The organism is uncultured Williamsia sp., assembly GCF_947494875.1.
Classification (GTDB): Bacteria; Actinomycetota; Actinomycetes; order Mycobacteriales; family Mycobacteriaceae; genus Williamsia_A.
The window spans coordinates 115,344-173,014 of sequence record NZ_CANLWM010000009.1 but is presented as its reverse complement, the minus strand read 5'-3'; the positions used below and the strand labels follow the sequence as shown (position 1 = coordinate 173,014).

General features: G+C 72.0%; 55 protein-coding genes and 1 riboswitch (1 of these 56 only partly in view). Of the genes, 41 read left to right on the top strand and 14 right to left on the bottom strand.

Annotation, left to right across the window (positions count from 1 at the left end):
- Positions 1 to 86 precede the first annotated feature (86 nt).
- A riboswitch (cyclic di-AMP (ydaO/yuaA leader) is annotated at positions 87 to 250 on the top strand.
- Between the two features lie 14 nt (positions 251 to 264).
- The 10 genes from Q1A98_RS20355 to Q1A98_RS20310 all read left to right on the top strand — a co-directional run bounded on the left by Q1A98_RS20355 (position 265) and on the right by Q1A98_RS20310 (position 8,976).
- Entirely contained in the window at positions 265 to 849 is a 585-nt protein-coding gene (locus tag Q1A98_RS20355) for a C40 family peptidase (protein WP_299576862.1), read from the top strand.
- A gap of 158 nt (positions 850 to 1,007) precedes the next feature.
- Positions 1,008 to 2,048: a C40 family peptidase gene (locus tag Q1A98_RS20350; protein WP_299577063.1), complete on the top strand. Its 1,041-nt coding sequence runs from the start codon at positions 1,008 to 1,010 to the stop codon at positions 2,046 to 2,048.
- A gap of 1 nt (position 2,049) precedes the next feature.
- Positions 2,050 to 3,432 carry a hypothetical protein gene (locus tag Q1A98_RS20345; RefSeq protein WP_299576861.1) on the top strand — a complete coding sequence of 461 codons (1,383 nt, stop codon included), beginning with the start codon at positions 2,050 to 2,052 and terminating at the stop codon, positions 3,430 to 3,432.
- 37 nt (positions 3,433 to 3,469) lie between these two features.
- Positions 3,470 to 4,603 (top strand): glycosyltransferase family 4 protein, encoded by a 1,134-nt coding sequence (locus Q1A98_RS20340; RefSeq protein ID WP_299576859.1) that lies wholly within the window; start codon positions 3,470 to 3,472, stop codon positions 4,601 to 4,603.
- Positions 4,604 to 4,665: 62 nt separating this feature from the next.
- Complete coding sequence (locus Q1A98_RS20335; RefSeq protein ID WP_299576857.1) at positions 4,666 to 5,088, top strand: SRPBCC family protein; 423 nt, start codon at positions 4,666 to 4,668, stop codon at positions 5,086 to 5,088.
- Between the two features lies 1 nt (position 5,089).
- Complete coding sequence (locus tag Q1A98_RS20330; protein ID WP_299576855.1) at positions 5,090 to 5,539, top strand: SRPBCC family protein; 450 nt, start codon at positions 5,090 to 5,092, stop codon at positions 5,537 to 5,539.
- A gap of 23 nt (positions 5,540 to 5,562) precedes the next feature.
- The gene (locus Q1A98_RS20325) at positions 5,563 to 6,726 is read left to right on the top strand and encodes an ArsA-related P-loop ATPase (protein WP_299576853.1); all 1,164 of its coding nucleotides are present in this window, start codon (positions 5,563 to 5,565) and stop codon (positions 6,724 to 6,726) included.
- A gap of 69 nt (positions 6,727 to 6,795) precedes the next feature.
- Positions 6,796 to 7,179: a hypothetical protein gene (locus Q1A98_RS20320; protein ID WP_299576851.1), complete on the top strand. Its 384-nt coding sequence runs from the start codon at positions 6,796 to 6,798 to the stop codon at positions 7,177 to 7,179.
- Complete coding sequence (locus tag Q1A98_RS20315) at positions 7,176 to 8,147, top strand: ROK family protein (RefSeq protein ID WP_299576849.1); 972 nt, start codon at positions 7,176 to 7,178, stop codon at positions 8,145 to 8,147. Before Q1A98_RS20320 ends, Q1A98_RS20315 begins: the two co-directional genes overlap by 4 nt.
- Positions 8,148 to 8,250: 103 nt before the next feature.
- Complete coding sequence (locus tag Q1A98_RS20310) at positions 8,251 to 8,976, top strand: 1-acyl-sn-glycerol-3-phosphate acyltransferase (RefSeq protein WP_299576847.1); 726 nt, start codon at positions 8,251 to 8,253, stop codon at positions 8,974 to 8,976.
- On the opposite strand, the gene Q1A98_RS20305 is transcribed toward Q1A98_RS20310, so the two are convergent.
- Entirely contained in the window at positions 8,934 to 10,244 is a 1,311-nt protein-coding gene (locus tag Q1A98_RS20305) for a glycosyltransferase 87 family protein (RefSeq protein WP_299576845.1), read from the bottom strand. The genes Q1A98_RS20310 and Q1A98_RS20305 overlap by 43 nt on opposite strands.
- Before the next feature lie 44 nt (positions 10,245 to 10,288).
- Here Q1A98_RS20305 and Q1A98_RS20300 point away from each other — a divergent pair, with 44 nt between their 5' ends.
- Both Q1A98_RS20300 and Q1A98_RS20295 read left to right on the top strand, forming a co-directional pair.
- A complete protein-coding gene (locus tag Q1A98_RS20300; protein WP_299576843.1) occupies positions 10,289 to 10,774 on the top strand; it encodes a polyadenylate-specific 3'-exoribonuclease AS in 486 nt (161 codons plus the stop codon).
- A 68-nt stretch (positions 10,775 to 10,842) separates the two neighbouring features.
- Entirely contained in the window at positions 10,843 to 12,243 is a 1,401-nt protein-coding gene (locus Q1A98_RS20295; protein WP_299576841.1) for a class II 3-deoxy-7-phosphoheptulonate synthase, read from the top strand.
- Here Q1A98_RS20295 and Q1A98_RS20290 read toward each other — a convergent pair.
- Positions 12,199 to 13,563, bottom strand: coding sequence for a protein kinase (locus Q1A98_RS20290; RefSeq protein WP_299576839.1), 1,365 nt, complete (start codon positions 13,561 to 13,563; stop codon positions 12,199 to 12,201). The genes Q1A98_RS20295 and Q1A98_RS20290 overlap by 45 nt on opposite strands.
- A gap of 122 nt (positions 13,564 to 13,685) precedes the next feature.
- On the opposite strand from Q1A98_RS20290, the gene Q1A98_RS20285 reads away from it, so the two are divergent.
- Complete coding sequence (locus Q1A98_RS20285; RefSeq protein ID WP_299576837.1) at positions 13,686 to 14,054, top strand: Rv2175c family DNA-binding protein; 369 nt, start codon at positions 13,686 to 13,688, stop codon at positions 14,052 to 14,054.
- 66 nt (positions 14,055 to 14,120) lie between these two features.
- Here Q1A98_RS20285 and Q1A98_RS20280 read toward each other — a convergent pair whose 3' ends face one another.
- From Q1A98_RS20280 to Q1A98_RS20265, 4 genes are read right to left on the bottom strand one after another with little or no spacing between them, the layout of a single operon-like run.
- Positions 14,121 to 15,140 carry a phytoene/squalene synthase family protein gene (locus tag Q1A98_RS20280; RefSeq protein WP_299576835.1) on the bottom strand — a complete coding sequence of 340 codons (1,020 nt, stop codon included), beginning with the start codon at positions 15,138 to 15,140 and terminating at the stop codon, positions 14,121 to 14,123.
- Entirely contained in the window at positions 15,137 to 16,660 is a 1,524-nt protein-coding gene (locus tag Q1A98_RS20275) for an alpha-(1->6)-mannopyranosyltransferase A (RefSeq protein ID WP_299577061.1), read from the bottom strand. The genes Q1A98_RS20280 and Q1A98_RS20275 overlap by 4 nt, the downstream gene beginning before the upstream one ends.
- The gene (crtI, locus tag Q1A98_RS20270; RefSeq protein ID WP_299576833.1) at positions 16,657 to 18,195 is read right to left on the bottom strand and encodes a phytoene desaturase family protein; all 1,539 of its coding nucleotides are present in this window, start codon (positions 18,193 to 18,195) and stop codon (positions 16,657 to 16,659) included. Before crtI ends, Q1A98_RS20275 begins: the two co-directional genes overlap by 4 nt.
- The gene (locus Q1A98_RS20265) at positions 18,195 to 19,277 is read right to left on the bottom strand and encodes a polyprenyl synthetase family protein (protein WP_299576831.1); all 1,083 of its coding nucleotides are present in this window, start codon (positions 19,275 to 19,277) and stop codon (positions 18,195 to 18,197) included. The genes crtI and Q1A98_RS20265 overlap by 1 nt, the downstream gene beginning before the upstream one ends.
- A gap of 95 nt (positions 19,278 to 19,372) precedes the next feature.
- On the opposite strand from Q1A98_RS20265, the gene metF reads away from it, so the two are divergent.
- Entirely contained in the window at positions 19,373 to 20,308 is a 936-nt protein-coding gene (metF, locus tag Q1A98_RS20260; RefSeq protein ID WP_299576829.1) for a methylenetetrahydrofolate reductase [NAD(P)H], read from the top strand.
- A 7-nt stretch (positions 20,309 to 20,315) separates the two neighbouring features.
- Here metF and Q1A98_RS20255 read toward each other — a convergent pair whose 3' ends face one another.
- From Q1A98_RS20255 to Q1A98_RS20235, 5 genes are read right to left on the bottom strand one after another with little or no spacing between them, the layout of a single operon-like run.
- Positions 20,316 to 21,500 carry a glycosyltransferase family 2 protein gene (locus Q1A98_RS20255; protein WP_299576827.1) on the bottom strand — a complete coding sequence of 395 codons (1,185 nt, stop codon included), beginning with the start codon at positions 21,498 to 21,500 and terminating at the stop codon, positions 20,316 to 20,318.
- A gap of 5 nt (positions 21,501 to 21,505) precedes the next feature.
- Positions 21,506 to 22,246: a DUF3153 domain-containing protein gene (locus tag Q1A98_RS20250; RefSeq protein WP_299576825.1), complete on the bottom strand. Its 741-nt coding sequence runs from the start codon at positions 22,244 to 22,246 to the stop codon at positions 21,506 to 21,508.
- A complete protein-coding gene (locus Q1A98_RS20245) occupies positions 22,243 to 23,100 on the bottom strand; it encodes a carotenoid biosynthesis protein (protein ID WP_299576823.1) in 858 nt (285 codons plus the stop codon). The genes Q1A98_RS20250 and Q1A98_RS20245 overlap by 4 nt, the downstream gene beginning before the upstream one ends.
- Positions 23,097 to 24,743 (bottom strand): NAD(P)/FAD-dependent oxidoreductase, encoded by a 1,647-nt coding sequence (locus tag Q1A98_RS20240; RefSeq protein WP_299576821.1) that lies wholly within the window; start codon positions 24,741 to 24,743, stop codon positions 23,097 to 23,099. The genes Q1A98_RS20245 and Q1A98_RS20240 overlap by 4 nt, the downstream gene beginning before the upstream one ends.
- Before the next feature lie 46 nt (positions 24,744 to 24,789).
- Positions 24,790 to 25,374 (bottom strand): GNAT family N-acetyltransferase, encoded by a 585-nt coding sequence (locus tag Q1A98_RS20235; protein ID WP_299576819.1) that lies wholly within the window; start codon positions 25,372 to 25,374, stop codon positions 24,790 to 24,792.
- Positions 25,375 to 25,662: 288 nt separating this feature from the next.
- Between Q1A98_RS20235 and Q1A98_RS20230 the strand changes: the two genes are divergently transcribed.
- The 23 genes from Q1A98_RS20230 (at position 25,663) to ileS (ending at position 52,180) form a co-directional block, all read left to right on the top strand.
- On the top strand, positions 25,663 to 26,115 hold the full coding sequence (locus Q1A98_RS20230) for an SAV_6107 family HEPN domain-containing protein (protein WP_299576817.1): 453 nt from the start codon (positions 25,663 to 25,665) through the stop codon (positions 26,113 to 26,115).
- A 165-nt stretch (positions 26,116 to 26,280) separates the two neighbouring features.
- Positions 26,281 to 26,685: a DUF3040 domain-containing protein gene (locus Q1A98_RS20225; protein WP_299576815.1), complete on the top strand. Its 405-nt coding sequence runs from the start codon at positions 26,281 to 26,283 to the stop codon at positions 26,683 to 26,685.
- A gap of 365 nt (positions 26,686 to 27,050) precedes the next feature.
- Positions 27,051 to 27,482, top strand: a complete 432-nt coding sequence (gene mraZ / locus Q1A98_RS20220) for a division/cell wall cluster transcriptional repressor MraZ (RefSeq protein ID WP_299576813.1) — start codon at positions 27,051 to 27,053, stop codon at positions 27,480 to 27,482.
- Positions 27,483 to 27,658: 176 nt separating this feature from the next.
- Positions 27,659 to 28,633 carry a 16S rRNA (cytosine(1402)-N(4))-methyltransferase RsmH gene (rsmH, locus tag Q1A98_RS20215; protein WP_299576811.1) on the top strand — a complete coding sequence of 325 codons (975 nt, stop codon included), beginning with the start codon at positions 27,659 to 27,661 and terminating at the stop codon, positions 28,631 to 28,633.
- 64 nt (positions 28,634 to 28,697) lie between these two features.
- Entirely contained in the window at positions 28,698 to 29,585 is an 888-nt protein-coding gene (locus Q1A98_RS20210; protein WP_299576809.1) for a hypothetical protein, read from the top strand.
- A 110-nt stretch (positions 29,586 to 29,695) separates the two neighbouring features.
- Positions 29,696 to 31,642 (top strand): penicillin-binding protein 2, encoded by a 1,947-nt coding sequence (locus Q1A98_RS20205; RefSeq protein ID WP_299576807.1) that lies wholly within the window; start codon positions 29,696 to 29,698, stop codon positions 31,640 to 31,642.
- 91 nt (positions 31,643 to 31,733) lie between these two features.
- On the top strand, positions 31,734 to 33,365 hold the full coding sequence (locus Q1A98_RS20200; RefSeq protein WP_299576805.1) for a UDP-N-acetylmuramoyl-L-alanyl-D-glutamate--2,6-diaminopimelate ligase: 1,632 nt from the start codon (positions 31,734 to 31,736) through the stop codon (positions 33,363 to 33,365).
- On the top strand, positions 33,362 to 33,844 hold the full coding sequence (locus tag Q1A98_RS20195; protein ID WP_299576803.1) for a UDP-N-acetylmuramoyl-tripeptide--D-alanyl-D-alanine ligase: 483 nt from the start codon (positions 33,362 to 33,364) through the stop codon (positions 33,842 to 33,844). The genes Q1A98_RS20200 and Q1A98_RS20195 overlap by 4 nt, the downstream gene beginning before the upstream one ends.
- Before the next feature lie 62 nt (positions 33,845 to 33,906).
- Entirely contained in the window at positions 33,907 to 35,004 is a 1,098-nt protein-coding gene (gene mraY, locus Q1A98_RS20190; RefSeq protein ID WP_299576802.1) for a phospho-N-acetylmuramoyl-pentapeptide-transferase, read from the top strand.
- 1 nt (position 35,005) lies between these two features.
- Positions 35,006 to 36,553 carry a UDP-N-acetylmuramoyl-L-alanine--D-glutamate ligase gene (murD, locus tag Q1A98_RS20185; protein WP_299576800.1) on the top strand — a complete coding sequence of 516 codons (1,548 nt, stop codon included), beginning with the start codon at positions 35,006 to 35,008 and terminating at the stop codon, positions 36,551 to 36,553.
- On the top strand, positions 36,550 to 38,136 hold the full coding sequence (gene ftsW, locus Q1A98_RS20180) for a putative lipid II flippase FtsW (protein WP_299576798.1): 1,587 nt from the start codon (positions 36,550 to 36,552) through the stop codon (positions 38,134 to 38,136). Before murD ends, ftsW begins: the two co-directional genes overlap by 4 nt.
- Positions 38,133 to 39,257, top strand: a complete 1,125-nt coding sequence (murG, locus tag Q1A98_RS20175; RefSeq protein WP_299576796.1) for an undecaprenyldiphospho-muramoylpentapeptide beta-N-acetylglucosaminyltransferase — start codon at positions 38,133 to 38,135, stop codon at positions 39,255 to 39,257. Before ftsW ends, murG begins: the two co-directional genes overlap by 4 nt.
- Entirely contained in the window at positions 39,254 to 40,765 is a 1,512-nt protein-coding gene (gene murC / locus Q1A98_RS20170; protein WP_299576794.1) for a UDP-N-acetylmuramate--L-alanine ligase, read from the top strand. The genes murG and murC overlap by 4 nt, the downstream gene beginning before the upstream one ends.
- Complete coding sequence (locus Q1A98_RS20165) at positions 40,762 to 41,520, top strand: FtsQ-type POTRA domain-containing protein (protein ID WP_299576792.1); 759 nt, start codon at positions 40,762 to 40,764, stop codon at positions 41,518 to 41,520. Before murC ends, Q1A98_RS20165 begins: the two co-directional genes overlap by 4 nt.
- 147 nt (positions 41,521 to 41,667) lie before the next feature.
- Positions 41,668 to 42,939, top strand: coding sequence for an HNH endonuclease signature motif containing protein (locus tag Q1A98_RS20160; protein ID WP_299576790.1), 1,272 nt, complete (start codon positions 41,668 to 41,670; stop codon positions 42,937 to 42,939).
- A 244-nt stretch (positions 42,940 to 43,183) separates the two neighbouring features.
- Positions 43,184 to 44,353, top strand: coding sequence for a cell division protein FtsZ (gene ftsZ / locus Q1A98_RS20155; RefSeq protein WP_299576788.1), 1,170 nt, complete (start codon positions 43,184 to 43,186; stop codon positions 44,351 to 44,353).
- On the top strand, positions 44,350 to 45,090 hold the full coding sequence (gene pgeF / locus Q1A98_RS20150) for a peptidoglycan editing factor PgeF (RefSeq protein WP_299577059.1): 741 nt from the start codon (positions 44,350 to 44,352) through the stop codon (positions 45,088 to 45,090). Before ftsZ ends, pgeF begins: the two co-directional genes overlap by 4 nt.
- Positions 45,087 to 45,842, top strand: coding sequence for a YggS family pyridoxal phosphate-dependent enzyme (locus Q1A98_RS20145; protein ID WP_299576786.1), 756 nt, complete (start codon positions 45,087 to 45,089; stop codon positions 45,840 to 45,842). Before pgeF ends, Q1A98_RS20145 begins: the two co-directional genes overlap by 4 nt.
- Positions 45,843 to 45,928: 86 nt before the next feature.
- Positions 45,929 to 46,633, top strand: a complete 705-nt coding sequence (sepF, locus tag Q1A98_RS20140; protein WP_299576784.1) for a cell division protein SepF — start codon at positions 45,929 to 45,931, stop codon at positions 46,631 to 46,633.
- Positions 46,634 to 46,678: 45 nt separating this feature from the next.
- A complete protein-coding gene (locus Q1A98_RS20135; RefSeq protein WP_299576782.1) occupies positions 46,679 to 46,966 on the top strand; it encodes a YggT family protein in 288 nt (95 codons plus the stop codon).
- 310 nt (positions 46,967 to 47,276) lie between these two features.
- Complete coding sequence (locus Q1A98_RS20130; protein ID WP_299576780.1) at positions 47,277 to 48,125, top strand: DivIVA domain-containing protein; 849 nt, start codon at positions 47,277 to 47,279, stop codon at positions 48,123 to 48,125.
- Positions 48,126 to 48,175: 50 nt separating this feature from the next.
- Entirely contained in the window at positions 48,176 to 48,649 is a 474-nt protein-coding gene (locus Q1A98_RS20125) for a hypothetical protein (protein WP_299576778.1), read from the top strand.
- A 297-nt stretch (positions 48,650 to 48,946) separates the two neighbouring features.
- The gene (ileS, locus tag Q1A98_RS20120; RefSeq protein WP_299576776.1) at positions 48,947 to 52,180 is read left to right on the top strand and encodes an isoleucine--tRNA ligase; all 3,234 of its coding nucleotides are present in this window, start codon (positions 48,947 to 48,949) and stop codon (positions 52,178 to 52,180) included.
- Here the strand turns inward: ileS and Q1A98_RS20115 are convergent, their stop codons facing one another.
- The gene (locus Q1A98_RS20115) at positions 52,181 to 52,852 is read right to left on the bottom strand and encodes a WHG domain-containing protein (protein ID WP_299576774.1); all 672 of its coding nucleotides are present in this window, start codon (positions 52,850 to 52,852) and stop codon (positions 52,181 to 52,183) included. It abuts the gene before it with no gap.
- 111 nt (positions 52,853 to 52,963) lie between these two features.
- Between Q1A98_RS20115 and Q1A98_RS20110 the strand changes: the two genes are divergently transcribed.
- Genes Q1A98_RS20110 through Q1A98_RS20100 form a run of 3 tightly spaced genes read left to right on the top strand, consistent with a single transcriptional unit; the run spans position 52,964 to position 55,341 of the window.
- Positions 52,964 to 53,422: a nitroreductase family deazaflavin-dependent oxidoreductase gene (locus Q1A98_RS20110; RefSeq protein ID WP_299576772.1), complete on the top strand. Its 459-nt coding sequence runs from the start codon at positions 52,964 to 52,966 to the stop codon at positions 53,420 to 53,422.
- Positions 53,419 to 53,793, top strand: coding sequence for a hypothetical protein (locus Q1A98_RS20105; RefSeq protein WP_299576770.1), 375 nt, complete (start codon positions 53,419 to 53,421; stop codon positions 53,791 to 53,793). The genes Q1A98_RS20110 and Q1A98_RS20105 overlap by 4 nt, the downstream gene beginning before the upstream one ends.
- A gap of 21 nt (positions 53,794 to 53,814) precedes the next feature.
- A complete protein-coding gene (locus Q1A98_RS20100) occupies positions 53,815 to 55,341 on the top strand; it encodes a DNA polymerase IV (RefSeq protein ID WP_299576768.1) in 1,527 nt (508 codons plus the stop codon).
- Here the strand turns inward: Q1A98_RS20100 and Q1A98_RS20095 are convergent.
- Positions 55,307 to 56,236, bottom strand: a complete 930-nt coding sequence (locus Q1A98_RS20095) for an asparaginase (protein WP_299576766.1) — start codon at positions 56,234 to 56,236, stop codon at positions 55,307 to 55,309. The genes Q1A98_RS20100 and Q1A98_RS20095 overlap by 35 nt on opposite strands.
- Positions 56,237 to 56,436: 200 nt before the next feature.
- Between Q1A98_RS20095 and Q1A98_RS20090 the strand changes: the two genes are divergently transcribed.
- On the top strand, positions 56,437 to 56,967 hold the full coding sequence (locus Q1A98_RS20090) for a hypothetical protein (RefSeq protein ID WP_299576764.1): 531 nt from the start codon (positions 56,437 to 56,439) through the stop codon (positions 56,965 to 56,967).
- A 71-nt stretch (positions 56,968 to 57,038) separates the two neighbouring features.
- On the opposite strand, the gene Q1A98_RS20085 is transcribed toward Q1A98_RS20090, so the two are convergent.
- Positions 57,039 to 57,671, bottom strand: partial view of a hypothetical protein gene (locus tag Q1A98_RS20085; RefSeq protein WP_299576762.1) — the 3' portion only. The gene runs 339 nt beyond the window's last position; 633 of the gene's 972 nt are visible here — the last part of the coding sequence; its start codon lies beyond the right edge, outside the window; the stop codon is at positions 57,039 to 57,041.

Below are 57,671 nucleotides of genomic sequence, written 5' to 3'. Positions count from 1 at the left end.
CGCGGTGGACAGATCGACGTACGGTTTCGTAACCTTTCCGAGACCTGGCGGGCACCCTGTCTCACACCGAGCCGGACCGCCGGGCCACCGCTCAATCGCCCCACGGGGTGAACCGGGGAACCACCATTGACGGACGCGAGTCCGACTCGGGGTGAATCGCGGCGTCCGACAGCCATGGCGGGCAGCGCGTAGGGCCATTCTTCCGGCCCGAATCCGACAGCTAACCCGGTCGGCGGTCGAGGAAGAACCGAGGAGAACGCGTACGTGGCGAAACACCGCGCACAGAGCACGAACACCGGTCTGAAGACCGCGCGAGGAGCAGTTCTCGCCGGCACGATCACCCTGGGCGCCGTGGCGACCGGAGCGGGTCCCGCCCTCGCGGCGCCGATCACCGTGCCGGGCATCGGCACCTTCGAGATCCCCGGTGTGACCGAGAACCAGATCCCGCCGCAGTTCAAGGCGAAGCCGAAGGGCCCGGGTACCGCCCCGAACCTCGCGCCGACCCGCGCGATCGGCCAGCGCGCCGCGTCCGCGGCCGTCACCCGGATCGGGTCGCCGTATGTCTACGGCGCGGCGGGTCCGAGCGCGTTCGACTGCTCCGGCCTCGTCTACTGGTCCTACAAGCAGGCCGGCAAGACCATCCCCCGCGACAGCTACGGCCAGCTCGGGGGCGGCACCCCGGTCGCGGAGAAGGATCTCGAGCCCGGCGACGTCATCATCATGAACGGCGGTTCGCACGCCGGCATCTACATCGGCAACGGCACGATCGTGCACTCGCTGACCGAGGGTGTGCCGGTGTCGAAGGCCAGCCTGAAGAGCATCGATTTCTACGCGGCACGGCGGTACTGACCGACCTGGTGTGCGGTGGCCGTGGTTCGGGAGAAGCGTGATCACGGACGTGGTGGTGGCCGTATCGTTCCCCGGGACGCCCGAGGGGTACGGTCGCGAGTCGGCCCCGGCGCGTCTGCCGGGGGACGAACGGATTCGAAGGTGAACCAGTACTCGTGATGGTGGGAGAGCGTGTCGCGCGCGGCGTCGTCTCGTGCATCGCGACCCTGATCGTCGGTGTCGTCGTGCTGTGCTCGGCCGGACCTGTCGGAGCCGACCCGGTGACGCGCAACCCCGATCAGCTCCTCGCCCGCTACACCTCGCTGGGCCGTGACGCCGAGAAGGCGTCCGAGGCGATGCACAACGCGCAGATCGACCTCGACCGACGCCAGGCGGAGGTCCGCGCCGCCGACGCCGCCGTGGCCGCAGCGGACAAGCAGCTCGCCGCGTTGTCGGGTCGGCTCGACGCTCTGCAGTCGCGCGTCGACACCCTGGTGCGCGCCTCCTATCGCGGCGCCCGGGTGAATCGTCTCTACGCGGTGCTGGTGTCGGACTCGCCACAGTCGCTGCTCGATCAGATGTCCGGTCTGGAGATGCTCTCGCGTCAGACCGCGGCCGACGTCCGGGCCTACCGGGCGGCCTCGGCGGACGCCGTCGAGGCGAAGGCCTCCGCACAGCAGGCACGCGACACCGCGGCGAAAGCGGTCGCCGCGGTCGACGCCACCCGCGCGGGGCTACAGGCGAAGCAGAGTGATCTGCAGCTGAACATCGCGCAGGTCAAGGCCGTGTACGAGTCACTCACCGGCAAGCAGCTCGCGGCGTTGCGTGGGCCGGACATCACCTTCGACCCGGCGCTGATCCCGAAGGGCACCGCTCGCTGGGTCGTCGCCGTCCAGGCCGCGCTCACACGGATCGGGGACCCGTACGTGTGGGGCGCCACCGGTCCCGCGCAGTTCGACTGCTCGGGCCTCATGGTGTGGGCCTACAAGCAGGCGGGGGAGACTCTGCCGCGGTCGAGCGAGGCGCAGCTGTCGGGCGGTACACCGGTCGACCGCAAGGACCTGCGCCCCGGCGACCTGATCATCTACTACGACGACGCGAGCCACGTCGGGATGTACGTGGGTGACGGATACGTGGTGCACGCCTCGACGTTCGGGGTCCCGGTCAAGGTGGTCCCGATCGACGACGCGGGGCCCTACAAGGCCGCCCGGCGCTACTGAGGTGCGCCGCCCGATCGGAACCGGCATCCGCGCGCGCGTCGTGGCCGCAGTCGTCGTCACGGTCTGTGCTGTCGGAGTGGCGGCGTGCGGTTCCGACGCCCCGGGCCCCACGGGGGCGTCGTCCTCGTCGCAGAACGTCTACGAGGCCGACCGGGAGCAGGGTGTCCTGGCCACGCTCGGTGCACTCGCCCGGGCCGAACGCAGCGGGGACGTGTCCGCGGCGACCGCGCTGGTCGACCCCGCCGCCACACCCGACTTCCGCGCATCGATCGCTCGGACGGCGCAGGCCTTCGCGGCCGTGGGCATCGGCACCCTCGACTACCGCGTCCAGCGCGACACCGGCGACGGCGACGCCTCCGGGCAGCTCGGCGACAGTGGTCAGCTGGGGGAAATGCCCGTCCCGGCGGCGCTGCAGCAGCGTCTCGACACCCAGGGCAGCTCCGACTCGTGGGTGGTCCCCGTGGCCCTGCGGTACCAGTTCGCCGGAGTGGACCAGGCGCCGACGACCGTGCTGCGTCCGATGGTGATGGCCCGCTACGACGACCGCTGGACCGTGGTCGGTGACGCCGGCCCCCTGCTCGGGACGGGCACCGTGCGACCGCAGTTCTGGGACTTCCCCGACGTCCGCGCGCAGCGCGTGTCGACGGGCGGCGGCACCTCGGTCGTCCTGGACTACCCGGGCAGCCGGGGTCTCGGCGATCGGATCCGGGCGGCGTTGCCGGGAGCGGTCGGCGCCGTCACCGCCTTCTGGGGTGGACAGTGGCCGCGTCGGGCGGTCGTGATCGCGACCGACTCCACATCCGCCTTCGCGGGTCTGGCCCGTACCCAGGGCGACACCGCGTCCGCCGCCGCCGCCACCGTGTCCGGGGACGACACCGGTTCAAGCGCACTGGGCCAGCGCGTCGTGTTCACGCCGGGCGCGATCACCGACCTCCCCGGACCCGCGCTCGACGTCGTCCTCCGCCATGAGCTCACCCACGTCGCCGCCCGGCCGCGGACCTCCGACAGCGCGCCGAAGTGGCTCACCGAGGGTGTCGCGGAGTACGTCGGCCGTCGGGGGACGTATCGGGTCCTCGCCGACGCGGCGCCCGACCTCGCCGATCGCGTCCGTGCCGGCCAGGTCCCGACCGCTCTGCCCGACGACGCCGCCTTCGACGTCGCGGGACCCGACGCCCGGGTCGCCTATCAGACCGCGTGGTCGTTCGCGGCGTTCGCCGCGGAGTCCTATTCGCCACAGCGTCTTCGCGCGCTCTACCTCCGACTTGCCGGTGGTCCGAGCACCGCCCAGGCGCAGTCCGACGCCATGTCCGCGACGCTCGGCGCACCCGGTGACGCGGTGATCGACCGCTGGCGCGCCTGGCTGACGGCGGCCGTCACGCGATGACCGGTCCGGTCGCCGGCTCCCGCCCCGGGTGGGCGTGATGCCCCGCACCCTGCTGGTCACCAACGACTACCCGCCGCGCCCGGGCGGCATCCAGTCCTATCTGCAGAACATCGTCGACCGGTTGCCGTCCGACGAGGTGGTCGTCTACGCGCCACGGTGGCGCGACGACGCCGCCTTCGACGCGCGTGCGTCGTATCGGGTCCACCGGCACCCCACGGGATTGATGCTGCCGACACCCGGGGTCGCCCGCCGTGCGGCCGACCTCGTCGCCCGTCACGAGATCGAGACCGTGTGGTTCGGTGCCGCCGCGCCTCTCGCGGTGCTGGCGCCGGTGGTCCGACGGGCCGGCGCGCGGCGGGTCGTCGCGAGCACCCACGGGCACGAGGTCGGGTGGTCGATGCTCCCGGCGGCGCGACAGACGCTGCGGCACATCGGGACCCACACCGACGTCGTCACCTTCGTCAGCCGGTACACCCGGGGTCGCTTCGCCTCGGCGTTCGGTGCCCGGGCGGCGTTGGAGCACGTGCCGCCCGGTGTCGACACCACCCGCTTCGCCCCCGACGACGTCGCCCGCGCGCGGATCCGGGACCGTCACGGCCTCGGTGACGCGCCGGTCGTGCTGTGTCTGTCGCGCCTGGTTCCCCGCAAGGGACAGGACGTCCTCATCGACGGGTTCGACGAGGTGCTGCGCCGCGAGCCCGACGCGCGCCTCCTCCTCGTCGGCGGCGGGCCCCACCGGGACGCCCTCGAGCGCCGTCGGTCCGCGTCACCGGCGCGGGACCGGATCGTGCTGACCGGGTCGGTCGACGTCGCCGACGTCCCCGCCTACCACGCGGCGGCCGACGTCTTCGCGATGCCGGCACGGACCCGGGGAGGTGGGCTCGACGTCGAGGGGCTCGGCATCGTCTACCTCGAGGCGTCCGCCAGCGGCGTCCCCGTCGTCGCCGGGCAGTCCGGGGGTGCACCGGAGACCGTCGTCGACGGGCGCACCGGCCATGTGGTCGACGGTCGGGACCCGTCCGCGGTGGCCGCGGCGGTCGGGGAACTGCTCGCCGACCGGGGTCGGGCCGCGCGGATGGGCCGCGCCGGGCGTGACTGGGCGACCGGGTCGTGGGAATGGGACGGCATCGCCGACCGCATGCGTCGACTGCTGGCGGGAGGGCCGAGGTGACGGTGACCGCCGCGCGCCACGGTGGGGTCGGGACCGGCGACGGGGTATGTGAAGCTAGACCGGTGAACAGCGTCCAGGTGGCCGACGAGACCTTCGTGGCCGCGTCGCCCGGCTCGGTCGCCGCCGTCGTCGGAGACCTCCGTCGCTGGTCCCGCTGGTGGCCCGACCTGCGGCTCGAGGTGGTCGAGGACCGTGCCGAGCAGGGCGTGCGGTGGCGTGTGGGGGGAGCCCTCACCGGCACCATGGAGATCTGGTGTCAACCGCTGCTCGACGGCTTCGTCCTGCACTACTTCCTCCATGCCGAGCCGGCCGCCGACGAGAGAGGTCGGCCGGGCGCGGAGAACCACCGGCGCCGCGTCGCCGGGCGTCGGATGTCCACCGAGGTGAAGCGGCGACTGGAGGCGGGCAGAGCCGCGGGTGACCCCGCGGCCGGGGTCGCACGGGCCGACGGGGCGGACGCCGCGGCGACGACAGGAGGCGTGTGAGATGGCCGACAGCACAGAGCAATCCATCGTCATCAGCGCCGACCCGGATGCCGTCATGGCGGTGATCGCCGACTTCGACCGCTATCCCGAGTGGGTGTCGGCCGCGGACGAGGTGACCGTGACCGAACCCGGTGCCGGCTCCGACGGGTCCGCCCGCCCCCGACGCGTGCGCTTCCGTCTCGACGCCGGCGTGCTGCGCGACACCTACGAGCTGGCCTACACGTGGGCACCCGACGGCCGTTCGGTCGAGTGGGAGCTGGTCAGCAGCGAGCTGCAGACGGCCCAGCACGGCCGATACACGTTGGTGCAGCAGGCATCCGGGTCGACGAAGGTCACCTACCAGCTGACCGTCGACCTCGCGATCCCCATCATCGGCGCCCTGAAACGCCGGGCGGAGAAGGCCATCACCGACGCGGCGCTGAAGGAACTGAAGAAGAGGGTGGAAGGCTGATCGACGTCGTACCCGTCCACGTCGTGCTCGGCCCGGGGGGCGCGGGCGTCTCGACCGTCGCCGCTGCCGTCGCCGTCGGGGCCGCGTCGGGTCGTTCTGTGCGGCAGGCGGTCTCGCGCCGTACCGACGCCGGCGGCACACTCCTGGTCACCCTCGACCGCTTCCGGACGGCGTCGCGGGTGTTCGGTGTGTACTCGACCCCCGGGGCGCCGGTGGCCGTCTCCCAGCAGGCGCACCTGCTCGAGCTCGACACCCTCGCCATGCTCGGTGACACGTGGGCGATCCTGCGGGGACCGGTGTCGCTGGCGGGTGGGCTCGCGGCCGACGTCGCCGCGATCGACCCCGAGGAACTGGCGGGCATGCCCGGTGTCGAGCAGATGCTCGCGTGGCGCCGCATCCGCGACGAGGCGGTCTCGGGACGGTGGCGCCGGGTGGTCGTCGACTGCTCGGGTGGCATCGACCCGATCGGGTTCCTCGGCGTGCCCGCGCTCGTCGCGGGTTACCTCGAACGGATCTGGCCGCGGCACCGGCGGCTCGCCGGCGCCGCGGAGACACCGCGTCTCGCGGGTGGGGCGGGCGTCGTCGACCAACTCGCCGCCGACTGCGCCGACATCGCCGGGCTCCTCGTCGACCCCAGCGTGACCCGCGCCCACATCGTGACCCCGGCCGGTGACCACGGACGCGAGGCCACCCACCGACTGCTCGCCGCGCTCGACCTCATGGGCATCAGCACGTGCGGCGTCGTCGTGAACCGCGGACGCGAGGACGGACACGACATCGTGCCGACGCATCGCGGTCCGGCCCTGCCCGTGTCCGTCGCCCACGAGCTGTCGGTGGAGCCGCGCACGGTCGCCGCGCTGCGTCGCCTGGGCATCGAGGTCCCGGACGGCGTGCCCGCGCCCGCCGGCTCGTCCGCGGCAGAGGTCGAGCACGTCTCGGGCACGGGACTGTCGTCGGTGTACCGCCTCTCGTGGCGACAGCCCCTGCCCGATCCCGAGACGCTCGCGCTGGGCCGGTCGGGTGACGACCTGTTGGTGACCCTCAGCGGCGTCCGGCACCGGGTGACCCTCCCCTCGGTGTTGCGCCGGTGTACGGTCCTGGACGCCCGATGGGATGATGGGACGCTGAGTGTGCGGTTCAGCCCGGACCCCGCGGTGTGGCCGCGGGCGGGTCACGCCGACGACTGAGGCCCGACGACCGCGGTACGCCACCCGTACCCGACCACGTCGACATCGATCGCCAGGGAGACAGAACGCATGGACAGCTCGGGTGCCGACGGGCGTCGCGACGCCGCGGACACCGATCCGCTGCGTGCGCTCGTCCTCGCGATGCTCGACCGGGTCGAGCACTTCGCCACCACCGTGATCGGGGACAACGTCGAGGCGCGCGACCCGGCCCGCCCGCCCGTCGACATGGGTCCGGCGGTCCGCGCCGCGGTCGACGCGATCGTCGTGGAGGTCACCGAACTGGTGAACCGCGTCATCACGGCTCTCATCGCCGCGCTGCAGGCGATCTCGGCGGCGCTCGACGAGGTCGGTGGTGATCGCGCCCGCCGGACCCGCGTCCGGCCCGACAGCCGTGGCCCGGCCGGACGCGGCGGGTCCTTCCAGCCGATCACCGTCGAGGTGCACCCCACGTGAGCGGACCGTTGACCATCGGCATCGACGTCGGGGGCACCAGCATCCGCGCCGCCGTCGTCGACGATCGCGGCCAGATCCACGACTCGCGACGGGCCCAGACCCCGACCACCGCCCACGCGCTGGAGCAGTGCCTCGACTGGCTCGTCACCGATCTCCGGAAGCGGTACGAGGTGGCCGCCGTCGGGCTCGCCGTCGCAGGGTTCGTCACCCCCGACCGCTCCGTCGTCCGCTTCGCCCCACACCTGCCCTGGCGGGAGGTGCCCGTCGCGGCGCAGATGAGCGAACGGATCGGACTGCCGGTGTCCTGCGAGCACGACGCCAACGCCGCGGCGGTCGCCGAACGACGCTTCGGCGCGGCCGCCGGGGGGCACACCACCCTCGTCCTGGCGATCGGCACCGGCATCGGCGCCGGACTGCTCCTCGAGGGTGAGCTGTTCCGGGGGAGCAACGGCGTCGCACCGGAGTTGGGTCATCTCCCGGTCGTCCCCGACGGGCGTCCCTGTCCCTGCGGCAAGCGTGGGTGCTGGGAACGCTATTGCAGCGGGACGGCTCTGGTGGACAACGTCGTCGAGTTGGTCGCCGCCGGACGACACCGGACGAGTCCGCTGGCGCGGGAGACCGCGGAGGACCCGGGGTCCCTGACAGGTCGTCGCGTCGCCGCGGCCGCCCACGACGGTGATCCGATGGGACTCGCGGCCGTGGCCGACTTCTCCCGATGGCTGGGCTACGGGCTCGCGCTGATCGCCGACGTCTTCGACCCCGATCTGATCGTGCTCGCGGGCGGCGTCGGCGCGTCGAGCGGTCTGTTCCTCGACGAGGCGCGTGACCACTACGGCGCGCTGCTCACCGGCAGCGGTCACCGTCGACTCGCACGGATCCGCGCCACGCAGCTCGGCGAGGCGGCCGGTGTGATCGGCGCGTCGGCGATCGCCCGCAGCGACCTGTCATCGGTGCCCGCCACCCGCTGAGGGTGAGTAGAGTCGTCGCGCGGGTGTCGGACACGACATCGGTGTGCGGTGTGTCGGCTGCGACACGGTTGCGGCGGGGCAGAGCGAGGATCGGAGTCGGGCGATGTGGTACTGGCTGTTCAAGTACGTGCTGATGGGACCGGGACTCAAGCTGATGGCCCGACCGCGCATCGAAGGTGTCGAGAACATCCCCACCCGCGGTCCGGCGATCCTCGCGAGCAACCACCTGGCCGTGGTCGACAGCTTCTACCTGCCGCTCAAGGTGCCGCGGCGGATCTACTTCCTCGCCAAGAGCGAATACTTCACCGGCACAGGGCCGAAGGGCGCGTTCCAGCGGTGGTTCTTCACCGCCTCGGGCCAGATCCCCATCGACCGCACCGGCGCCGACGCGGCCGCGGGCGCCCTCATCGCCGCCCGTCGCAAGCTCGAGGAGGGCGAGCTGATGGGGATGTACCCCGAGGGCACCCGCTCGCCGGACGGCCGTCTGTACAAGGGCAAGACCGGCCTCGCGCGCATCGCCATGGAGACCGGGGTGCCGGTCATCCCGGTCGCGATGATCGGCACCGACCACCTGAACCCGCCCGGCACCGTGCTGCCGCGTCCGTGCCGCGTGACCATCAGAGTGGGCAAGCCGCTGGACTTCTCGCGCTTCGAGGGCATGAACGGCAACCGTTTCATCGAGCGGGCGGTCACCGACGAGATCATGTACGAGCTGATGCGCCTGTCCGGTCAGCAGTACGTCGACATCTACGCCGCGAGCCTGAAGAAGGCCGCCGACGGGGACGCTCAGCCGCCGGCGACGACCGTGCGGTCCGAGCCCGCCGCCTGACGGTCCGGCGGCGCGGTCGGCCGCACGCGGCCGAGCACGACCATCACGACGAGCAGGCCGAGGCCCCACAGGCAGAAGGCGTTGCCCAGCACGGTCTGCACCACCGACCACCGCGTCGGGTCGCCGTGGAAGAACTGGAACGGCGCGACGCCGACGACGACGAGTCCGGCACCGGCGGTGACGAGTAGTGCCCGTCGCGTCCGCGCGCGATCGCTCCGCCACGCCGCGGCCGCGAGCGCCAGCACGGCGGGCACCGACCACACCCAGTGGTGCGCCCACGACGTCGGCGAGACCATGACCGCCCAGACCGCGGTCACGCACACTCCGAGGACGTCGCCGCCGACGGTCCGTGCGCGTGAGATGGCGACCCAGGCGAGCGCGGTCAGCACCAGCACCGATGCCGCCCAGACGAGCTGTTCGCCGCCACCCGACCCGAGCAGACGGATCCACATACCGTTGACGCTCTGGTTGATGCCGCCCGCGAGGTCACCGATCCGGTCGGTGTGGAACACGGTGTGGCTCCAGTACCGGGACGAGTCCGACGGGGCCCAGACGAGCGCGATCGCCGCTGCTGCGGCGAACGTGCCCACGGCGCGCAGCACCGCACGCCGGTCACGGCGGACGACGAGCCACAGGACGAACGCCAGCGGCGTCAGTTTGATGGCCGCGGCGACGCCGATCAGGACACCGTGCCATCGCGACCCTCGCGGGCCGAGGACCAACAGGTCGACGGCGACGAGCACGAGCAGGACCACGTTGATCTGCCCGAAGCCCAGCGTCATCCAGTAGGGGTTGGTCCAGAGCGCGACCGTCGACACCGCGAGGACGATCCAGGTCCGGTTCCCGTCCGACCCGATCCGGAGCGCGCGCAGGACGATCGCGATCCCGATCACCGTCGCGATCAGCGTCACCACCGCCATCACCGTCCCGGCCACCACGAGGGGGACCACGGTGAACGGCAGGAACGACAGCGCCGCGAACGGTGGGTAGGTGAACGGCAGCCAGATGCCGTCGGTGGTGAACGGCATCGACCCGGAGGCGTACAGCGACCCGCCGTTGCGCCACATCTGCGCACCGAGGCGGTAGACGTCGATGTCGATGCGGTCGAAACGCCCGAAGGAGTGCGTGAACGGGGTGCCGGTCACGCGGATCATCGCGGTCACCGCGAAGGCCACCACGATGGTGGCGACGACCCCCCGCGACGGGGACCAGCCCGTGAGAAGGGGTCGGGCGGACGCGGTCGCGACCGGCGGACGAAGCGTGGACATGACGGCGATCATCGCGCATGACCCCCGACGCCTACGCTCGGTGGGTGCGATTCTTCTATGACACCGAGTTCATCGAGGACGGTCGGACCATCGAACTGGTGTCGATCGGTGTCGTCGCGGAGGACGGCAGCGAGTACTACGCGGTCTCCACCGAGTTCGATCCCGACCGCGCAGGGGACTGGGTCCGAGCGAACGTCCTGCCACATCTCCCCCCACCGTCGTCGAAGACGTGGGCCGGCAGGCAACGGATCCGTGACGAGTTGCTGAACTTCCTCACCTCGTTCGACGGCGACGTCGAGATGTGGGCCTGGATCGGCGCCTACGACCACGTCGCCCTGTGTCAACTGTGGGGGTCGATGCCGCAGCTGCCCCGCCCGATCCCGCGCTACACGCGCGAGCTCAAGCAGATGTGGGAGGCACTGGGCCGACCCGCGTTGCCGCCGTCGCCGGCCGACGCGCACGACGCCCTCGTCGACGCCCGTCACAACCTGCGCAAATGGGAGGCGATGCAGGCCGCCGCCCACGCCTGACCCGCCGCGTCGACGCGCCACCCCGGCGGGTGACGGCGGCGTCGTGCCCGACGATTACGCTGGTCGCCGTGGTGAACTGGACTGTTGACGTGCCCATCGACGAGCTGCCGGAGCTCCCGCCGCTCCCGGGCGACCTCGCCGAGCGTTTCGCCGGGGTGCTCGAGCGGCCCGCGCTGCAGCAGCCGACCTGGCCCGAGGACAAGGCGCGGGCCATGCGCACCGTGCTCGAGAGCGTGCCGCCGATCTGCATGCCCGAGGAGGTCGCGCAGCTCCACGACAGCCTCGCGAAAGTCGCGCGGGGCGAGGCGTTCCTCCTGCAGGGCGGCGACTGCGCCGAGACGTTCGTCGCGAACACCGAGCCGCACATCAAGGGCAACATCCGCACGCTGCTGCAGATGGCCGTCGTGCTCACCTACGGCGCGAGTCTCCCGGTCGTCAAGGTCGCGCGGATCGCGGGCCAGTACGCGAAGCCGCGGTCGTCGAACACCGACGCCCTGGGCCTGACCTCGTACCGCGGCGACATGGTGAACGGGTTCCCGGCCGACGAGGCCGCCCGCATCCACGACCCGTCGCGTCTGGTGCGTGCGTACGCCAACGCCAGCGCCGCGATGAACCTGGTGCGGGCGCTCACCGGCGCGGGACTGGCCGACCTGCACCGCGTGCACGACTGGAACCGCGAGTTCGTGCGCACGTCTCGCGCCGGCGCGCGCTACGAGGCGCTCGCGTCCGAGATCGACCGTGCGCTCCGCTTCATGGACGCCTGCGAGGTCCGCGACAGCAACCTGGAGTCGGCGAACATCTACGCCTCCCACGAGGCGCTCGTCCTCGACTACGAACGCGGGCTCCTGCGTCTCGCCGACGACCCCCGCGACCCGGACGGCGACCCGGTTCTCTACGACCTGTCTGCGCACTTCCTCTGGATCGGTGAGCGGACCCGCGACCTCGACGGCGCCCACATCGCGCTGGCCGAGCTCATCGCCAACCCGATCGGCGTGAAGATCGGGCCCACGACGACGCCCGAGCAGGCCGTCGAGTACGTGCGACGCCTCGACCCGAAGAAGGTCGACGGGCGCCTGACGTTGGTCGCGCGGATGGGCAACGGCAACGTCCGGACCGTGCTGCCGCCCATCGTCGAGGCCGTCGAGGCGACCGGTCACAAGGTGATCTGGCAGTGCGATCCGATGCACGGCAACACCCACGAGTCGTCGACGGGGTTCAAGACCCGGCACTTCGACCGGATCGTCGACGAGGTGCAGGGGTTCTTCGAGGTGCACCGGGCCCTGGGCACCCACCCGGGCGGCGTGCACATCGAACTCACCGGCGAGGACGTCACCGAATGCCTCGGTGGCGCCCAGGACATTTCCGACATGGATCTCGCCGGTCGCTACGAGACCGCCTGCGACCCGCGCCTCAACACCCAGCAGTCACTGGAGCTGGCGTTCCTCGTCGCGGAGATGTTGCGCGGCTGACGGTTCCGACCACGCGGTCGGTTGCTGGGCGGGTCGGCCCGCCGTCAGAGGGTCGGCGCCGGCGACGGCGACACCCGCCCACCACCCGAGTCCGGCGAGGGTGATCGCCAGCACCACGACGAGGCCCGCGACGATCCAGCCGCGACGTCGGCTGCGTCGACGACGTCCGACCTCCCGCTGCGCCGCGGCGAGCAGAGCCGGTCGTGCGCGCCGGTCGTCCTCGTCGAATGCGTCGTGGTCGTCGTAGCCGGGTCGGTCGTGGTCGTCGTGGCCGAATCCGTCTGCGCCGTCGCGACGTTCGACGCGGGTGCCGTCGGCCATCATGCGGGTGGCGCGAGGACGGCCGGGGTCGATGTCGTCGGAACCGAGGTCATCGAGGTCGGCGTCGTCGGTCGGTCGTGACTCGGCCAGTCGACGGGCGAGGGCGGTCGCGCGTTCGGCGGACACCCGTGGGGCCGGGACCGTGAACGACGGCAGGCGGAGCTCGGCGACGACGTCGGCGAGGGCGTCGAGCATGTCGTCACCGTCGGCGAACCGCTGTCCCGGGTCGCGCGCGGTCGCGGTGAGCACCAGCTCGTCGAACGGCCGGGGGACACCGCGGATCACGCGGCTCGGCGGCGGGACGTCACCGCGCAGCCGGGCGTAGGCCAGCGCCAGCGGGGTGTCGCCGCGGAACGGTGTGGTGCCCGTCAGCATCTCGAACAGCATGATGCCGAAGGAGTAGACATCGCTGCGGGCGTCGGCGTCGGCGGACTCGACCTGCTCGGGGGACAGGTAGGCCGCAGTGCCGAGGATGACGCTGTCGCTGGTGATGCCGGCCGCGGCGATGGCGCGGACGAGACCGAAGTCGACGACCTTGACCTCCCCGGCGTCGGAGATGAGGACGTTCTCCGGCTTGACGTCGCGGTGGACCAGCCCGTGGGCGTGCGCGGCCCCGAGACCGCCCAGCACCGGGATCCCCACCGCCGCGGCGGCATGCGGCGGCATCGGACCGCGCTCGGCGAGCAGCTCCCGCAATGTCCCGCCCTCGACGAGCTCCATCACCAGGAACGCCCACTCACCGTCGACGCCCTGGTCGTAGACGGGCACGAGGCCGGGATCCTTGAGTCGCGCGACCGACCGCGCCTCGAACTCCAGTCGCGCGAGGAAGCGCGGGTCGGCGCTGTAGCGGGGATCCATGACCTTCACGGCCACCGGGCGGTCCAGACGGAGGTCCACACCGAGGTAGACCCCCGACATCCCGCCGCGCGCGATGAGGGCGTCGATGCGGTAGCGGCCGTCGAGCGCGACGCCGAGCAGGACGTCACGTGCCGTGCTCACGTCGTCGACCCCTTCCGGCGAGAGAGGTGCGTCGCGCGGACCGCGACGCACCCTGCCGGGCAAGCCTAGTCGTGCCCGGACACGCGGGGCCCGGCCGCGCACGGCGGGTACCGTGTCCTCCCGTGGCCACACTGCCTCTCACCGACGACCACGTCCTGCCCGCCGACGAGCCCGTCCTCGATCTCCCCGCCGTCGCCCGCCGGCTCGGCGTCTCGGTCGGCCGGATCCGCACCCTCGTCGCCGAACACCACGTCCTCGCGGTGTCCCGTGACGGCGAACCCGTGGTCCCCGAGGTCTTCTTCGACGATCACGGCATCGCCAAGCACCTCACGGGTCTCATCGGCGTCCTCCTCGACGGAGGGTTCAGCCGCGACGAGGCGATGGAGTGGATGTTCACCGTGCAGGACGATCTCGGCGAGTACCCCGCGCGGGCTCTGCACGGACACTCCGCACGCGAGATGATCCGGCGCGCACAGGCTCTGGCGCTCTGAGAAATCGGCCGTGACGAGCGGTCCGCTGCGCGGTCGGGCGGCTCAGCCGCCGTACGGTCGGGCGGCTCAGCCGCCGCGGACGACGGCGGCCGCGGCCCGGCGCGCCCGGCGCGGGCCCCCGACGACCACTCGACGACCCAGCACGTGGTGGTCGGCCGCCTCGATCTGCTCGAGGATGTCGCGGTACAGCTCGAAGGCGGCCCGGATCGCGGGTCGGCTGCGCCGGTCGAGGAGTGCGATCCCCGGCTCGGCGACGCGGTATCGGGCGCGGGTCACGGCGATGCAGTGGGCGAGTCCCCGCTGCAGCTCCGGTGGGCTGATGCCGGTACGCCGTGCCTGCGCCAGCATGTCCTCGTCGACGCCGAACGCCGCGAGTTCCTCGGCGGGCAGGTAGATCCGGCCCCGGTCGAGGTCCTCGCCGACGTCGCGGATGAAGTTCGTCAGCTGGAACGCCTCGCCGAGCGCCGCCGCTAGCGGCAGTGCGGCATCGGGGTCGCTGGATCCGAGGATCGGGACCATCTGCAGGCCGATGACCGACGCCGACCCGTACATGTAGACGTCGAGCTCCTCGAACGTCGCGTAGCGGGTGGTGAACAGTGGGTCGCCCGGCAGGTCCATCCGCATGGAGGTCATGAACGCGCGGAAGTGGTCCTCGGGGATGTCGAACTCGACGATCGTGTCGGCGAGGGCGAGGATGCGGTCGTCGGCGTGCTCCGGGAGGCGGGCGCCGGGGGTCCGGCGGGCGGCCAGCGCGTCGCGGAGGCTGTCGTCGAGAGCGTTCACGACCGTCGTCGGGTCCAGCGTGTCCGACCCGTCGACCGACCACACGGACTCGCTCGCGTCGAGGACACCGTCGGTCACCGCGGAGTCGGGGTCGACGTCGACGACGTCGTCGACGAGCCGGGCGAAGCCGTACAGGGCGTACACCGCGCGCCGACGACGCAGCGGGAGCAGGCGCGTCCCGAGGTGGTAGGTCCGGCCGTGTTCGGCGGTCACCCGTTCGGCGACGGCGTACCCGCGTTCGACGCGGGCGCGATCGGACGGGTGCAGGTCGTCGACGACCTCCAGGGTGGACGAACGGGTCATGGTGCGGCCTCCGTCGCGGGTGAGGGGGCGGATGTGGTGGTCGACGGTCGGGTCGTGTCGACGTGGTCGGCGGGGCGATGCGGAGTCCGCGTGCGCCACAACACGATCCCGGCGGCGATCGCCGGGACGAGGCAGAGGATCGCGTCGACGGGCTCGTAGAGCAGGATCGAGTCGTCGGGTTGGAACACCAGGAGCAGGTACACGCACGCCCCGGCGATCAGGGCGAGGCCGCGTCGACCGATGACGGCGGCGCCGGCGACCACCAGCGCCCAGCTGTAGTACCAGGGGAGCGTGGAGGGTTCGAGCAGCAGCACCGCGGCCATCGCCACGGCGATCCCGACCACCGCGGAGGTGACGTCGGCCCGGGACCGCCACCAGACGGCGACCAGTGTGACGGCGAGGACGACCGCCCCGACGAAGCGCACCGTCGCGAGCACGCCGGGCAGCGGGAGCGCGACGAACGGCGCGGCGACGAGGGTGACCAGATGCGCGATCGCGGTCGGCAGGGTGAGCCAGTTGATGATCCGGTCGGCGTAGCCGAGTCCGGTCAGCCATCCGAGCCCGTGTCCGACCACGACGGTGAACACACCGAAGATCACCAGGCTGATGCCCACGATCGCGCCGAGCATCCCGGCCACGGCACGCGCACCGACCCTGCCGCGTTCCCGCGCGTGCGCCCACCAGATCCACAGGACGAACGGCAGGGCGATGCCGGCGGTGATCTTCACCGCGACCGCGAGGGCGAGGACCACGACGCCCCACACGTGGTGGCGGAGCACGGTGAGCGTCACACCGGTGACGAGCATCCCCGCCATGAGCATCTCGACGTGGGGTCCACCGACGAGGTGGATGAGCAGCATCGGGTTGAGCACCGCGAGCCACAGCGCGATCCGCGGGTCGCGTCCCAGCGCCGTCGCCAGGCGGGGGACCGCCCAGATCGCGAGGGCCCACCCGGGCAGCATCACCGCGCGCATCGCGAGCACACCGGTGATGGGGTCGTCGCCGGTCAGCTCGGTCACCCAGCGGGTGATCGTCATGAACAGCGGGCCGTACGGGGCGCTCGTCGTCGCCCAGACCTGTGCCATCGAGTCCAGCAACGGGCCGGGGTTCGTGGCCGGGCCGTCCGCGTAGGGGTTGAACCCGTCGCGCAGCAACGCGCCCTGGGCCAGGTAGGCGTAGACGTCGCGGCTGTACACCGGTACCGCGAGCAGCAGCGGCGCCGACCACCCGACCGCCGCCCACCGCAGGCGGTGCACGTCGTCGGCGGTGCGCGGGGTGGTGAGGATCCGGCGACCGAGCCACACCCAGGCCACGATCATGGCGGTGACACCGCCCCAGAACAGCAGCGCCGACAGCGATTTCCCGTGCCCGTAGGTGATCCACGCCATGTCGGCGTCCTGCAGCCACATCTGCGCGCGCGGGATGTCGCCGACGCCGACGCTGCCGAGCGTGACGAGCACGGCCCCGACGACGCCGAGGACGACGACGCCGGTGCGTGCGCCGCCGTCGGACCCGCTCAGGCGGTGATCCGATCTGCTGCGAGTCGGCCCGAGATGAGCACCGGCGGGATCCCCACGCCGGGGACGGTGCTGCTGCCCGCGAGGACCACGTTCTCGGCACCGCGCCACAGGTTCGGGGTGCGCAGCGGCCCGGTCTGGCCCAGCGTGTGCGCGGCGGCGAACGGGGTCCCGGCCGACATGCCGTCGGCCGCCCAGCTCCCCGGGTGGTCGATGCGGTGCACCCGGGCGTCGGTGATGCCCTTGTAGCCGCGCTCCTCCAGGACGCCGAGGTACTCGGCGACGTAGGGGGCCGCGATGTCGTCCCAGGCGAGGTCGGCGGAGTCGAGGTTCGGGCACGGTGCGAGCACCGACACCGATTCCGCTCCATCGGTGACGAAGTGGTCGGGATCGGTGACCGCCGGACGGTTCATGAGGATCGACGGGTCGCTCATCAGTCGGCCGCGGCGAGCGGTCAGCTCGCGGAAGGTCTCGGCCCAGGCCGCACCGAAGTCGATCGTGTGGTGCCCGCCGGGCCATCCGGCGGCGATGTCGGCGTCGACCGTGATGTGCGCGACCACCGCGCTCGGCGAGTGCCGCACCGCGCGGGTGCGTCCGGTCTCGCCGAGCAGACGCCGGGTCACCGGGGTGTCGGTGGTGACGACGACGGCGTCGCAGGGGATCTCGCCGGCGTCGGTCTGCACGGCGACGGCCCGGCCGCCGGCCAGGCGCACCGACGTCGCGGGCTCGCCGTAGCGAACCTCGCCGCCGGCCTCGGTGAGGGCCTGCGCCATCACGGCACCCACCCGTCCCATGCCGCCGATCGGGTACTCGACGCCGAGGCCGACGTCCATGTGCGCGATGACGGCGTAGATCGCCGGGGCCTGACTCGGCGGCACGCCTGCGTAGAGGGCCTGGAAGGTCACCGCCCGCTGCAACCGCTCGTCACCGATGTACCGGTTGACGGCCGCGGTGAGTCCTCGCACGGCGCCCATCGTCACGAGATCCTTGACGCCCGAGCGCATCTCGCCGCTCGCGACGTAGTCGAGGACGGAGTCGTGGTTGCGGTCGAGGAAGCGGTCGAACTCGACGTCGTAGAGCCGCTTCAGCCACTGGTCGTAGCGGCGATAGCCGTCGGCCGACGCCGCCCCGAAGGTCCGTTCGATCTCGACGATGCGGTCCTCGAGCCCTCGGCGCACCGCGAACTCGACGCCGTCGGCGTAGCGCATGTGGTACGTCGGGTCGAGGGGCCGCAGGTCCAGCCGGCGCAGTGCCTCGTCGTGGTCGATGCCGACGGCGCCCATCGGACGAGTGATGAGCGCGGGCATCGTCAGCACGGAGGCGCCGGTGTCGAAGGGGACACCGTCGATCACCTCGGTGCGCACCCGGCCGCCGGGTGTCGCGGCCGCCTCGACGACGGTGACGTCGAGGCCCGAGCCTCGCAGGTGCAGTGCCGCGGCGAGGCCCGAGAGTCCGGCGCCCACGACGACGACGCGGCGCACGGGGCCCGGGACGCGGCGGGCGCGGGAGGGGCGGGGGACGGGGATCGGCGAGGCCATCAGGAGCGTCTCCGGGTGAGGGCGTGGGCGACGGTGGTGAGGTCGGCGCGGGCGTCGGCCGGGGCGTCGAGTCCGTCGAGGACCGCGAGTGCGCCGTCGACGAGATGCCCGATCTCCTCCTCGATCTCCGCGGCGGCACCGCAGTCGACGAGGAGCGCGCGGGCGTCGTCGAGTTCGGCGGGTGTCAGCGACCGGCCGACGAGCCCGCGGAGGCGGGCCGCGGCGGCGGGGTCGTCGGCGTCGAGGCGGCGCAGCGCGACGGCGAGGAGCGCGGTGCGCTTGCCGGCGACGAGATCGTCGCCGGACGGCTTGCCGGTCACGGCGGGGTCGCCGAACACTCCGAGCATGTCGTCGCGAAGCTGGAACGCGATGCCGAGTCCGTCACCGACGCGGCCGAGCACCTCCACGGTCCCGTCGCCCGCGCCCGCGAGGGACGCTCCGAGCTGCAGCGGTCGGGAGACGGTGTATCCCGCCGTCTTGAAACGCATCACGCGGTAGGCCGCGTCGACGGACTCGTCGGCCGCCGCCTCGGTCACGATGTCGAGGGTCTGCCCGGCCAGCACCTCGGTGCGCATCGCGGTCCAGACACCCACGACGCGATCGCGGACGGCCGGGTGCAGCGGTGCCCGCGCGACGATGTCGTCGGCCCAGCTGAGCGCGAGGTCACCCAGGAGGATCGCCGTCGACGTGCCGAAGTGATCGGGGTCGCCGAGCCAGCCGCGCTCTCGGTGGCGCTGCGCGACTGCCCGGTGCACGGTCGGTCGTCCGCGTCGGGTGTCCGAGCGGTCGATGACGTCGTCGTGGATGAGTGCGCACGCCTGGATCAGTTCGAGGGCGGCGCACACCTCGAACGCGGTCGCGGCGTCGCCGTCGTCGGTACGGCCCCCGGTCAGACGGAAGCCCGCCCACGCGAACGTGGGGCGGACCCGCTTCCCACCGCCCATGACGAAATCGCCGATGAGGTCGGTGAGGTCGGCGACGCTGTCGGACACGGCGGCCGTCGCCGACCGACGCTCGGTGAAGACGTCGGCGAGGAGGCGACCGACGGCAGCGGGGACATCGTCGATGGTGGCCGGCAGCACCCCACGAGACTACCGACGCCTCGACGCCCGGGCGTGTCTGCGGTGTTCCTCACCACGGCCGATGGTCCGGCCGTCCACCCCTCTATGCTGGGCGGGTGACCTCACCGACCGCAGCGCAGTCCGTCATCGCACGGCTGTCGGCGCCGCACGCCGGCCCGGTGCCGTTCTCCGTCGAGTTCTTCCCGCCGAAGGATCAGGCCGGCGAGGAGCGCCTGTGGCGCGCGGTGCGCGTCTTCGAACAGCTGCGCCCCGCCTTCGCCTCGCTGACCTACGGCGCCGGCGGCACGAGCCGTGACCGCACCGTGCGCATCGCGGGAGAGATGGCCCGTGAGACCACCCTCACGACGGTCGCGCACCTCACGGCGGTCAACCACAGCATCGACGAACTGCGCGCGCTGGTGGGCTCGTACGCCGACCAGGGCATCACCAACATCCTCGCGCTCCGTGGCGATCCGCCGGGAGACCCGTTGGGGGAGTGGACCAAGCATCCCGAGGGCGTCGCGTACGCGGAGGAGCTGGTGCGTCTCGTCGACGAGCTCGGCGAGTTCGAGGTGGGTGTGGCGTCGTTCCCCGAGGGACACCACCGCGCGCCCGACCTCGAGGAGGACACGCGCAATCTCGTGGCGAAGCTGCGAGCGGGTGCGGAGTACTCGATCACCCAGATGTTCTTCCGTGTCGACGACTACCTGCGCCTGCGGGACCGTGTCGCCGCCGCCGACCCCGAGCAGGGCGCGAAGCCGATCATCCCGGGCATCATGCCGATCACCTCGCTGGCGTCGGTGCGGCGGATGATGGAGCTGTCCGGGTCGACGATGCCGCCGGACCTCGACGAGCGTCTCGCGCGGGCCGCGGGGAACGACGAGGCCGCGAACCGGGACGCGATCCGCGCTGTCGGCATCGACATCGCCACCGAGATCGCCGAGCGGCTCATCGCCGAGGGCGCGCCGTGCCTGCACTTCTGCAGCCTCAACTTCGCCAAGGCCACCGGCGAGGTGCTCCAGCGCCTCGGGATGGACGCACTCGTCGCCTGAGCGGGCCTCACCCACCCAGACGACGCCCCTTCCACCGCAGCGTGCCGCTGCGGGTGCGCCGGACGGACTCGACCACGAGTCCGACCGCGGCCGTGACCGCGGGCCCGTGAGCGACTGCTGATCCGACGTCGGCAACCGTCAGGCGTGGACTCTCGGCGGACCGTGCGAGCAGACGTGTGGCGACGGTCGCGGCGTACAGCAGCCAGGCCCTCGCGTCGCGGGGGCGCCGGATCACGGCGACGGTGGGGGCGGCCTGTGCGACGCCGGTCGCGACGACCGCGGCCAGGGCCCCCGGCCGACCGAACTCCGTGCCCAGCCACCGCAGATAGCCACCGGCCAGGGATCGGCCGTCGGTGTACATGCGACAGCTGACCTCGTCGCGACCGAGCCGGATGATCGCCGCCAGGCCGACGTCGCGCACCCTCCGGGCGAGCGCGAGGTCGTCGGCCGGAGATCCGGCCACGCTGCGGTGGCCGCCGACGAGCCGGTGCACACGGGTGGGCATCAGCAGGAACTGGCCGTTGGCCAGCGCGGTCGCGGCCGACGGTCGTCGCTCGCTGAGCCGGATCGGCACCGTGGTGAACCACGACCAGCACGGCAGCGGCTGCAGCAGGGTCTCGGCCGGTGACCCGACCTCCTGACGTGGCCACAGGCTGAGCAGTCCGACGGAGCGGCCACCCGGTCGGCGACGGTCTTCGTCCTGCAGGAGCGCGACGGCGGAGGCGATCGCGTCGGGACGCAGGCGCACGTCGGCGTCCACCAGGCACAACCACCCCTCGGCCGGCGGATCGGTGAGGTGACCTCGCGTCATCCGTTCGATCGCCCACGCCTTCCCGGTCCAGCCCGGCGGCGGGTCATCACCGCCGTCGAGCACCTCCACACGAGGGTCTCCGTCGGCGGCCGCGCGGGCCAGATCGCCGGTGCCGTCGGCCGATCCGTCGTCGAGCACGACGATCCGGAGCGCGGACAGACCGCGCTGCGCGCGCAGGTCGCCGACCACGTCGGCGATGTGGTCGGCCTCGTCACGGGCGGGGACGCACGCGGTGACCGGGTCGGCGACCTCGGGACGGGGCACGGCCGGGGCGGACAGGCCGCCGACGGTGAGTCGGTTGACCGCGGCGATCGACAGCTGCGCCAGCACGGTGACGGCGACCCACGCGGGCAGACCGCCGGGGCGCGCGGATGCGCTCACAGGGGTCAGGAGTCGCGGGGTGTTGCGGTCAGGCGGGGGCTCGTGTCCCGGGCGAGGTAGGCGATGCCGCCGACGATCAGGACGACCGCGATCGTGATGCCGACGAGCAGCCAGGTCCAGTCGTCGAAGGCCGCGGTGCCCGGGTCGGGGTAGTCGGCCTCGGCGGACAGGTCCGAGGTGGTCCCCGGCTGGGGCGTCCAACGAACCGTGTCGTCCGCGGTCTGCTGACCGTTGGTCGCCGAGATCGACCCCGCGAACCGCACCGTCATGACGATGAGGTCGCGGCCCGCGGTGAGGGGTGTGAGGTCGGCCGACGCCCGCAGCCGCACGACGTCGCCGCTGCGCTTCGTCGACAGCTGCATGCTCACCGACGAGTTCGGGTACGCCTCGAGCAGCAGGTCGCCGAGCTGGTTGAACACACCAACGGGCAGTGCGCTGTAGGTGATCCGGGTCCCGCGGAACCCGTCGGCGTCGTAGTCCTCGGCGACGACGTTGCCCGCCATCGACTGCGGGACCTCGATGCGGGGGACACCGTTCGAGGAGCCGGTGGCGCCGTTGGCGTCACCGGTCGACTTCTGCGCCACGATGAGGTCACCCCACAGCCGGTCACCGACGTAGGACGACCGCTGCAGGCACGATGTCAGGGAGGCCGAGGCCGCGAGCAGCACGAGCACCGCGACGACGGCGCGGGCGACGCGCTGCGGGCGGGCGGGGCGGATCGGACGCGGGAGCGGCGAGGACGTCACGCGGACATCGTGCCAGCCCGCACCACCCGTCGTCGCGGACGCGCCGCGACGACGAGCGCGGGCACCGCCAGGACACCCATCACGACGACGCCGTAGCCCAGTCCCGATCGCAGGTCGCCCTCGTGCAGCAGGAAGGCCTGCGCGAACGCCGACCCGATCCACGTCCACACCACCCAGACGAGGGCGACGAGCGGGACACGACTGTTCGGCTCGGCGTCCATGGGCGCGCCGGGACGCCGGCAGAACTCGATCAGCGTCATCGCGACGACGCCGACGAGTGCCCACCCGGCGAAGTTGGTCAGCGGGATCTGCTCCATGCCGGGCAGTCCGGCGTCGGTGCTGCGCCAGGCCCAGAGCCCGTCGGCCACCATCTGCGGGTCGAGGTAGAGGTCCCACCCGATCAGTCCGACCGTGGCGAGGGCGACCCGGGGCAGGGCGCGGTCACCGACGACGATCCCGGCCACGCGCCACACCGCCCAGACGCCGATCAGCCACGCCGCGCTGATCCAGACCGGCACCCCGGCGATGTGCGGGTGGAGCCGGTCGTCGGCGTAGGCGTAGGTGCCGAACGGGAAGCCGGTGTGCGTCCCCGACCACTCCGCCGCGTAGGCGAGCACGGGCACACCGACCACCACGACCAGCCCGCGGGCGACGCCGAGTGCGACGAGCGCGTCGGCCGCCATGGCGACCACCGCGGACGCGAGGACGACGATCGTCACCGTGTCGCGCACGCCGGGACCGGCCAGGGGGTAGGCGATCTGCGCGGCGATCGACACCCCGACCGCCGCGAGGGCGAGGGGCGCCAGGGCGTGCGGGGCGGAGGTCGCCGTCGACCTCGTCGCGGCGGCCGTCACCGTCGTCCCGATCCGAGCAGGCCGGGCAGTGCGCCCGCGATCACCGACCGCACGCGGTCGACGGGTCGGGTCCGCGCCGCCAGTACCGCCTGTGCCGCGATCGAGCCCGACAGTCCCGACACGCCTCCACCGGGGTGGGTGGACGCGCCGGCGAGGAACAGGCCGTCGGCGCCCGGCACGGTGTGACCCCCGAGGTCGGGATGCGGTCGGAAGGCGAACATCTGATCGGCGGACATGTCGACGTGCATCACGTTGCCGCCGACCAGCCCGAGCTCGTCCTCGAGGCGGTCGGGGGTCTGGGCGTACACGTGCTCGATGCTGTCGGCGAAACCGGGCGCCCACGAATCCATCTCGGCGACGACGGCGTCGGTGGCCTCCTGGCGCACCGACTCCCACGACCGTCCACCCGACAACCGGTACGGGTGCCACTGCGTCCACAGCGTCAGCATGTGCCGGTCCGGTGGGGCCAGCGACGGGTCGATCGCGGAGAAGCCCATCGGCAGGACGACGGGCCGCCGTGGCAGGTCGCCCGCCCGGGCGTCACCGTGCGCCCGGGCGAGGTGCCCGCGATCGGTGACGAGCAGTCCCAGACCCGAGTGCACACCGTGCGCGGGCAGGCCGGCGGGCAGGTTCGCGTACTGCGGCAGCGCCGTCGTGCCGACGCGGATCGCGCTGCCGACACCGGGTCCGACGTCGATCCGCGACCGCCACCGGTCGACCGCGGCCCCGTCGTGACCGCCCGCTGCGAGCATGTCGAGCGTGGTGAGGACGTGGCACGCGGCGATCACCTGGGTGGCGGTTTGCTCGGCGCCGGAGGCCGTCCGGACACGCCAGCGGTCGCCGTCGGGGGCGATCTCGACGGCCGCGTCACCGAGATGCACCGAGCCGCCGTCGGATTCCAGCGAGGAGATGAGCGCGGTGGTGAGGGCACCACTGCCCCCGACCGCGCGCCCGGGCGGGCCGGAGTGCATGAGTGCGGCGATGCCGACCATGGGTGCCGTGCCCGGCTCGCTCATCGGGGGACCCGACTGCGCGCCGAACCACGCCAGCGCCGCCTTGAGGCGCTCCGAGGTGAACCAGCTGTCGAGCAGTGCGTCACCCGATCGCAGGAACTCCTGTGCCAGTTCGGGTCCGGCGGTCCGGCCCGACCGGCCGTCGCGGGTGGGCATGCCCCAGAACGCGCGCACGAAGGAGGCCGGGGCAGGACGTGCCCCGAACATCCGCATCACGGCCTGCGATCGCGGTCCCCAGACGCCGACGAAGTCACGGTAGGCCTGCGCGTCGCGGGCACCGCAGGACGCCTCGATGGAGGCACACGTCGCGTCGACGTCGACACGGAAGACGATGGCGGGGGAGTCGCCGACCGCGGGCGCGAACGCCCACGGGTCGCAGTCGATGTAGCGCAGTCCGTGCCGGGCCAGGTCGAGCCGTTCGACGAGCCCGGTGTGCCGGATCATGATGTGGGCGCTCGAGCCGCGGTCCACGCGGTAGCCCGGGAACCGCTCGACGGTGGACACCGCGCCGCCGGGGACGGTGTCCCGCTCGACGACGGCGACGTCGAGTCCGGAGCGCGCGAGCAGGGCGGCGGCGACCAGACCGTTGTGTCCGGCGCCGACCACCACCACGTCGTGAGGTGTGTGCATCACTCCATGGTGCCCGCACCCGACCGGGCTGAACCCCGACGCCGGGTCAGCGGACCCCGCGCAACGGCAGGCGACGACCGAGGACGGCGAACGGCCGGGGGTCGCCGGTGAAACTGAAATGACGCAGCAGGTCGTCGAAGCCGAGGCGTCGGTACAGCCGCCAGGCACGGTTGTCGTCGCGCGGCACCTCCGGCGTCGACAGCAGGACGCTGCTCTCGAGCCGGTCCCGGAGCAGTCGCACCAGGACCCGTTCGCCCAGCCCCGATCCCTGGTGGCCCGGGTCGACGTGGAGTTCGGTGAGCTCGAAGTAGTCGCGGGTGATCTCCGTGATCTGGGGCGCGGTGAACCCGGCGAGCCGCAGGCCCGCGCACAGCTGCTGGTTCCACCACTGGTCGGGCGCACCGCGGTAGCCGTACCCGACGGCGACGAGGCGATCGGTGCCGCCGGCGGGGTCGGTCTCGACCGCACCGACGGCCTGCCAGCCGGGACGCCGCGTGTGGTCGGACCAGAGCGGCGCGCGGTGCGCCTGCGTGCCGCGTGGATAGCCCATCGCGGCGACGTAGATGTCCAGCGCGGCGGGCAACCACGTGTCGATGTCAGCGACGGTCAGGTCGACGAGTCGCACCGGCACGGGGTCTGCGCCTCCTCTTGAGCACTGCGCGGGGGGTGGCCTATATTGAATAGGTCGAACGGGTGTTCGAGTGCTCAACCTCCGCGACGAGTGACTTCCCACCCGGCGACCTCCGGTCGGCCCGGTGGTGGACGAGGGAAGCGTCTGCCGCCGGGCCGATCCGCCCCGGGGCCGGTTGTCGGTGGTGGCGGGTATCACCGACAGTGCCGACGCGGCGCGGGACGGATGCTCGCCCGCGCGACGTTGAACCGGACACGAGACGACAGAGCCGCAGGAGAGGGGACGACGATGACGACACGACGGTCGACACCTGATCCGAGGGCCGTCCTGCGAGCACGCGACCTGCTGTCGCGGGCGGACACGATGGCCGTGCACGCCGGTGACGTCGACGACGCCGCGGAACAGGTCCGTGGCCTGTACCTGGCCGCGTTGCGCGCCGCGGGCGCCGCCCTGGCCGTCGGGGAGACGACGTCCCGGCGTCGGGGCTCGGCGAGCGCCTGGGCGCGACTGCCGCGCAGCGTTCCCGCCTTCACCCGGTGGGCCACCCACTTCGCCGGACTGTCCCGGCTCCGGTCCGACATCGAGCTCGGCGTCGTGCACGACGTACCGCCGGAGACCGTCTCCCGCACCCGGGTCGCCGTGGTCGACTTCCTCGCCGACGTGGAGGCTCTCGTCGACGCCTGTGCGCGCGGCGATGTCGCACCTCAGCAGTGGTCGCCGCCCGAGAAGCGGACGGCGTGACACAGTGGGCTGGTGTCCGGTCGGTAATGGTGGTCGCATCGGCGAACACCTCGTACTATTGGCTCACTGGCCCGGGACGCGGGCCCGAGCCGCTCGGACACGTCAGACGGGCCAGACGACTCGCAACGAATCCGGTCACCGGACCGAGTGCTGTTAGGAGGGGCGGTGCCACTCTCGGAGCACGAGCAGCGGATGCTCGAACAGATCGAGAACGCGCTCTATGCCGAAGATCCGAAGTTCGCCTCGAACGTTCGTCGGCGTCGCTTCGGCGGGTCTGCGGCTCGTCGTCGGTTGCAGGCGGCTGTCGTCTTCGTGATCGGTCTGGCCCTCCTGATCGGTGGCGTCGTCGTCGACGTGACCGTCGGTGGCTTCCCGATCCTCAGCCTCATCGGATTCCTCGTGATGTTCGGTGCCGGTCTGCTCGCGCTGTGGGGCGTGGGTTCGTCGCCGGCATCGCCCGCCGGTGACAGCGGCGGCGACGGCCAGCCGCGTCGCGGTCGGAACCGGTCGTCGCGGTCGTTCAGCGAGCGCATGGAGGAGCGGTTCAACCGCCGTTTCGAACAGGAGTGACATGGTGATCCGACCGCACTGACGGTCGGTCCACGACAGGCCGCGCACCCAGCTGGGTGCGCGGCCTTCGTCGTTCCCGGCGCCTCCCCGTGCCCCCACTTCCACCCACTCTGTGCCCCCGGCCGGTTCCCGTGACGTTGCGGCAATGCGTGACCTGCGATTTCGCCACGGCACGACGCGCCACGACGACTGCGTGGCCGCAAATCTCCCCACCTGAAAAACTGCAGCTCACGCATGGTTTCTGCGCATCTCTTGCTCTCCCCGGGGAACTTTATGGTGGCAAGTGGGGCAAAGTGGGGTAATGTGGCTCGCGGAGGCAGGGAGTGCCGGACCCCCTTCCTCCACCGGCGGGAGGTGTGGCGGACGTGTTCGTCGGCACCCACGCGCACAAGTTGGACGACAAGGGGCGGCTCACGTTGCCCGCGAAGTTCCGCGAACAGCTGGCGGGAGGGATGTTGGTGACACTCGGTCAGGACCGGTGCCTCACGATCTACTCGCCGGAGAAGTTCGCGGAGATCGCGGAGCGTGCCGCCGCCGCGTCCAAGGTCGACGAGAAGGCGCGGATGTTCCAGCGCACCCTCATGTCGGGCACCGAGGAGATGGTCCCCGACGGACAGGGGCGCATCACGCTCTCGGTGGAGCATCGGCGCTACGCGGGCCTGTCGAAGGCATGCACCGTGATCGGCAACTACGACAGCATCGAGGTCTGGGACTCCCAGGCCTGGGAGAACTACCAGTCGCAGCACGAGGAGAGCTACTCGCGCGGCGACAACCCGGCACTGGGATCGATCCTGTGACCACGGTCCCGCCACCGGAGACGACGGCGGGACGCACCGCGACCGCGCACGGCGAGGCCAGGCCTTCGCCCGACCCGACCCTGACGCACTTCCCCAGCGCCAGGTTCGGACTCGGGCGGAGACCCGGCCTCACCGCGCGGGTCACGACCGCCTGCCGTCGCGAAAGGGTGTCGCGGATGTCCATCACCGGCGACCACGGCCATGTCCCCGTCATGGCGCAGCGGATGCTCGATCTGGTCACGCCGTCGCTCACACGCGTCGCACCGGACGGTCACGACGCGATCTTCGTCGACGGGACGCTCGGCGCCGGCGGACACAGCGAACTCGTCCTGCAGGCCTTCCCGGCCGTCCGCGTGGTCGCCCTCGACCGCGACAGTGCCGCCATCGCCGGGGCACGGGACCGTCTGGCCCCCTTCGCCGACCGTCTGACCATCGCCCACGCCCGGTACGACGCCGTCGACGAGGTCCTCGCCGACGCCGGGATCGACGCGGTCGACGCCGCTCTCTACGACCTCGGTGTCTCGTCGATGCAGCTCGACCAGGCCGACCGGGGGTTCGCCTACTCGGTCGACGCCCCGCTGGACATGCGGATGGACACGTCGCACGGCCCGACGGCTGCCGATGTCCTGAACACCTACGAGCACGGCGATCTCGCGCGCGTGCTCTCGACGTACGGCGAGGAGAGGTTCGCGGGGAAGATCGCGTCGGCGGTGCTGCGCGAGCGGGCCGTCGAACCCTTCACCACGAGCGCCCGACTCGTCGAACTGCTGTACCGCGTCATCCCCGCGGCGACCCGACGCACCGGGGGACACCCGGCCAAGCGGACCTTCCAGGCCCTGCGCATCGAGGTCAACGGCGAACTCGACTCGCTGCAGGCCGCGATCCCGCGTGCTCTCGACGCCCTCGCTGTCGGAGGTCGCCTCGTGGTCATGAGCTACCAGTCACTCGAGGACCGGATCGTCAAGCGCGAGTTCGCCCGTCGCACCACGTCGTCGACGCCGCCGGGACTCCCGTTCGACCTGCCCGGCACCGCGCCCACGTTCGTCGCCGTGACCCGCGGTGCCGAGCGAGCCGACGAGGACGAACTGGACCGCAACCCACGGTCTGCGCCCGTGCGCCTGCGCGCCGTCGAACGCACGGCACCCGCGTGACCGACACCCGGACCCCTTCCCGCCCCGCACCATCGACCGCCCGCACCCCGAGGGAGACCCGCCGATGACCGGTGACGCCCACGACGACGGCCTCCTGCGTGACCCCGCAGGGGCCACCACTGTCCTCGACGCCGACGACCGTCCCACGCAGACCGACGGTCGACGGGACCGCACCGCCTCGACGCGGACCCGGGGGACCCGGTCGCCGGCCGCGCAACGCGCGCTCGACCGACGTCGCCGACGGACCGTCCAGCGGTCGACCGCCGAGCTGACCGGCGCGCGCGACCGCTCGCGCGGCTGGTGGTCACGGATGATCGCCTCGCCGGCGGATGCCCTGCGGCGCATGCCCTTCGCGGTCCTCGTCGTGGCGATCCTCGCGGTGGGACTCGCGCTCACGCTGTGGTTGTCGACCACTGCCGCCGAGGACTCCTACGGGTTGTCCGCCGCCCGGGAACAGAACTCGACCCTGAGCGCCCAGCGCGACGCGTTGAACAAGTCCTACGAACTCGCCAACAGTGCACCGGAACTCGCGAAGAAGGCGGCCGAGCAGGGACTCATCCCGTCGAAGGACGTGGCCCGCATGGTCGTCGGTACCGACAACCGGATCCGGATCGTCGGTGACCCGACGCCCGCGTCGGGCGCGCCGGCACCCGCCCTGAACGACGGCACCCCGCGCACCGTTGCGCCGCAACCGGGTTCGTCGACCGACGGGAACACCGCCGCGGCGCCGGCGTCGGGCGCCGTGGCCGGGGCGACCGACCCCGCCCTCGCGCCTGCGCCGAACGTGTTGCCCGGCAGTGGGACCGCGGTCGCACCCGCAGCAGCGCCGAACACGGCGACGAACAGCACGCCCTCGTCGAACGCCACCGCCGCACCGTCCTCGGCCACTCCTCCCGCCTCGGGTACCCCGCAGGCGAGGTCGGGGTCGACGGACTCGTCCGTTCCCCGATGACGGATCGGCGCCACGCCGGGCGCGGTACGCCACGCAGCGCGTTCCGCGGAGCAGACTCGGCCCATGTTCCGGATCCCGACCGTTCCGCACGCCGCGGCCGCACCGGCGACATGAGCACCACGCGCACCCGCCGCCCACCGTCCGGAGCGCGCAAGGCCACGTCGGGCGCACGCAACCGCGACGACGCCCCGCCGCGCGCCGGCCGTCCCCACTCGGGGAGCATCCGCGGTGACGGACGGGTCAGCGCCGGTGCGCGGACACGTGTCGGCGTCCCGCAGTTCGTCACCCGCACACGGCTCGGCGCGCTCGTCCTCGGTCTCGCCGTCGTGCTGGTCGCCGGGAAGCTGGTGTCGCTGCAGGTCTTCGAGTCGTCGTCGCTGTCGGCGCAGGCGGCGAACCAGCGCGCGGTGACGGAGGTGCTCGCGGCCAAGCGCGGCCCCATCGTCGACCGCAACGGCAAGCCCATCGCCTACACCGAGGAGGCGCGTGCCCTCACGTTCCAGCCGGTGAAGGAACGCGCGGCCATGGACGCCGCGCACGCCAAGGACTCGGCCGCGCCCGACGCGTCGACACGCATCCGGCAGATCGCGGACGGGATTTACACCGCCCTCGGCGGGGCGGTCACCCGCGAGTCGCTCATGTCGGAGCTGACGAGCAATCAGCCCTTCGTCTACCTCGCACGCTCCGTGGGCATGGCGGTGGCCACGAAGATCACCGACGACTTCCCGGAGGTCGGCGCCGAGCGCCAGGACATCCGGCTCTACCCGGGCGGGTCGCTCGCCGCCAACATCGTCGGCGACGTCGACTTCGACGGCAACGGCCTCATCGGCCTCGAGTCGTCGATGGACTCGACGCTCCACGGCACGGACGGGTCGAAGACTTACGACCGCGGCAGCGACGGTGCGGTGATCCCCGGCAGCACCCGCAACGTGCACCCCGCGGTGGACGGGAGCCGTGTCGAGCTCACCATCGACTCCGACGTGCAGTGGTTCGTCCAGGCGCAGGTGCAGAAGGCCAAGCAGCTCTCCGGCGCGAAGAACGCCTCCGCGGTCGTGCTCGACGCGCACACCGGCGAGGTCCTCGCGATGGCCAACGACGGCACCTTCGACGCGTCGAAGCCGCTGGGGCAGCAGCAGGACGCCCAGTTGGGCAACCTGCCGGTGACGTCGCCCTTCGAACCCGGCTCGGTGAACAAGATCGTCACCGCGTCCGCGGCCATCGAGTACGGCCTGACGACCCCGACCCAGGTGCTTCAGGTGCCGGGCAGCATCCAGATGGCCGGCGTCACCGTCCACGACGCGTGGGTGCACGGCGTCGCGCCGTACACGACGACCGGCATCTTCGGGAAGTCGTCGAACGTCGGCACCCTGATGCTCGCGCAGAAGGTCGGCGAGGACCGCTACGCGGCCCTGCTGCAGAAGTTCGGACTCGGTCAGCGCACCCAGGTCGGGCTGCCCGGCGAGAGCGCCGGTGAGGTACCCGCCCGCAGCCAGTGGTCGGGTGGCACGTTCGCGAACCTGCCCATCGGGCAGGGCCTGTCGATGACGCTGCTGCAGATGACGAGCATGTACCAGGCCATCGCGAACGACGGCGTCCGAGTGCCGCCGCGCATCGTGCGGGCAACCGGATCCGACGACCCGCAGGCGCCGCCGGCCGGCGTGCGCGTCGTGAGCCCGCAGACCGCGCAGACGGTGCGGGACATGTTCCGCGCGATCGTGCAGAAGGACCCGATGGGCGAGCAGCAGGGCACCGGCTCGAAGGGTGCGGTGCCGGGCTACCAGGTCAGCGCGAAGACGGGCACCGCCCAGCAGGTCGATCCCGACTGCGGCTGCTACTCGAACTCCAGCTACAACATCACCTTCGCCGGGATCACGCCCGCGGACGACCCGCGTTTCGTCGTCGGCATCATGCTCGACAACCCGTCACGAAGCAGCGACGGCAGCGGCGGCCAGTCCGCGGCACCGCTGTTCGAGACGATCGCGTCGTGGATGCTGCAGCGCGAGCACGTGCCGATGTCGGCGCGGCCGGCGCCCGAGATGATCCTGCAGGCGACCTGACGGGTGACTCGCGTCGGCCCGCGTAGGCTGACGTGCTCGGGAGAGCCCGCACCCGGTGCGGGACGGTGTGGTCGACAGGAGTGGTGATCGGGTGAGCGAGGGGACATCGCGATCGGTGCTGCGACCACGCTCGGTCACCCCGGTCGCCGTCGAGGCGATCGCGACGGCCGTGTCCGCCCGCCTCGACCTCCTCGGCGAGGCCACGACGTCGAGCACGGTCACCGGCGCCACCCTGCGTGCTCAGGACGTCACCCCGGGTGACCTGTTCGCGGCGCTGCCCGGGGCACGGGTGCACGGCGCACAGTTCGCCGTCGACGCGATCGACGCCGGTGCGTCGGCCGTCCTCACCGACAGCGCCGGCGCATCGGTGCTCAAGACCTCGGTGCCGCCGGGGACACCCGTCGCCGTCCTGGTGCACCCCGATCCGCGCAGCGTCCTGGGTGCGGTGAGCGCCCGGGTGTACGGGGACCCGTCGCGACGACTGCGGCTGATCGGCATCACCGGCACCTCGGGCAAGACCACGTCGAGCTACATGCTCGAGTCTGCGCTGATGGCGGCCGGACACCGGGTCGGGCTCATCGGCACCGTCGAGACCCGGATCGCCGGTGAGCGGCAACCCAGTTCGCTGACCACGCCCGAGGCCCCGTCGCTGCAGGCGATGCTCGCCGCGATGGTGGAGCAGGGCGTCGACACCGTGGTCATGGAGGTGTCCAGCCACGCGTTGGCGTTGGGACGTGTCCGCGGAGCGCATTTCGCGATCGGCGCGTTCACCAACCTGTCGCAGGACCACCTCGACTTCCACCCGACGATGCTCGACTACTTCGAGGCGAAGTCGCGTCTGTTCGTGCCCGTGCCGTCCGAGCACTCCGTGCCGGGGGCGTCGGAACACGCTGCGCGCGCGGTGATCTGCGTCGATGACGAGTGGGGCGAACGCCTCGCGGCCATGGTCGGTCGTGGCGCGGTGACCACGTCGACCCGCCACAGCGCCGCGGCCTGGTTCGCCGGGCCGTCCCGCCTGCGCGACGACGGGTCGCAGACGGTGACCGTGCGCGCGCCGATGGGGGAGAACCACACCCTGTCCGTGCCGTTGCCGGGTCGCTACAACGTCGCCAACGCGCTCACCGCGCTCGCCGTCGCCGACGCCGCAGGGGTGTCGGTGCCCGACGCCGCCCGCGGGATCGCCGAGGTCCGCGTGCCCGGGCGTGTCGAACTCGTCGACCGCGGCCAGGACTTCCTGGCCGTCGTCGACTACGCGCACAAGCCCGCCGCCCTCGACGCGGTCATCGCGACCCTGCGCGGGCAGGCGACGGGCCGCCTGGCGGTGGTCGTCGGTGCCGGTGGCAACCGCGACATGGGCAAGCGACCGCTCATGGGTGCGGCCGCCGCGCGAGGTGCGTATCTCGTGGTCGTCACCGACGACAACCCTCGCGACGAGGACCCGGCCCTGATCCGCGCCGCGGTCCGCGCCGGGGCAGAGGGCGTCGACGCCGACGAGCGACCCGTGGGTGCGCAGGACGTCGTCGAGATCGGGGACCGCGCCGCGGCGATCGCCCATGCCGTGCGGTGGGCGCGGACCGGGGACGTCGTGCTCGTCGCGGGCAAGGGCCACGAGACCGGTCAGGAGGTGGCGGGGGTGAAGACGCCGTTCGACGACCGGACCGTCGTCGCCGAGGCCATCGACGCGCGAGCGGCAGAGCTCGATCCACAGGAGGACGACACATGAGCGCCGAGGACACCGCCGTCTGGGTGATCGACCGGACGGGCGTACCCGCCGGGCCCGACGACGTCTCCGACGGGCTCGCCGACCTCGTCCGCACCGCGCGTGCGCGTGTCGTCCCGGACGGACCCGCCCGGACGTGGGCGGTGCTGGGCGAGCTCGACGTGGCGGAGTCCGACGACGCCACCGGATCCGACCGGGCCGTCGCCCACGATCGCGTCGGACGCCGCGCGGTGCGCCTCGCCGTCGACACCACGGTGTCGGTGGGCGAGTCGCGGTGGGTGCGGGCGCTGCACCAGGGCGCGGTCATGGAGGGTTCCTGGGGCGACGAGGCGCGCCTGGTGGCCGACGCCGACGAGGCCTGGCGGACCCTGGACGACGAACTCACCGCCGGTGACGTGGTGCTGGTGGCCGGGGGTGGGGCCGAGTTGTCGCGCCTCGCGCGGACATTGTTGGATGACCAACGGTGCACGGCGCGGCCGTGACGCCTCGTGGTGGGCTCCGATCCGCACCCGCGAGGTGCCTGGCGACGATGGGGACGACGTAGGTGACGCAGATCCTGGTGGCCGGTGCGGTCGCACTCGCGGTGTCGATCCTGCTGACCCCGGTCCTGATCAAGGTCTTCTCGAGGCAGGGCTTCGGCCAGGAGATCCGCGTCGAGGGACCGCAGAGCCACCAGACCAAGCGCGGCACCCCGTCCATGGGTGGTGTCGCGATCATCGCGGCCCTCTGGGCCGGTTACTGGGCCGCACACCTCACCGGACTGATCAACGGCGGTCAGGGCCCCAGCGCGTCGGGCATGCTCGTCCTCGCACTCGCGACCGTCCTCGGCGGCGTCGGCTTCCTCGACGACTTCATCAAGATCCGCAAGCAGCGCAACCTGGGCCTGAACAAGACCGCGAAATCGGTGGGCCAGCTCATCGCGGCACTGCTCTTCGGCGTGCTGGCGCTGCAGTTCCGCAACGGCAACGGCGACGCACCCGCCTCGGTGAAGCTGTCGTATGTCCGCGACATCAACGCCGTCACCCTCGGCTCGGTCGCGTTCGTCATCTTCTGCTGGCTCGTCGTCGCCGCCTGGTCGAACGCCGTGAACTTCACCGACGGGCTCGACGGGCTCGCCGCCGGATCCATGGCGATGGTCCTGGGTTCCTACGTGCTCGTGACGTTCTGGCAGTACCGCAACGCCTGCTCGGGTGGGCCGAAGCTCGGCGCCGACGTCAGTTCCGGCTGCTATGACGTCCGCGACCCCCTCGACCTCGCGCTGATCGCGGTGGCCGGGGGCGGCGCCTGCCTGGGGTTCCTGTGGTGGAACGCCGCGCCGGCGAAGATCTTCATGGGGGACACCGGCTCGCTGGCGCTGGGCGGCATGCTCGCGGGCCTGTCGATCACGACACGCACCGAGCTGCTGGCCGTCGTGCTCGGCGCGCTGTTCGTCGCCGAGATCGTCTCCGTGGTCATGCAGATCGCGTTCTTTCGCACCACCGGCCGGCGGGTGTTCCGGATGGCGCCGTTCCACCACCACTTCGAGCTCGGTGGTTGGGCCGAGACGACCGTGATCATCCGGTTCTGGCTGCTGACCGCCATCGCCTGCGCCCTCGGACTGTCCCTGTTCTACAGCGAGTTCCTCACCACCAACGGTGGCTGACGTGCGGCACGCGGCTCTGCTCACCGACATCGCCGCCCTGCATGTGGTCGTCGCGGGCGCCGGGACGGCGGGCGCGTCGGCGGCACGGTTCCTGTCCGATCGCGGCGCACGGGTCGCCGTCGCCGACGACCGCGCCGGTGCCGCCCTCCCCGGCCTGGAGGTGGTCCCCACGTCGGCCGTGGTCCGCGACGGCGCACTCGCCGACGACGTCGACCTGCTCATCGTGTCGCCCGGGTTCCGGCCGGAGTCGGCCGTCGTCACCGCGGCACGCGCGTCCGGGGTGCCGGTGTGGGGTGAGGTGGAACTCGCCTGGCACGTGGACACCTCCGGGCTGCTCGGCCCGGCGCGGACCTGGATCGTCGTGACCGGTACCAACGGCAAGACGACCACCACCTCGATGGTCGAGGCGATCGTCGAGCGCTCGCCCCGCACCGTCGCCGCCTGCGGGAACATCGGCCTGCCCGTGCTCGACGCGCTCGTCGCCGAGCCACGGGTCGACGTGCTCGCCGCCGAACTGTCGTCGTTCCAGCTGTTCTGGGCGCCGTCGGTGATCCCGACGGCCGGCGTGGTGCTCAACATCGCCGAGGACCACCTCGACTGGCACGGGTCGATGGACGCCTACGTCGCCGCCAAGGCCGGCGCCCTGCGGGGTCCGCTCGCCGTGGTCGGCGGCGACGACCCGGTCGCCGGGTCGATGTCGGGGGCGGCGCCCGACGCGCGCACCGTCCGCACCCGCCTGGGTCCCCCCGCCGACGGGGAGGTGGGTGTTCTCGACGGCCACATCGTCGACCGCGCCTTCGGTCCCGACCGTGCCCCGCGGCGGGTCGTCGGCGTCGACGGGCTGCGTCCCCCCGGCCCGCCCGGCATGGCCGACGCGACCGCGGCCGCCGCGCTGTGTCTCGGGATCGGGATCGACCCCGACACGGTCGCCGCCGGATTGTCGGGGTTCATCCCGGGCCGTCATCGCGGCGAGATCGTCGCCCGGTGGGGTGACGTCGCCGCCGTCGACGACTCCAAGGCCACCAACCCGCACGCCGCCCAGGCCTCGATCGCCGCGCGGCGACGGGTGGTCCTGGTCGGCGGCGGTCAGCTGAAGGGCGCGGCGGTCGACGACCTGATCGTCGCGGTCGCCGATCGCGTCGCCGGTGCGGTGCTGCTCGGGGTCGACCGGGAAGTGATCGCCGGCGCGATCGCGCGACACGCCCCTGCAATCCCAACAGTCACACTGTTCACAGGAGACGATGGCCGGGTGAACGCCATGCCGGTCGTCTCGGGAGCCGACGACACTGCCGTCGACCGCGCCGAGAGGGCCGCCGTCGCGGCGTCCGCACTCCCGGCCGACGAGTCCCGGACCCCCGCCGAGCAGGTGATGGACGCGGCCGTCGTCGCCGCCCACTCCCTGGTCGGATCGGCACCCGAATCCGTCGACGCCGTCCTGCTGGCACCCGCGGCCGCATCTCTCGACATGTTCCCCGGGTACGGGGCGCGCGGCGACGCCTTCGCCGCCGCCGCGATCGCCGCCGGTGCCACCCCGGAGGCCCGCGCATGACCGCGACCCCCGCGTCGGGCCGCACCTCGCGGGTCGCCGGCTGGTGGGAGATCCCGCGCGGCATCGTCGACCCGATCCTGCGACGGCCACTCGCCTCGTTCCACCTGATCGTGACGCTCGCGGTGATCCTCACCGTGTTCGGTCTGATCATGGTGCTGTCGGCCTCGTCGGTGGAGGGCTACTCCCGCGACGGGTCCGCGTACGGACTCTTCGCCACCCAGGTCGTCTTCGCGATCCTCGGCTCGATCCTCTTCTACGTCGCGCTGCGCGTGCCCGTCCGCCACATCCGGCGGCTCGCCGCGCCGATGATCGTCGTCACCACCGTGATGCTCGCGCTGGTCCTCATCCCCGGCGTCGGCACGCTGAGCAACGGCGCGCGGCGCTGGTTCGTCGTCGCCGGCTTCTCCGTCCAGCCCTCGGAGCTGGTGAAGCTGGCCCTCTGCGTGTGGGGTGCCCACCTGCTCTCATCGCGGCTGCGGGAGCAGGCGTCGCTCAAGGAACTCCTGGTGCCGCTGGTGCCGGTCGCGTTCCTCGTCTGCACCCTGATCATCCTGGAGCCCAACCTCTCCACCACGATCACCATCGCGATCATCGTCGGCACCCTGCTGTGGTTCGCGGGCCTGCACATCCGGGTGTTCGTCATGTTCGTCGTCACCGGCGCCGCGCTCGCGGTCGTTCTCGCCCTCGTCGAGGGCTACCGCTCGCAGCGTGTGCAGAGCTTCCTGGGCAACATCGACGACCCGCAGGGCGCCGGCTACCAGGCCCGCCAGGCCCGCTACGCACTCGCCAACGGTGGACTCTTCGGCCAGGGCCTCGGCCAGAGTCGCGCGAAGTGGAACTACCTTCCCAACGCGCACAACGACTTCATCTTCGCGATCATCGGCGAGGAACTCGGCCTGCTCGGCGGACTCACCGTCATCGCGTTGTTCGTCCTGCTGGCGTTCGTCGGTCTGCGCATCGCGCTGCGCGCGGTGGACCCGTTCCTGCGGATGATGACCGCCGCGATCACGGTGCTCATCAGCGTGCAGGCGCTGATCAACATCGGCTACGTCATCGGGCTGCTGCCGGTCACCGGTATCCAGCTGCCGCTGCTGTCCGCAGGCGGCACGTCCACGTTCACCGTCCTCGTCATGCTGGGGTTGCTGGCCAACGCCGCCCGTCATGAGCCCGAGGCCGTGGCCGCACTCGCCGCGACCGGCGACGGTCGGATCGGTCGTTTCCTGCGTCTGCCGCAGCCCGAGAGCTATGTCCCGCCGCGCGTGCAGCAGTGGCGTGCCCGTCGCGCCGAGTCCGGGCCGGCGGCCCGTCCGGCGCGACGTGCCGACCAGCGCGCCCCGCGCGGCGACGGTCGCCGGAACCCGCCGCCCGGCGACCGCGGGCAGGCCCGGCGCCGCGGTCCCGCAGCGTATTTCGGTTTCGGACAGCAGGCACCCATGCCGGAACGGCGGCGTCGTCCCGCCCCGGCTCCGACCTACGACGACCCCGGATGGCGGTCGTCGCGACCGGTGCCGGTGCCGCGAGCCCGTGTCCGCTCGTCGGTCGGCTCCGACCGGTGGCCCGGACCGCCGGGGAGCCGGTGGTGACCGCGGACGGTCCGCTGTCGGTCGTGGTCGCCGGTGGTGGGACCGCAGGCCACATCGAACCCGCGCTGGCCGTGGCCGACGCCGTCCGGCGGCTGGCGCCGGACGCCCGGATCACCGCCCTCGGCACCGCTCGTGGACTCGAGACCACGATCGTCCCCGAACGCGGCTACACCCTGGAGCTGATCCCGCCGGTCCCGCTGCCGCGCAAGCTCTCCCGTGATCTCGTCGCCGTGCCCGCCCGCCTGCGCAGGTCGGTGCGCGCCACGCGGCGTGTCCTCGACGCAGTCGACGCCGACGTCGTCATCGGGTTCGGCGGGTACGTCGCGCTGCCCGCCTACATCGCCGCGCGCGAGAAGATCTCCCGACGGTCGCGCATCCCCGTCGTCGTCCACGAGGCGAACGCGAGCGCCGGGATCGCCAACCGCGTGGGCGCCCGACTGGCCGATCGGGTGCTCGCGGCGGTCGACGGCTCCGGGCTGGACGCCGAGGTGGTCGGCATCCCGGTCCGCGGGTCGCTCACCACCCTCGACCGCGCCTCGATGCGCGCGCAGGCACGGCACTACTTCGGTCTGGATCCCGACGCACCCACTCTCCTCGTCTTCGGCGGGTCCCAGGGCGCGCGGACGATCAACGAGGCGGTGGCGTCGTCGTCGGAGGCGTTGGGCCGGGCGGGTGTCGGAGTGCTGCACGCGCACGGGCCCAAGAACACGGTGTCCCCGACGTCACCGGCCGGCGCCCCGCCGTACGTCGCCGTCGGCTACCTCAAGCGGATGGACCTCGCCTACGCCGCAGCCGATCTCGTGCTCTGCCGGTCGGGTGCGATGACGGTCGCGGAGATCTCCGCGACCGGGCTGCCCGCGATCTACGTCCCGCTGCCCCACGGCAACGGGGAGCAACGACTCAACGCGCTGCCCGTCGTACAGGCCGGGGGAGGACTGCTCGTCGACGACGCGGACCTCACCACCGACCGGGTGTTCACCCAGGTCGTCGACCTCCTCACCGACCCGACACGCCTCGCCGAGATGTCCCGCGCCGCAGCCGGTGTCGGCCACCGGGACGCCGCCGCGGTGGTGGCCCGGGCCGGTCTGGAGGCGGCGCGCGCCCACCGGGGCCGACGATGAGCACCGGTGGCGCCCCGCTGCCCGAACAGTTGCGACGCGTCCACATGGTCGGCATCGGGGGAGCGGGGATGTCGGGACTGGCCCGCATCCTGCTCGCCCGCGGCGCGCAGATCTCCGGGTCCGACGCGAAGGACGGTCGCGGCGTTATGGCGCTGCGCGCCCGCGGTGCCGTCATCCGTGTCGGGCACGACCCGTCGGCGCTCGACCTCCTCGACGGCGGACCGACCGTCGTGGTCACCACCCACGCGGCGATCCCGAAGACGAACCCGGAACTGGTGGAGGCCCATCGGCGTGGCATCCCCGTCATCCTGCGTCCGCAGGTGCTGGCCGACCTCATGGCGCCGTACCGGACCACGCTCATCGCGGGCACCCACGGCAAGACGTCGACCACCTCGATGACCGTCGTCGCGTTGCAGCACTGCGGACTCGACCCGTCGTTCGCCGTCGGCGGCGAACTCAACGAGTCGGGGACCAACGCCCACCACGGCTCCGGCGAGGTGTTCGTGGCCGAGGCCGACGAGAGCGACGGGTCACTGCTGGCCTACCGGCCCGACGTGATCGTCGTGACCAACGTCGAGGCCGACCACCTCGACCACTTCGGCACCGTCGACGCCTACGTCGCGGTGTTCGACGCCTTCGTCGACCGGCTCGCCGCGGGCGGCGTGCTGGTGGTGTGCCTCGACGACGAGGGGTCGGTCGCGCTGGCGCAGCGGACCGCGGGACGCCTGCTCGACCGCGGCGTCCGGGTGATCGGGTACGGGCGCGGACTCCACGCCGACCGTGTCCCGGCCGTCGATCACGCTGTGCGGCTGTCGGACTGGCGTGCGCACGGATCGGGTGGTCGGGGGCATGTCGTCATCGACCTCTCCGACACCGACCCGGCCACCGAGCACAATGTGACCGTCGGTGTCCCCGGCATCCACATGACGCTCAACGCACTCGGCGCGATCGCGGCGGCGGTGTGCTCGGGCGCACCCGTCGACGGCGCCGTCGCGGGGATCGAGTCGTTCACCGGTGTGCACCGACGGTTCCAGCTGCGCGGCCGCGTCGGCACCACCACGGTCTACGACGACTACGCGCACCACCCCACGGAGGTCGCCGCCGTGGTGACCGCGGCCCGGGAACTGGCCGCCGAGACGACCGGCGGCCGTGTGGTCGCCGTCTTCCAGCCGCATCTGTACTCGCGCACAGCAGCGTTCGCCGACGAGTTCGCCGCGGCACTCGACGGCGCAGACGAGGTCGTCGTCCTCGACGTCTACGGCGCCCGCGAGGAACCGCTCGACGGCGTCACCGGGCGCACGATCGCCGACCGGGTCCGCACCTCGACCACGTACGTCGCCGATCTCTCCGAGGTCGCCGGGACCGTGGCCGATCTCGCACGGGCCGGCGACGTCGTGCTCACCCTCGGTGCCGGCGACATCACCATGCAGGGCCCCGAGATCGTCGCCGCGCTGGAGCAGCGCGACCGCCGCACCGCGGACCACCCGGACCAGGGAGACCACCGATGACCGCATCGCTCACCGACGACCGCGACCTCGACGGCGAGGACGCACGGGACGATCGTCGCCCGGTCGACCGTCGGGACCGACGCGGTCGACGACCGGTCGGCGGCGTCAAGCGGCTCATCTGGACGATCGTCGTGATCCTCGTGGTCATCGGTGCCGCGCTCGCGTCGTACCTCACCCCGATCATGTCGGTGCGTTCGATCGACGTGTCGGGCACACAGGTCCTCGATCCCGCGCAGATCGTCGCGACCTCCCAGATCCGCATGGGCACACCGCTTCTGCAGGTCGACACGACCCCGGCCGCACAGCGGATCGCCGCCATCCCACGGGTGAAGTCCGTGCGGGTGCAGCGCTCGTACCCGTCGGGCATCGACGTCAGCGTCGTGGAGCGGGTCGCCGTCGCCTTCGTCGCCCGCGGCGGCCAGTGGCATCTCGTCGACGTCGACGGGGTCGACTTCGCCCAGCAGAAGGCCCTGCCGCGGCTGCCACGCCTCACCGACGACCGTTCCACCGACACCGCCGCCGACCGGGCGGCGCTGTCGGTGGTCGCCGGACTGCCCTCCGACCTGCGTGCCCGCGTGACCGAGGTCGGCGCCGACGGGATCGCCGGGGTGCACCTCACGGTGGCCGGCGGCAAGAAGGTCATCTGGGGTGACGACGAGGACGGCGCAGCAAAGGCCCGCACCCTCGGCTACCTCCTCACCCAGGACGGCACCGAGTACAACGTGTCGGCGCCACTCTTCCCGACCTTCCGCTGATCGGCGTCTGCTGTCGCGCACGTCCGTAAGACGTGACGCCGGATCGGCACGACGCGATGCGAGCGCGAGTCAGTGCAGTACCGAATCAGCTTGTGCACAGGCCACTTTCGTACAGGGTTGTCGGACCCCTCATGTACGCATGTACTCATGAAGGGCACGGACATCGTCGACGCGCGAGACGCGTTGCGTGAGGTGATGGCTGTGCTCGCTGAGATTCCCGCCGCCGGTGATGAGGTCGAGGCGGTTGATCGGATTTCCCTGTTGGAGTCGATCAAAGCGGCCTGTGCCGCGGGGCAGGCGGCGGACACTCTGCGGTTGCAGGAGCTACGGTCCGCTGCGGAGGCCGAGCGTGGCGTGCCAGTCGAGCGACGGTGCCGGGGGTTGTCGGCGGAGGTGGCGTTGGCGCGGCGGGTCTCCGGGAACGCCGGTGGCCGGTATCTGGGGTTCGCCCGCGCTTTGGGCGAGATGCCCAACACCTTCGCTCGTCTGCGCGACGGCAGCCTTTCGGAGTGGCGGGCGACGATTCTGGTCCGCGAGACCGGCTACCTGCAGCTGGAAGACCGGCGTGTGATCGACCACGCGTTGTGTTCCGATGCCGCGACGCTCGACGGGGTCGGTGACCGGGCGCTGGAGGCGCTGGCGAAGCAGATCGCCTACCAGCGCGACCCGCACGCGGTGGTGGACCGCAACGCATCCGCGCCGAAGGATCGTCGTGTGTCGATGCGACCCAAACCGGATGCGATGGTGCAGCTCTCGGCGCTACTGCCGATGAAGGCGGGGATCGCCGCGTACGCCGCGCTCAAGCAGCACGCGGACGGGCTCGTCGGCGAGGGTGACCGCAGCCACGCGCAGATCATGGCCGACACCGTTGTCGAACGGCTCACCGGCAAAGCCCGCGCGGAGGATGTCGCCGTCTCCGTCGACGTGGTCCTCAGCGCGGATGTCCTCGTCGGTGACTCGAGCGCCGCGGCGGAGGTACCCGGCTACGGGCCGATCCCGGCCGACACGGCACGGGACCTGATCACCGATGCCCTCGACGCCGATGCCCTCGTGACACTCCGCCGTCTGTTCGCGGCGCCGGACTCCGGTGCGCTCGTCGCGATGGAGTCGAAGGCCCGGATCTTCCCGTCCGGGCTGCGACGTTTCATCACCCGACGGGATGTGTCATGTCGGTTCCCGTACTGCGACGCCCCGATCGCCGAGATCGACCACGCCAATCCGCACCACGACGGCGGACCGACGGACGCCCTGAACGGGCTGGGGGAGTGTCGGACGCACAACCGGCAGAAAGAGAGCCCCGGTTGGGCGGTCACCCCAGCGATCGACGACGACGGCACCCACGAAGCTCTGATCCGCACACCGACCGGACACGAACACCGCTCCCGCGCGCCGGCGCACGGATCCGCGACCGCGGCGTGACCGGTCACCGGCGTCGGTGACCTGATCGGTCGCGGCCGCTGGGGGATCTGCGCCGAACACGCGCGACACGCGGCGCGCCTCCTGGCCCACACCGGGTCTCGTGCCTAGCGTTTCCCCCATCACGTCGCTACTTGACATAACTCTGAACCTGTGGTTGAGGTTGAGACTTTTGTCGGGGCGGGGTGGAGACGTACTCCCGGCGGGCATCCACCGGGGGGCATGACCCGAGGAGAAGGCGAGTCTCATGACGCCACCGCACAACTACCTGGCCGTCATCAAGGTCGTCGGCATCGGCGGTGGCGGCGTGAACGCCGTCAACCGCATGATCGAACAGGGCCTGAAGGGCGTCGAGTTCATCGCCATCAACACCGACGCCCAGGCGCTGTTGATGAGCGACGCCGACGTCAAGCTCGACGTCGGTCGTGACTCGACGCGTGGACTCGGCGCCGGCGCCGACCCCGAGGTGGGTCGTCGGGCGGCCGAGGACGCCAAGGACGAGATCGAGGAACTGCTCAAGGGCGCGGACATGGTCTTCGTCACCGCAGGTGAGGGCGGTGGCACCGGTACCGGGGGCGCGCCGGTGGTGGCAAGCATCGCGCGCAAGATGGGTGCGCTCACCGTCGGTGTCGTGACGCGTCCGTTCTCGTTCGAGGGCAAGCGCCGTGGGGGACAGGCGGATTCCGGCATCGCGTCACTGCGTGAGTCCTGCGACACCCTCATCGTGATCCCCAACGACCGTCTGCTGCAGCTCGGTGACGCCGCGGTGTCGCTCATGGACGCGTTCCGCAGTGCCGACGAGGTGCTGCTCAACGGTGTCCAGGGCATCACCGACCTCATCACCACCCCGGGCCTGATCAACGTCGACTTCGCCGACGTCAAGGGCGTCATGAAGGACGCGGGCAGCGCGCTCATGGGCATCGGCTCGGCGCGCGGCGACGACCGGGCGAAGAAGGCGGCGGAGTCGGCCATCAACTCGCCGCTGCTCGAGGCGTCGATGGACGGTGCCCGGGGTGTGCTGATGTCGATCGCCGGTGGCAGCGACCTGGGTCTGTTCGAGATCCACAACGCCGCCACGCTGGTGCAGGAGGCGGCGCACGAGGACGCGAACATCATCTTCGGCACGGTCATCGACGACAACCTCGGCGACGAGGTGCGCGTCACCGTGATCGCAGCCGGGTTCGACGGCGGCACCCCGCAGCGCAAGCGTCCCGCCACCGCCGCGGCCGGCCGGTCGGCCGTCGAGGCGGCCACCGCGGGCACGGTCGGCGGCTCGGCCCCGGCGTCGGAGGCGATCTTCTCCTCGAACGAGCCGTCGCGTCGTGAGTCCTTCACCGAGGCACCGGCGCCGCGGCGCAACGCGGTCCAGCTCGACGACGACGATGACGTCGACGTGCCGCCGTTCATGAAGCGCTGAGCGCGGTGGCCGGTCCCGGGCGCGTGCGCCGGGTCACCACCACCCGCGCGGGTGGGGTGTCGGTCGCGCCGTACGACTCCTTCAACCTCGGCGACCACGTCGGCGACGACCCCGCCGCCGTCGCCGCCAACCGTGCCCGGCTGGCCGAGCGGATCGGCGTCGCCGACGACCACCTCGTCTGGATGGAACAGATCCACGGCCGGTCGGTGGCCGTCGTGGACGGGCCGCGGACCGATGCCGTCCCCGCCACGGATGCACTCGTGACCGCGACACCGGGGCTGGCGTTGGCCGTGCTCACCGCCGATTGCGTGCCCGTCCTGCTGTCCGACGACGAGGCCGGCGTCATCGCGGCCGTCCACGCCGGACGAGTGGGTGCGCGGATCGGCATCGTGCCGCGGGTCCTCGACGCCATGATCGGGATGGGCGCCGAGATCGGGCGGATCGGTGCGTTCCTCGGCCCGGCCGCGAGCGGAGCGCGGTACGAGGTGCCGGCCGAGATGCAGCGCGACGTCGAACAGCACCTCCCGGGCAGCGCGACTCGCACCCGGCAGGGCACCTGCGGGCTCGACCTGCGCGCCGGACTCGCCCGACAGATGCTGTCGGCGGGTGTCGCCGCGGTCGCGAGCGACCCGCGGTGCACCATCTCCGACCCGACCCTGTTCAGCCATCGCCGCGGCGCACCGACCGGACGCCTGGCGTCGGTGATCTGGATCGATCCCGACGGAGCCCCGGAGTGAGCGAGCCCGAGACCGTCGACGGCGCGTCACCCGAGCGCGTCGCCGCACTCACCGAGAACCTGGCCGCCGCGCGGCAGCGACTCGGGGACGCGGCCCGCGACGCCGGTCGCGACCCCGCCGAGGTCGAGTTGCTGGTGGTGACCAAGTTCCATCCGGCCTCCGACGTCGTCGCGTTGGTCGAGTTGGGTTGCCGGTCGTTCGGGGAGAGCCGGGAACCCGAGGCGGGTCGCAAGGCCGCAGCGGTCCGCGCGGCCGTCGACGAGCCGATCCGCGTCGACATGATCGGGACGGTGCAGCGCCGCAAGGCGACGTCGGTGGCGCGCTGGGCCGACCGCGTGCACTCACTCGACCGGGACGCCGTCGCCGACGCTCTGGCGCGCGGTGTCGAGACCGCCCGCGAGGACGGTGACCGCGACAGCCCGCTGGACGTGCTGGTGCAGATCAACCTCGACGGCGACCCGAACCGCGGCGGAGTCGTGCTCGACGACCTCGGGGCGCTGGCCGATCACGTCGCCGGACTCGACGGTCTGCGCCTGCGTGGATCGATGGTGATCGCGCCGCAGTCGCACACCCCGGCCCACTGGATGGAGCAGGCCGCGGCGGCGCACGCACGTCTGGTCGCCGCACATCCCGACGCGACCGAGTTCTCCGCGGGCATGTCGGGCGACCTCGAGGACGCCGTGCGACACGGATCGACATGCGTGCGTGTCGGTACCGCGATCCTCGGAGACCGGCCGTTACGCTCGCCGTAGCCAAATCACATGAGCACCATGCGGATCAGCGACACCAGTTTTCACACGGGACTCCCGGCACCTGCCGATGGCGAGGAAGGCACACGATGACCACCATGCAGCGGTTCAAGGCGTATTTCGGCATGGTCCCGCCCGGCGACTACGAGGACGATTACCTCGAGGACGGCCCGGCGCGCCGCGACGACCACTACGACGAGCGGTGGGCCCGCGAGGAGCGTCCGCGCGCCCGGGGCTACGAGCCCGACGCCGGCCGCGGCTACGACGCCTACGGCGAGGACCTCGAGTACGAGTACGACCGCGTCCCCGACTACACCTACGCGGGCGCCGTCCGCGGCCCGCTCGCGGGCGTGGAGCGGTCTGGCCTCGAGCGTTCGTCGATGGAACGACTGGGCCGCAGCGGTCGTCTCGAGCCGCTCGGCGCCCGGGGCGTCGCACGCGGCGGCGGTGCCCGCATGACGCGCGGCGCGCTCGCGATGGACTCCGTGGAGCGCGTGTTCGAGGAGGGCAGTCCGTTGGCCAAGATCACCACGCTGCGCCCCCGCGACTACAGCGAGGCACGCACGATCGGTGAGCGCTTCCGCGACGGCAACCCGGTGATCATGGACCTCGTCGAGATGAGCAACGAGGATGCCAAGCGCCTCGTCGATTTCGCCGCCGGCCTGGCCTTCGCGCTGCGCGGCGCGTTCGACAAGGTCGCCACCAAGGTGTTCCTGCTCTCGCCCGCCGATGTCGACGTGTCCGCCGAGGACCGCCGCAAGCTGGCCGAGACCGGCTTCTACAACCAGAGCTAGCAGCGGGTTCGGCGAGGAACGGGCGAATCAGGCAGAGTTGATCGCGTGACGGTTGCCCGTGAGGTCATCTACTACCTGCTCTTCCTCTTCTGGTTGCTGCTGCTCGGCCGGCTGGTGATCGAGCTGGTGCGATCCTTTGCCCGCGAGTGGCGGCCCACCGGCGCATCGGTGGTCGTGATCGAGGGCGTGTTCACCGCGACCGACCCGCCGATCAAGGCATTGCGCAAGGTCCTGCCGCCGATCCCGCTCGGTCCGGTCCGCCTGGACCTGTCGCTGATGATCACGATGATCGTGGTGTTGGTCGCCATGGCACTGGTGTCGCCGGGACCCTGAACCGACTCGTCTGCGCCGGAATCACCGCCCGCTCCTGTGCCGTCCGCGCACGGGTCGTTACTGTGACCGCAGGGTGAACTCGTTGTGCGTTGGCACAGGAGGCTCGCTCGTCCGTGCTGACGGACGCGAATCCCGACAATGTGGGCGTCGTGTCAGGAAGGTGCGACGAACGGTTCTCGTGTGACAGGATGGGACGCCAGTTACTCTGATGCGAGGCGTCACGCGCCATCGCGCCAGGTGACCGGTCCCGAGCAGCCCGCACCGAGACCACGACACGGCACACGATGATTGATGTTGAAGGGGACCGACAATGCGGCTCACACCGGCTGATGTGCACAACGTCGCGTTCAGCAAACCGCCGATCGGCAAGCGCGGCTACAACGAGGACGAGGTCGACCAGTTCCTGGACTTCGTCGAGGCCGAGCTCGCCCGGCTGCTCGAGGAGAACTCGGAGCTGAAGGAGCGCGTGAGCGAACTCGAGGGTGACCTCGAGCAGGCCCGCTCCGGTGCGGCGTCGCAGCAGCCCGCCCGCACCGAGGAGCCCGCGCCGGCACCGACCCAGGCGTTCGCGGCCGCGGCCCCCGCTGCTCCGGCTGCTCCCGCGGCGCAGGAGACCTCCGCGAGCACGGAAGAGGCGCACGTGCGCGCCGCCAAGGTCCTCGGCCTCGCCCAGGACACGGCGGACCGACTGACCGCCAACGCGCGCACCGAGTCGGAGAGCCTGCTCGCCGACGCGCGGAGTCGCGCCGACACCATGGTCTCGGAAGCCCGTCAGAAGTCCGAGACGATGCTCGCCGACGCCCGCCAGCGGTCGGAGGCGATCCTCGCCGACTCGCAGACCCGCGCCGAGGCGACCACACGCACCGCGCAGGAGAAGGCCGACGCCCTCCAGGCGGACGCCGAGCGCAAGCACACCGAGATCATGGGCACCATCAACCAGCAGCGTTCGGTGCTGGAGGGTCGGATCGAGCAGCTCAAGACCTTCGAGCGCGAGTACCGGACCCGACTGAAGACGTACCTGGAGTCGCAGCTCGAGGAACTGCAGCAGCGGGGGAGCGCGGCACCGGTCGACAACTCCCGTGGCGGCGACGCCTTCTCGTCGGATCCCGGCAACGGTGGTTTCACCAACTCGGGCGGCTTCGCCAACCCGTCGAACTGAGACCGCCGGCGTCCGCGTGGGACGCCAGGGGTGACTGAAAGGGTCCATCCGTGCTCGTGTCGGCTCTCGGGGCGACGCTGGTCGGGTTCGCCCTGCTCGTCCTCGCCCTGGCGACGGGCACGCTGTGGCTCGCGATCGCGTGCATCGCCATCTGCGTCGCCGGGGCCGTGCTCCTCCTCGCCGACACCCTCGGTCTCCGGCCGTCGTTGCCCCGGCGATCACGGACCCCGGAACCCGGCGGTGAGGGGAGTCCGTCGACGCCCGCGGACGACGACGCTCCCACCGAGCAGTTCGAGCGCATCACCGAGGGCACCGTCGTCACCCTCGGCGACGACGAACCCGAGTCCGCACCCGACGCCGCACAGCGTCACGTCGAGCCTGCGGCAGCACCGTCGCGGCACGGCCGACACGAACGGCCCGACCTCGACGAGGAGGCCGTCGGGGACGAGGCGGTCGACGGCACGACCGCCGACGAAGCGCCCGCCGAGTCGACGCGACACGGGCGCCACGGCACATCCGAGTGACCTCATGCGAAACCGATTGGTGAGGCGTGCCGCGGCTGACCTAGACTGGCGTCGCATCGATCCGGCCATCACCGGGGAGCATCCGGAAGAACCGGGCGGTGTCCACCCGACACCGAGCCCGCAGTAGACCCGGACGGGAGCGGCCCGAGACAGCCGCCGTCCGCACCGCCTCGGCGGCGCGGGACCGAGAGGCACCGGGACACCGGTGCAAGCGGGGTGGTACCGCGGCGAGATCCTCGTCGTCCCCGTGTCCGAGCCGGCCGCACCCGCGGCCCGTCCGCACACGAGGGAGAGATTGTGTCCACCGCGCCGGAGCACACCGACCACGAGTCCGCCGAGAACGGCACCGCCGCACGCGTCTACCCGATCGTCGATGTCGTCGGCACCGGCTCACGCGCACCGGTCTTCCCCGACCTGGAGCGAGCGGTCCTCGACCACTGGGCCGCCGACGACACCTTCCGCGACTCGATCGAGCAGCGCGACGGCGCCGAGGAGTTCGTCTTCTACGACGGGCCACCCTTCGCCAACGGCCTCCCGCACTACGGTCACCTCCTCACCGGGTACGTCAAGGACCTCATCCCGCGCTACCAGACGATGCTCGGGCGCAAGGTGGAGCGTCGTTTCGGCTGGGACACCCACGGCCTGCCCGCCGAACTCGAGGCCGAGCGGCAGCTCGGGATCACCGACAAGTCCGAGATCGAGACGATGGGCGTCTCGACGTTCAACGAGTTCTGCCGGGAGTCGGTGCTGCGGTACACCGGCGAGTGGCGCGACTACGTCACCCGCCAGGCCCGCTGGGTCGACTTCGACAACGACTACAAGACCCTCGACATCGACTTCATGGAGTCGGTGATGTGGGCGTTCTCCCGCCTGCACGAGAAGGGCCTGATCTACCAGGGCTACCGCGTGCTGCCGTACTCCTGGTACGAGCAGACCCCGCTGAGCAACCAGGAGAGCAAGCTCGACGACGCCTACCGCATGCGTCAGGACCCGGCGGTCACCGTGCGGATGCCGCTGACCGGCGGCGTCCCCGACAGCCTCGTCGGCGTCAACGCGCTCATCTGGACCACGACGCCGTGGACGCTGCCGTCCAACCTGGCGATCGCGGTGAACCCCGGCGTGGAGTACAGCCACGTCCGCGGGGAGGACGACCAGGAGTACCTGCTGGCCACCGCGCGCCTCGGGCACTACGCGCGCGAGCTCGGGGACAGTCCCGAGGTCCTCGGTACCCACGTCGGACGGGACCTCGCCGACGCCGCCTACACGCCGCCGTTCGACTTCTTCGTCGGCCACCCGAACGCCCACCGCACGTTGTTGGGCGACTACGTCACCACCGACAGCGGCACCGGGATCGTTCACCTCGCACCGGCATTCGGTGAGGAGGACATGGAGCTCGCCACCGCCAACGGCATCGAGGTGGTGCAACCGCTCGACCCGGGCGGCCGCTTCACGTCCCTGGTCCCGCCGTACGAGGGCCAGATGGTCTTCGACGCGAACCCGGTCATCATCGCCGACCTCAAGACCGCGGGCCGGATCCTGCGACACGAGACGATCGAGCACAGCTACCCGCACTCGTGGCGGTCGGGCAAGCCGTTGATCTACATGGCGGTGCCGTCGTGGTTCGTCGCGATCCAGCCGATCAAGGAGCGGATGCTCGAGCTGAACCAGGAGATCACCTGGTCGCCCGCGCACATCCGGGACGGCCAGTTCGGCAAGTGGCTCGAGGGCGCCAAGGACTGGAACATCAGCCGGAACCGATTCTGGGGTGCGCCGATCCCCGTCTGGGTCTCCGACGACCCCGAGCACCCGCGGGTCGACGTCTACGGCTCGCTCGACGAGCTCGAGCGGGACTTCGGTGTGCGCCCGACGAACCTGCACCGGCCCCACATCGACGAGCTCACCCGACCCAACCCCGACGATCCGACGGGGCACTCCACCATGCGTCGGGTCCCCGAGGTCCTCGACTGCTGGTTCGAGTCGGGCTCGATGCCGTTCGCGCAGGTGCACTACCCGTTCGAGAACGCCGACTGGTTCGACGGCGATGCCGAGAAGGGTGTTCCGGCAAGGAATCCCGGTGACTTCATCGTCGAGTACAACGGGCAGACACGAGGCTGGTTCTACAACCTGCACGTGCTGGCCACCGCACTCTTCGACCGGCCGGCGTTCCGCACCGCGGCCGCGCACGGCATCGTGCTCGGCGACGACGGCGCGAAGATGAGCAAGTCCAAGCGCAACTACCCCGACGTCAACGAGGTCTTCGACCGCGACGGCGCCGACGCGATGCGCTGGTTCCTCATGGCCTCGCCGATCCTGCGGGGCGGCAACCTGATCGTCACCGAACAGGGCATCCGCGAGGGTGTCCGCCAGGCGATGCTGCCGCTGTGGAACGCCTACAGCTTCCTGGCGCTCTACTCCGACCGCCCCGCGACGTGGCGGACCGACGCGACGGGCGTGCTCGACCGCTACATCCTCGCCAAGCTCGCCGCGACCCGCGACGAGATGACCGCAGCCCTCGACGTCTACGACATCGCGGGCGCCTGCGAGTTGTTCCGGGAGCTCTGCGAGTCGCTGACGAACTGGTACGTCCGTCGCTCGCGGCCCCGCTTCTGGGCGGGCCAGGGCGAGTCGGTCGACGGCGCGTCCGCCGACGACGCCTTCGACACCCTCTACACGGTGCTCGAGGTGGCCTGTCGGCTCGCCGCGCCGCTGCTGCCGATGGTCACCGAGGCCATGTGGCGGGGCCTGACCGGAGGGCGGTCGGTGCACCTGACGGACTGGCCGAGCGCCGACGACATCCCCGCCGACGCAGACCTGGTGTCGGCGATGGACGAGGTGCGCGGGGTGTGCTCGACGGCGTCGAGCCTGCGCAAGGCGAACAAGCTGCGGGTGCGACTCCCGTTGCCCGCCATCACCGTCGCCGGTCCGGCGGCGGGTCGTCTCGCCGATTTCACCGGACTGGTCGCCGACGAGATGAACGTCAAGGCAGTGCACCTCGCCGACGACGCCGAGGAGTTCGGTCGCGTCGAGGTGGTCGTGAACGCCCGCGCCGCGGGTCCGCGGCTGGGCAAGGACGTGCAGCGGGTCATCAAGGCCGTGAAGTCCGGCAACTGGGAGCTGCGGGAGGTCGACGGCGTCGAGACCGTCGTCGCCGACGGCATCGCCCTCGTCGACGGCGAGTTCACCCGCAAGCTCGTCGCGGTGGAACCCGCGTCGACAGCCGAGCTCCCCTCCGGCGGCGGGCTCGTCGTCCTCGACACCACGGTCACCGAGGACCTCGAGGCCGAGGGCTGGGCGAAGGACCGCGTCCGTGAGCTGCAGGATGCTCGCCGCTCGTCCGGGTTCGACGTGTCCGATCGCATCGCGGTGCGCCTCGGCGTGCCCGCGGAGCGGCAGGAGTGGGCGCAGCGTCACCGCGATCTCGTCGCGGGCGAGGTGCTCGCGGTGCGGCTCGACGTCGTCGCGCCCGAGGAGCTCGGTGACGGTGCCGTCGACCTCGGTGACGGGGTCCGCGCCGAACTGTCGCGGGTCTGATCAGGCCGTCGGGAAGGCGGCTCCGACGGCCGCGCGCAGCTGCAGGTCGAACAGGATGCCGGTGTCGGAGAAGGTGTCTCGGCCGTACTGGCCGAACACCTCGGAACCGATGGCGCCGACGATCACCGACCACAACGACAGCGCACGGACGAGCGCGGCGTCGTCCACGGTGATCGCGAACTCGTCACGGATGCGGTCGAAGTCGGCGCGGAGCCCGGCGGGTACGTCGTCGACGGGAGCGGGCGCGAGTTCGGCTGCGATGCGGACGGCGGTGGCCATGACGCGCGTCCCGGGACCGGTGGTCTGCTCCCCGGGCGCCTCGTACCCGGGCACCGGGGTGCCGTAGAGCAGGGCCCAGCGGGCGGGTTCGGCGAGTGCCCAGGTCCGCATCGCCGTGCCGAGCGCAACCATCCCGTCGCGTGCGTCGTCGACCTCTGCGACCGCGGCGTCGACGGCGTCGGCGAGCTCGGTGTACGCGTCGACGACGAGCAGGGTGAGCAACTCGTCGCGGCTGCGGACGTACCGGTAGACCGCGGACGAGACGACGCCCAGGTCCCGGGCGACCGCCCGCAGCGACAGGCCGCCGGGTCCGGACGCGACGAGATGGTCACGGCCGATCCGGAGGATGTCGCGCTCCATCTCGGCGCGGGCGTCGGCGCGGGTGGGACTCATGCAGACCATCCTCGCACATTGCGAGAGCGGTGCTCTTGCTTTTGGCGGCGGCGCGGTGCACACTCGATTTCAGAGAGCAGTGCTCTCGAACATCGAGCCGAGGAGCCCACCATGACCACCACCCACCACGTCGCCCCGACACCCGCACAGATCGCCTTCAACCGGACCGTCGGATGGCTCGCCGACCACGGCGTCGGCCTGGCCGGCGCGCGCACGCTCACCGTCGTCGGACGCTCGAGCGGCGAACCCCGGTCGACGCCCGTCAACCCGCTCACCGTCGACGGCCGGTCGTATCTGCTGTCGCCGCGGGGCAACACGCAGTGGTCGCGCAACCTGCGCGCCGCGGGCGAGTGCGAGATCCGACGCGGACGATCGACCACGGCCTTCGTGGCCACCGAGGTGCCCGATGCGGACAAGCCCGTGCTGCTACGCCCCTATCTCAAGCGGTGGGGCTGGGAGGTGTCGGCGTGGCTGCCTGAGCCGGTGTCCCACCGATCGACCGACGAGGAACTGCTCGCGATCGCACCGCTCATCCCGGCGTTCCTGCTGACGCCGGCGTCGCGGGGATGAGCACCGCGGTCGGGGTCGTCGTCGGCGTGGTCGTGGCGATCGGCCTGACGGAGATGGTGCTGACCGCGATCGGGACGCTGCTCGGGTTGTCGTCGTGGACGCGGCGGTACACCGAACTGACCCACGTCGCGCCCTCGACGGCCGTCCGGATGGCATTCGGGACGGTCGCCGCGCTCGCCGCCGTCACGCTCGGCGTCGGCTACGCGCACCCGGGATGGTGGGTCGTCGGCGGGATCCTGCTGATGGGGCTCGCGGGACCGATCCTCGTCCGACAGCTCGTGATCGGCACCCGGGGGACCGCGCTGATCGCGTACTCGCTGTTCACCGCCTGCGGTGCGGTGGCCCTGGTGGCCGGGGTGAACGCCACGTGACCCGCCGATAGTGTCGCGGGGGTGGCAGGTACCGATGGCGCACGCGGAGCGCGGTGGGTCCTGCACATCGACATGGACGCGTTCTTCGCCTCGGTGGAGCAGCTCACCCGGCCGACGCTGCGCGGCAGGCCGGTCCTGGTCGGCGGTGTCGGGGGCCGTGGCGTTGTCGCCGGCGCGAGTTACGAGGCCCGGGTCTTCGGCGCACGCTCGGCCATGCCGATGCACCAGGCCCGTCGCCTCGTCGGGGCCGGTGCCGTCGTCGTCCCGCCGCGGGGGTCGGTCTACCGCGTGGTGAGCGCGCGGGTGTTCGCCCTGGTCCGGGAGTCGATACCGGTCATCGAGACGCTGTCGTTCGACGAGGCGTTCGGCGAGCCGGAGTCGCTGGCCGGTGCAGGCGCCGACGCCGTCACCCGGTTCGCCGAGGAGGTGCGTCGCCGCATCCGCGACGACCTCGGGCTCGCCGCGTCGATCGGTGCGGGCAGCGGCAAGCAGATCGCCAAGATCGCGTCCGGGCTCGCCAAGCCCGACGGCGTCGTAGTGGTCGACCCTGCCGAGGACAGCGCCTTCCTCCGCCCGCTGTCGGTGCGCAAGCTGTGGGGCATCGGGCCGGTCGCCGGCGACAAACTGCACCGGCTCGGCATCGACACCATCGGCGACCTCGCCGACCTGTCCTCTGTCGAGGTGGCGTCCGTGCTCGGCGCGACGGTCGGGCCCGCGCTGCACCGCCTCGCACAGGGCATCGACGACCGGCCCGTCGCCGAACGGGCGTCGGCGAAACAGATCAGCGCGGAATCCACCTTCGCCGAGGACATCACGGCGCTCGACCGCCTCCGGGCGGCGATCGACGGCGCCGCCGCGGGTGCCCACCGTCGCCTGCTCGCCGACGGTCGGGGAGCGCGGACCGTCGTTCTCAAGCTGAAGCGGTCGGACATGTCGGTGCTCACCCGCTCGACGACCTTCACGCCCGCCTCCAGCGAGCTGCCCGTGCTCGCCGCGGCCGCACAGCGGCTCGCCCTCGACCCCGTGGACGTCGGACCGATCCGGCTGGTCGGGGTCGGGTACAGCGGACTCACCGCCGACGAGCAGTTCCAGCTCTTCCCGGCGGCGGACGACGCCCCGACACCCGCGGACAGCGCGGCCGGGACCGAGACCGACACGCCTGCAGAGGATGTCGGGGTGCAGACGACGACGGGCCGCACCATCGGCGACGACGGCGCGGTGACATGGCTGACCGGCACCGACGTCGTCCATCCCGACCTCGGGCACGGGTGGGTCCAGGGAAGCGGGCACGGTGTGGTCACGGTGCGGTTCGAGACACGGTCGTCGGGGGTCGGTCCGGTCCGCACCTTCGACGCGGCGACACCCGATCTGCGCGTGGGCGATCCGCTCGACAGCCTCGACTGGCCGGACGAACTGACCGGAAGGCACGTGTCCTCGGAGCGCCCGACCGGCGGCCACCCGACCGACGGGCGGGCCGTCGAGCAGGAGCGCTACCTCGGCGCCGACCGTGACGTCAGCCCGGCGCCGACGGATCCAGGAAGGGGCTGATCCGCCCGGGACCCCACCCGCGGGCCAGGCCCTCGGCCAACACGACCCGGGCCTGCGGCGCCCGCAGCCAGGGCGAGACGAGGACACCGGCGGCCACGAGGTCGACCGCACCGCCACCGCCGCCGTAGGTGGGGACGACGGGGCCGTCGGGCACGCGCGTCGTCACGGCGACCACCGCACCGGCACGCGCGGCCGCGCGGAGCCGCTCGGCGAGGTCGGGGTGCACGTTGCCCGACCCGTACCCGGCGACGACGAGTCCGGCCGCGCCGCGCTCGAGGAAGACGTCGACGAGATCGACGTCCATGCCCGGGTGGGCGGCCAGCAGGTCGACGCGCGGCGCGGCGCCGTCGACCACCGGCATGAGCGGGCGTGCCGGGGACGCGACGACGGCCGCGAAGGCGTCGATGTCCGTCGTCGACCGCTTCGCGATCCCCCGGGCGGGCAGCACCGATCCCCCGAGGGCGACGAGCACCCCACGCCCACGGCTCGTCCCATCCCTCGCCACCGCGATCGACCGGGCGAGGTTCGCCGGCCCGTCGGGATCCCGGTCCGACGCCGGGCGCTGCGCCCCGGTCATCACGACGGGCCTCGGATCGGCGTGGGTGAGGTCGAGGAGCATCGCGGTCTCCTCGAGGGTGTCGGTGCCGTGGGTGACCACCACACCCGCCACGTCGGGGTCGGCGAGAGCGGATCGGACGGCGTCGCGCACCTCCCGCTGCAGGGACGGCGTCATGGCCGACGAATCGACCGCCATCACCGTCTTGGTCTGCACCGCGGTGTCGTCGGCACCGACCAGGTCGCGCACATCGACCTGAGGCACCGCACCGCCGGGGCCGTCGACGGACGCGATGGTCCCACCGGTCCCCAGGACGACGACCCGTCCGCGCACGCTCATGGTCGACCACCTCACCGTGTGGTCACGATGCTGGTCAACTCGGCCGACTGCCTGTGACGGGGACGGTGTGCGCTGCGGTCCGCGGCCTGCTGCGCGGACCGTTTGGCATAGTGGTGTCCGATCCGGGGGGAATCGCGGCCGGTCGCGGCCGTCTCCCCACTGACGACGACGTCATCCGACAACGAAGGAGTTCACGCCTCGTGAAGCTGCAGAAGATCCTGACCGCCGGTCTGGCGGTCGTCGCCGCCCTGACCTTCACCGCCGCGTGCAGTGACAACAGCGACGGCGCGACCGACAACGGCCCGGCGACCTCGTCGGCCACCAGCAGCGTCTCGGACAGCGGGGGCACCTCGGTCACCGATCCGTCGACGCCGCCGAACGCCGCGACGCTGAACTCCCTGCTCACGAAGGCCCTGGACCCGAACGTCCCGGCCTCGCAGAAGACCGACCTGGTTCAGGGCTCCGAGGCCGACCCGCAGCTGTTCGACAAGCTTGTCAAGGCCAAGGAAGACCTGCAGGGCGTCACCTACCAGCTGGTGCCGCCGGTGATCTCGTCGGGCAACGGCCAGGCCACCGTCAAGGTGAAGGTCAAGCTCCCCAACGTCCCCGAGCAGACCATCGACGCGGCGATCGTCTACGACCAGGGCAAGTGGAAGCTCGCCAAGACCACGGTGTGCCCGCTGCTGCAGGCCAACAACGTGCAGAGCGCGATGTGCCCCGCGGCCAACTGACACCGCACCCCGTCTGACGCACTCCGCCCCGTCACCATCGCGGTGACGGGGCGGAGTCGTCTCTGCGTCCGCTACCGCCAGGTGACCGCGAGTGACGTCTGCTGCACGAGCGGGCGGGCGGGGTCGTCGCCGATCAGGGTGCGGCCCCCCGTCAGCGACAGCGTCCCGGCGACGGGCAGCCCCCGGCCGAGGTCGACGGTGATCGCGCCCTGGCCGGAGAACGAGTACGACCCGATGGTCAGACGGTCGCCACGGCCCGGGACGGTGAACGTCGAGTCGACGGGGACCTCGTCGATCGCGACGTCGAGGACGACGCGGGATCCGGTGCGTTGGCGCAGCGTGGCCGTCGTCGTCTGCGTGACGGTCGCGGCGCCGTCGAGGGTGCGCACGGCGTGCCACCGCGCGCCGACACCGACCGGCTGCGTCGGCACCGCGACCGATCGCTGCAGCGCGGTCAGCAGGGTCTGCTCCACGGCGGACCGTGCGGCGTCGTCGGCGGCCTGCGCGGGCAGGATCCGCAGGGACACCGGCACCGACCCGGCGGCGACGGCGATCCCGGCGCGGGAGCCGTCGACGGCCGCCAGCGAGCCGGTCAGTCCCGAGTCCGGCGATGTGGCACGCCCGAGCTGCAGTTCGACGTCGGTGGGGTCGGAGCAGGCCACCCGGGCCGTCAGCGGCAGTGTGACGTCCTGGGACGCGGTCGA

Excerpts from the sequence above, each read along its gene's own strand:
- Q1A98_RS20350 (WP_299577063.1), top strand. The coding sequence starts at position 1,008 with ATGGTGGGAGAGCGTGTCGCGCGCGGCGTCGTCTCGTGCATCGCGACC.
- Q1A98_RS20340 (WP_299576859.1), top strand. The coding sequence starts at position 3,470 with ATGCCCCGCACCCTGCTGGTCACCAACGACTACCCGCCGCGCCCGGGC.
- Q1A98_RS20330 (WP_299576855.1), top strand. The coding sequence starts at position 5,090 with ATGGCCGACAGCACAGAGCAATCCATCGTCATCAGCGCCGACCCGGAT.
- Q1A98_RS20320 (WP_299576851.1), top strand. The coding sequence starts at position 6,796 with ATGGACAGCTCGGGTGCCGACGGGCGTCGCGACGCCGCGGACACCGAT.
- Q1A98_RS20310 (WP_299576847.1), top strand. The coding sequence starts at position 8,251 with ATGTGGTACTGGCTGTTCAAGTACGTGCTGATGGGACCGGGACTCAAG.
- Q1A98_RS20305 (WP_299576845.1), bottom strand. The coding sequence starts at position 10,244 with ATGTCCACGCTTCGTCCGCCGGTCGCGACCGCGTCCGCCCGACCCCTT.
- Q1A98_RS20280 (WP_299576835.1), bottom strand. The coding sequence starts at position 15,140 with ATGACCCGTTCGTCCACCCTGGAGGTCGTCGACGACCTGCACCCGTCC.
- crtI (WP_299576833.1), bottom strand. The coding sequence starts at position 18,195 with ATGGCCTCGCCGATCCCCGTCCCCCGCCCCTCCCGCGCCCGCCGCGTC.
- Q1A98_RS20240 (WP_299576821.1), bottom strand. The coding sequence starts at position 24,743 with ATGCACACACCTCACGACGTGGTGGTGGTCGGCGCCGGACACAACGGT.
- Q1A98_RS20230 (WP_299576817.1), top strand. The coding sequence starts at position 25,663 with ATGACGACACGACGGTCGACACCTGATCCGAGGGCCGTCCTGCGAGCA.
- rsmH (WP_299576811.1), top strand. The coding sequence starts at position 27,659 with ATGTCCATCACCGGCGACCACGGCCATGTCCCCGTCATGGCGCAGCGG.
- Q1A98_RS20210 (WP_299576809.1), top strand. The coding sequence starts at position 28,698 with ATGACCGGTGACGCCCACGACGACGGCCTCCTGCGTGACCCCGCAGGG.
- Q1A98_RS20205 (WP_299576807.1), top strand. The coding sequence starts at position 29,696 with ATGAGCACCACGCGCACCCGCCGCCCACCGTCCGGAGCGCGCAAGGCC.
- Q1A98_RS20195 (WP_299576803.1), top strand. The coding sequence starts at position 33,362 with ATGAGCGCCGAGGACACCGCCGTCTGGGTGATCGACCGGACGGGCGTA.
- ftsW (WP_299576798.1), top strand. The coding sequence starts at position 36,550 with ATGACCGCGACCCCCGCGTCGGGCCGCACCTCGCGGGTCGCCGGCTGG.
- murC (WP_299576794.1), top strand. The coding sequence starts at position 39,254 with ATGAGCACCGGTGGCGCCCCGCTGCCCGAACAGTTGCGACGCGTCCAC.
- Q1A98_RS20165 (WP_299576792.1), top strand. The coding sequence starts at position 40,762 with ATGACCGCATCGCTCACCGACGACCGCGACCTCGACGGCGAGGACGCA.
- Q1A98_RS20160 (WP_299576790.1), top strand. The coding sequence starts at position 41,668 with ATGAAGGGCACGGACATCGTCGACGCGCGAGACGCGTTGCGTGAGGTG.
- ftsZ (WP_299576788.1), top strand. The coding sequence starts at position 43,184 with ATGACGCCACCGCACAACTACCTGGCCGTCATCAAGGTCGTCGGCATC.
- sepF (WP_299576784.1), top strand. The coding sequence starts at position 45,929 with ATGACCACCATGCAGCGGTTCAAGGCGTATTTCGGCATGGTCCCGCCC.
- Q1A98_RS20130 (WP_299576780.1), top strand. The coding sequence starts at position 47,277 with ATGCGGCTCACACCGGCTGATGTGCACAACGTCGCGTTCAGCAAACCG.
- Q1A98_RS20115 (WP_299576774.1), bottom strand. The coding sequence starts at position 52,852 with ATGAGTCCCACCCGCGCCGACGCCCGCGCCGAGATGGAGCGCGACATC.
- Q1A98_RS20110 (WP_299576772.1), top strand. The coding sequence starts at position 52,964 with ATGACCACCACCCACCACGTCGCCCCGACACCCGCACAGATCGCCTTC.
- Q1A98_RS20105 (WP_299576770.1), top strand. The coding sequence starts at position 53,419 with ATGAGCACCGCGGTCGGGGTCGTCGTCGGCGTGGTCGTGGCGATCGGC.
- Q1A98_RS20095 (WP_299576766.1), bottom strand. The coding sequence starts at position 56,236 with ATGAGCGTGCGCGGACGGGTCGTCGTCCTGGGGACCGGTGGGACCATC.